The sequence below is a fragment of the Treponema bryantii genome, assembly GCF_900111035.1.
GTDB lineage: Bacteria > Spirochaetota > Spirochaetia > Treponematales > Treponemataceae > Treponema_D > Treponema_D bryantii_C.
The window spans coordinates 1-57,671 of the sequence record NZ_FOFU01000005.1 but is presented as its reverse complement, the minus strand read 5'-3'; the positions used below and the strand labels follow the sequence as shown (position 1 = coordinate 57,671).

The 57,671-nt window shown below is 38.2% G+C and carries 52 protein-coding genes (1 of these 52 running past the window's edge); 21 read left to right on the top strand and 31 right to left on the bottom strand.

From position 1 onward, the window contains the following. The 7 genes from BMY21_RS10100 to BMY21_RS10070 all read left to right on the top strand — a co-directional run. On the top strand, nt 1-81 hold the 3' end of the coding sequence (locus BMY21_RS10100; RefSeq protein WP_074643693.1) for a type II toxin-antitoxin system Phd/YefM family antitoxin. The gene continues 180 nt to the left of window position 1, outside the view; only the last 81 of its 261 coding nucleotides appear in the window; its start codon lies off the left edge, out of view; the stop codon is at nt 79-81. After that, a complete protein-coding gene (locus BMY21_RS10095) occupies nt 71-385 on the top strand; it encodes a type II toxin-antitoxin system RelE/ParE family toxin (protein ID WP_074643690.1) in 315 nt (104 codons plus the stop codon). The genes BMY21_RS10100 and BMY21_RS10095 overlap by 11 nt, the downstream gene beginning before the upstream one ends. 107 nt (nt 386-492) lie before the next feature. Continuing rightward, nucleotides 493-1,026, top strand: a complete 534-nt coding sequence (locus BMY21_RS10090) for a nitroreductase family protein (protein ID WP_074643688.1) — start codon at nt 493-495, stop codon at nt 1,024-1,026. A gap of 3 nt (nt 1,027-1,029) precedes the next feature. Further along, nucleotides 1,030-1,428, top strand: coding sequence for a peptidoglycan DD-metalloendopeptidase family protein (locus BMY21_RS10085; RefSeq protein WP_074643685.1), 399 nt, complete (start codon nt 1,030-1,032; stop codon nt 1,426-1,428). A gap of 14 nt (nt 1,429-1,442) precedes the next feature. Beyond that, the gene (locus BMY21_RS10080; protein WP_074643683.1) at nt 1,443-2,156 is read left to right on the top strand and encodes a hypothetical protein; all 714 of its coding nucleotides are present in this window, start codon (nt 1,443-1,445) and stop codon (nt 2,154-2,156) included. A 47-nt stretch (nt 2,157-2,203) separates the two neighbouring features. Beyond that, on the top strand, nt 2,204-3,238 hold the full coding sequence (locus BMY21_RS10075) for a Gfo/Idh/MocA family protein (RefSeq protein ID WP_074643680.1): 1,035 nt from the start codon (nt 2,204-2,206) through the stop codon (nt 3,236-3,238). Between the two features lie 43 nt (nt 3,239-3,281). Beyond that, nucleotides 3,282-4,532 carry a carcinine hydrolase/isopenicillin-N N-acyltransferase family protein gene (locus BMY21_RS10070; RefSeq protein WP_074643677.1) on the top strand — a complete coding sequence of 417 codons (1,251 nt, stop codon included), beginning with the start codon at nt 3,282-3,284 and terminating at the stop codon, nt 4,530-4,532. A gap of 108 nt (nt 4,533-4,640) precedes the next feature. On the opposite strand, the gene trhA is transcribed toward BMY21_RS10070, so the two are convergent. From trhA to BMY21_RS10055, 3 genes are all read right to left on the bottom strand, one after another. Further along, on the bottom strand, nt 4,641-5,543 hold the full coding sequence (gene trhA / locus BMY21_RS10065) for a PAQR family membrane homeostasis protein TrhA (RefSeq protein WP_074643674.1): 903 nt from the start codon (nt 5,541-5,543) through the stop codon (nt 4,641-4,643). A gap of 87 nt (nt 5,544-5,630) precedes the next feature. Further along, the gene (gene rlmB / locus BMY21_RS10060) at nt 5,631-6,413 is read right to left on the bottom strand and encodes a 23S rRNA (guanosine(2251)-2'-O)-methyltransferase RlmB (RefSeq protein WP_074643673.1); all 783 of its coding nucleotides are present in this window, start codon (nt 6,411-6,413) and stop codon (nt 5,631-5,633) included. A 15-nt stretch (nt 6,414-6,428) separates the two neighbouring features. Next, complete coding sequence (locus tag BMY21_RS10055; protein WP_074643671.1) at nt 6,429-6,926, bottom strand: YchJ family protein; 498 nt, start codon at nt 6,924-6,926, stop codon at nt 6,429-6,431. A 74-nt stretch (nt 6,927-7,000) separates the two neighbouring features. Here BMY21_RS10055 and BMY21_RS10050 point away from each other — a divergent pair, with 74 nt between their 5' ends. From BMY21_RS10050 to BMY21_RS10030, 6 genes are all read left to right on the top strand, one after another. Further along, the gene (locus tag BMY21_RS10050; protein ID WP_074643669.1) at nt 7,001-8,575 is read left to right on the top strand and encodes an ATP-binding cassette domain-containing protein; all 1,575 of its coding nucleotides are present in this window, start codon (nt 7,001-7,003) and stop codon (nt 8,573-8,575) included. A gap of 48 nt (nt 8,576-8,623) precedes the next feature. After that, nucleotides 8,624-9,706 carry a glycosyl hydrolase family 18 protein gene (locus BMY21_RS10045; protein ID WP_074643667.1) on the top strand — a complete coding sequence of 361 codons (1,083 nt, stop codon included), beginning with the start codon at nt 8,624-8,626 and terminating at the stop codon, nt 9,704-9,706. Nucleotides 9,707-9,806: 100 nt separating this feature from the next. Further along, the gene (locus tag BMY21_RS10040) at nt 9,807-10,400 is read left to right on the top strand and encodes a hypothetical protein (protein ID WP_074643664.1); all 594 of its coding nucleotides are present in this window, start codon (nt 9,807-9,809) and stop codon (nt 10,398-10,400) included. Between the two features lie 180 nt (nt 10,401-10,580). Further along, nucleotides 10,581-11,942, top strand: coding sequence for a PFL family protein (locus tag BMY21_RS10035; protein ID WP_074643662.1), 1,362 nt, complete (start codon nt 10,581-10,583; stop codon nt 11,940-11,942). Nucleotides 11,943-11,950: 8 nt separating this feature from the next. Continuing rightward, the gene (locus BMY21_RS16080) at nt 11,951-12,082 is read left to right on the top strand and encodes a hypothetical protein (protein WP_256210377.1); all 132 of its coding nucleotides are present in this window, start codon (nt 11,951-11,953) and stop codon (nt 12,080-12,082) included. Further along, nucleotides 12,079-12,942, top strand: a complete 864-nt coding sequence (locus tag BMY21_RS10030) for a GNAT family N-acetyltransferase (RefSeq protein WP_074643659.1) — start codon at nt 12,079-12,081, stop codon at nt 12,940-12,942. The genes BMY21_RS16080 and BMY21_RS10030 overlap by 4 nt, the downstream gene beginning before the upstream one ends. A 26-nt stretch (nt 12,943-12,968) precedes the next feature. On the opposite strand, the gene BMY21_RS10025 is transcribed toward BMY21_RS10030, so the two are convergent. The 3 genes from BMY21_RS10025 to BMY21_RS10015 are packed head-to-tail and all read right to left on the bottom strand — an operon-like array spanning nt 12,969 to nt 14,830. Then, nucleotides 12,969-13,754 (bottom strand): ABC transporter permease, encoded by a 786-nt coding sequence (locus tag BMY21_RS10025; RefSeq protein ID WP_074643657.1) that lies wholly within the window; start codon nt 13,752-13,754, stop codon nt 12,969-12,971. A gap of 14 nt (nt 13,755-13,768) precedes the next feature. Then, nucleotides 13,769-14,467 carry an ABC transporter ATP-binding protein gene (locus tag BMY21_RS10020; RefSeq protein ID WP_074643654.1) on the bottom strand — a complete coding sequence of 233 codons (699 nt, stop codon included), beginning with the start codon at nt 14,465-14,467 and terminating at the stop codon, nt 13,769-13,771. A gap of 9 nt (nt 14,468-14,476) precedes the next feature. Beyond that, on the bottom strand, nt 14,477-14,830 hold the full coding sequence (locus tag BMY21_RS10015) for a GntR family transcriptional regulator (protein ID WP_074643652.1): 354 nt from the start codon (nt 14,828-14,830) through the stop codon (nt 14,477-14,479). Between the two features lie 143 nt (nt 14,831-14,973). On the opposite strand from BMY21_RS10015, the gene BMY21_RS10010 reads away from it, so the two are divergent. After that, complete coding sequence (locus tag BMY21_RS10010) at nt 14,974-15,750, top strand: helix-turn-helix transcriptional regulator (RefSeq protein WP_074643649.1); 777 nt, start codon at nt 14,974-14,976, stop codon at nt 15,748-15,750. Here BMY21_RS10010 and BMY21_RS10005 read toward each other — a convergent pair. Beyond that, nucleotides 15,747-16,643, bottom strand: a complete 897-nt coding sequence (locus BMY21_RS10005; protein WP_256210374.1) for an alpha-hydroxy-acid oxidizing protein — start codon at nt 16,641-16,643, stop codon at nt 15,747-15,749. The genes BMY21_RS10010 and BMY21_RS10005 overlap by 4 nt on opposite strands. 13 nt (nt 16,644-16,656) lie before the next feature. After that, nucleotides 16,657-17,742: a 6-phosphofructokinase gene (locus BMY21_RS10000; protein ID WP_074643645.1), complete on the bottom strand. Its 1,086-nt coding sequence runs from the start codon at nt 17,740-17,742 to the stop codon at nt 16,657-16,659. Nucleotides 17,743-17,939: 197 nt separating this feature from the next. Between BMY21_RS10000 and BMY21_RS09995 the strand changes: the two genes are divergently transcribed. The 4 genes from BMY21_RS09995 to BMY21_RS09980 all read left to right on the top strand — a co-directional run bounded on the left by BMY21_RS09995 (nt 17,940) and on the right by BMY21_RS09980 (nt 23,999). Next, nucleotides 17,940-20,984 carry an adenylate/guanylate cyclase domain-containing protein gene (locus BMY21_RS09995; protein ID WP_074643643.1) on the top strand — a complete coding sequence of 1,015 codons (3,045 nt, stop codon included), beginning with the start codon at nt 17,940-17,942 and terminating at the stop codon, nt 20,982-20,984. 18 nt (nt 20,985-21,002) lie between these two features. Beyond that, the gene (locus BMY21_RS09990) at nt 21,003-21,665 is read left to right on the top strand and encodes a YczE/YyaS/YitT family protein (RefSeq protein ID WP_074643640.1); all 663 of its coding nucleotides are present in this window, start codon (nt 21,003-21,005) and stop codon (nt 21,663-21,665) included. A gap of 88 nt (nt 21,666-21,753) precedes the next feature. Further along, complete coding sequence (locus BMY21_RS09985) at nt 21,754-23,634, top strand: OPT family oligopeptide transporter (protein ID WP_074643637.1); 1,881 nt, start codon at nt 21,754-21,756, stop codon at nt 23,632-23,634. A gap of 11 nt (nt 23,635-23,645) precedes the next feature. Next, nucleotides 23,646-23,999, top strand: coding sequence for a PqqD family protein (locus BMY21_RS09980; RefSeq protein WP_074643635.1), 354 nt, complete (start codon nt 23,646-23,648; stop codon nt 23,997-23,999). A 110-nt stretch (nt 24,000-24,109) separates the two neighbouring features. Here the strand turns inward: BMY21_RS09980 and BMY21_RS09975 are convergent, their stop codons facing one another. Then, nucleotides 24,110-25,591, bottom strand: a complete 1,482-nt coding sequence (locus tag BMY21_RS09975) for a DUF1846 domain-containing protein (protein WP_074643633.1) — start codon at nt 25,589-25,591, stop codon at nt 24,110-24,112. Nucleotides 25,592-25,689: 98 nt separating this feature from the next. Here BMY21_RS09975 and BMY21_RS09970 point away from each other — a divergent pair, with 98 nt between their 5' ends. Next, entirely contained in the window at nt 25,690-26,793 is a 1,104-nt protein-coding gene (locus tag BMY21_RS09970; RefSeq protein WP_074643631.1) for a GGDEF domain-containing protein, read from the top strand. Between the two features lie 87 nt (nt 26,794-26,880). Here BMY21_RS09970 and BMY21_RS09965 read toward each other — a convergent pair whose 3' ends face one another. The 22 genes from BMY21_RS09965 to BMY21_RS09855 all read right to left on the bottom strand — a co-directional run bounded on the left by BMY21_RS09965 (nt 26,881) and on the right by BMY21_RS09855 (nt 55,628). Next, nucleotides 26,881-28,149, bottom strand: a complete 1,269-nt coding sequence (locus BMY21_RS09965; RefSeq protein WP_074643628.1) for a beta-ketoacyl-ACP synthase — start codon at nt 28,147-28,149, stop codon at nt 26,881-26,883. A gap of 95 nt (nt 28,150-28,244) precedes the next feature. Beyond that, nucleotides 28,245-29,657, bottom strand: coding sequence for an MBL fold metallo-hydrolase (locus BMY21_RS09960; protein WP_177177742.1), 1,413 nt, complete (start codon nt 29,655-29,657; stop codon nt 28,245-28,247). Nucleotides 29,658-29,858: 201 nt separating this feature from the next. Then, complete coding sequence (locus BMY21_RS09955; RefSeq protein ID WP_074643622.1) at nt 29,859-30,530, bottom strand: C39 family peptidase; 672 nt, start codon at nt 30,528-30,530, stop codon at nt 29,859-29,861. A 179-nt stretch (nt 30,531-30,709) separates the two neighbouring features. Beyond that, entirely contained in the window at nt 30,710-31,462 is a 753-nt protein-coding gene (gene fabG / locus BMY21_RS09950; protein ID WP_074643620.1) for a 3-oxoacyl-ACP reductase FabG, read from the bottom strand. A 114-nt stretch (nt 31,463-31,576) separates the two neighbouring features. Continuing rightward, complete coding sequence (locus BMY21_RS09945; RefSeq protein ID WP_074643618.1) at nt 31,577-33,010, bottom strand: glycoside-pentoside-hexuronide (GPH):cation symporter; 1,434 nt, start codon at nt 33,008-33,010, stop codon at nt 31,577-31,579. A 21-nt stretch (nt 33,011-33,031) separates the two neighbouring features. Next, complete coding sequence (locus BMY21_RS09940; protein ID WP_083379822.1) at nt 33,032-35,371, bottom strand: glycoside hydrolase family 3 C-terminal domain-containing protein; 2,340 nt, start codon at nt 35,369-35,371, stop codon at nt 33,032-33,034. Nucleotides 35,372-35,462: 91 nt separating this feature from the next. Further along, nucleotides 35,463-35,951 carry a hotdog family protein gene (locus tag BMY21_RS09935; RefSeq protein WP_074643614.1) on the bottom strand — a complete coding sequence of 163 codons (489 nt, stop codon included), beginning with the start codon at nt 35,949-35,951 and terminating at the stop codon, nt 35,463-35,465. 12 nt (nt 35,952-35,963) lie between these two features. Beyond that, nucleotides 35,964-37,202 (bottom strand): linear amide C-N hydrolase, encoded by a 1,239-nt coding sequence (locus BMY21_RS09930; RefSeq protein ID WP_074643612.1) that lies wholly within the window; start codon nt 37,200-37,202, stop codon nt 35,964-35,966. Nucleotides 37,203-37,211: 9 nt separating this feature from the next. Continuing rightward, on the bottom strand, nt 37,212-38,399 hold the full coding sequence (locus tag BMY21_RS09925; RefSeq protein ID WP_074643609.1) for a beta-ketoacyl synthase N-terminal-like domain-containing protein: 1,188 nt from the start codon (nt 38,397-38,399) through the stop codon (nt 37,212-37,214). Between the two features lie 2 nt (nt 38,400-38,401). Continuing rightward, nucleotides 38,402-39,019 carry a DUF3261 domain-containing protein gene (locus BMY21_RS09920; protein ID WP_074643606.1) on the bottom strand — a complete coding sequence of 206 codons (618 nt, stop codon included), beginning with the start codon at nt 39,017-39,019 and terminating at the stop codon, nt 38,402-38,404. Nucleotide 39,020: 1 nt separating this feature from the next. Next, the gene (locus tag BMY21_RS09915; RefSeq protein WP_074643604.1) at nt 39,021-40,466 is read right to left on the bottom strand and encodes a TrkH family potassium uptake protein; all 1,446 of its coding nucleotides are present in this window, start codon (nt 40,464-40,466) and stop codon (nt 39,021-39,023) included. Next, entirely contained in the window at nt 40,466-41,911 is a 1,446-nt protein-coding gene (locus tag BMY21_RS09910) for an NAD-binding protein (RefSeq protein ID WP_074643601.1), read from the bottom strand. The genes BMY21_RS09915 and BMY21_RS09910 overlap by 1 nt, the downstream gene beginning before the upstream one ends. 21 nt (nt 41,912-41,932) lie before the next feature. Further along, nucleotides 41,933-42,544 (bottom strand): ECF transporter S component, encoded by a 612-nt coding sequence (locus BMY21_RS09905; RefSeq protein ID WP_074643598.1) that lies wholly within the window; start codon nt 42,542-42,544, stop codon nt 41,933-41,935. A 118-nt stretch (nt 42,545-42,662) separates the two neighbouring features. Further along, complete coding sequence (locus tag BMY21_RS09900; RefSeq protein ID WP_074643595.1) at nt 42,663-43,430, bottom strand: type III pantothenate kinase; 768 nt, start codon at nt 43,428-43,430, stop codon at nt 42,663-42,665. A gap of 212 nt (nt 43,431-43,642) precedes the next feature. After that, a complete protein-coding gene (locus BMY21_RS09895) occupies nt 43,643-45,346 on the bottom strand; it encodes a DUF262 domain-containing protein (RefSeq protein WP_074643592.1) in 1,704 nt (567 codons plus the stop codon). A gap of 43 nt (nt 45,347-45,389) precedes the next feature. Further along, entirely contained in the window at nt 45,390-47,855 is a 2,466-nt protein-coding gene (hsdR, locus tag BMY21_RS09890) for an EcoAI/FtnUII family type I restriction enzme subunit R (RefSeq protein WP_074643589.1), read from the bottom strand. A 93-nt stretch (nt 47,856-47,948) separates the two neighbouring features. Then, complete coding sequence (locus tag BMY21_RS09885) at nt 47,949-49,244, bottom strand: Fic family protein (RefSeq protein WP_074643586.1); 1,296 nt, start codon at nt 49,242-49,244, stop codon at nt 47,949-47,951. 95 nt (nt 49,245-49,339) lie between these two features. Continuing rightward, complete coding sequence (locus BMY21_RS09880) at nt 49,340-50,398, bottom strand: hypothetical protein (protein ID WP_074643584.1); 1,059 nt, start codon at nt 50,396-50,398, stop codon at nt 49,340-49,342. Beyond that, nucleotides 50,391-51,863: a DUF5677 domain-containing protein gene (locus BMY21_RS09875; protein WP_074643581.1), complete on the bottom strand. Its 1,473-nt coding sequence runs from the start codon at nt 51,861-51,863 to the stop codon at nt 50,391-50,393. Before BMY21_RS09875 ends, BMY21_RS09880 begins: the two co-directional genes overlap by 8 nt. 88 nt (nt 51,864-51,951) lie before the next feature. Then, the gene (locus tag BMY21_RS16185) at nt 51,952-52,863 is read right to left on the bottom strand and encodes a hypothetical protein (protein WP_074643578.1); all 912 of its coding nucleotides are present in this window, start codon (nt 52,861-52,863) and stop codon (nt 51,952-51,954) included. Nucleotides 52,864-52,866: 3 nt separating this feature from the next. Next, a complete protein-coding gene (locus tag BMY21_RS15605) occupies nt 52,867-54,048 on the bottom strand; it encodes a restriction endonuclease subunit S (RefSeq protein ID WP_083379821.1) in 1,182 nt (393 codons plus the stop codon). 137 nt (nt 54,049-54,185) lie between these two features. Continuing rightward, entirely contained in the window at nt 54,186-55,628 is a 1,443-nt protein-coding gene (locus BMY21_RS09855; RefSeq protein ID WP_074643575.1) for a class I SAM-dependent DNA methyltransferase, read from the bottom strand. Nucleotides 55,629-55,819: 191 nt separating this feature from the next. On the opposite strand from BMY21_RS09855, the gene BMY21_RS09850 reads away from it, so the two are divergent. Both BMY21_RS09850 and BMY21_RS09845 read left to right on the top strand, forming a co-directional pair. After that, complete coding sequence (locus tag BMY21_RS09850; RefSeq protein ID WP_074643572.1) at nt 55,820-56,740, top strand: helix-turn-helix domain-containing protein; 921 nt, start codon at nt 55,820-55,822, stop codon at nt 56,738-56,740. After that, on the top strand, nt 56,721-57,563 hold the full coding sequence (locus BMY21_RS09845) for a CPBP family intramembrane glutamic endopeptidase (RefSeq protein WP_074643569.1): 843 nt from the start codon (nt 56,721-56,723) through the stop codon (nt 57,561-57,563). The genes BMY21_RS09850 and BMY21_RS09845 overlap by 20 nt, the downstream gene beginning before the upstream one ends. The last annotated feature ends 108 nt before the right edge of the window (nt 57,564-57,671 follow it).

The following is a 57,671-nucleotide window of genomic DNA, read 5'->3' as shown; positions in this document are numbered from 1 at the left end:
GCTAAAGATGATATGAGAAACGGTAGATACTCTTCCGTTGAAGATGCAATTTCCAGAATTAGAGAAAAACATGGCTTATAATGTTCGAATCATGGAGAAAGCAGAAGAAGATTTGTCGGAAATTGTAGATTACATTTCAGATACGCTAAAAAATCAAACAGCTGCAGACAATCTTCTTGTAGACTTTCTGAACGAAAAAGAAAATATTGCTGAAAATCCATACATGTATCCTCTGAGTGATAATCCTGTATTGCAGAATGAAGGATATCATCGTTTTCTTTTCTACAAGAATTTTATTGCATTATACTTGATTGATGATGTTGAAAAAATAGTTTCTATAATGCGTATCTTCTATGCAAAAAGAGATTATGCTAATTTGATATAAAAAACACATAACAAAGGTTCGTAGCCGACAGGCAGTCAAGCTGTCTGCGGTACAACCAATTGTTATGTGGACGCCCGCACTGGGGCGCTTTTAAGTGAGAAAACAAAATGAATACAATAGATATCATCATGACTCGCCGCAGTTATCGCGGAAAATATAAAAATCAGCCTGTACCAAGAGAAGACCTTCAGAAGATTCTGGAAGCAGGACTTGCCGCCCCTTCTGGCTGTAACAAGCAGACCACTAGCTTGATCTGTGTAGATGACGCTGAGATTCTCAAAAAGATTAACTCAGTGATTGAGCCGCCGGTTTGCGAAACAGCACCTGCAATGATTTGCGTTCTTTCTCAAAAAATAAATGCGTATCGCGACAGATGTTTTTCCGTTCAGGATTATTCAGCCGCAATAGAAAATATGCTGCTTGCTATAGTAGACCTCTGCTATCAAAGCTGCTGGTACGAAGGCCACATCACCGACACTGACCGCATCTGCGATAAAATCGCAGCCATCCTGAATGTTCCAGATGATTATGACCTCGTATGTATTTTACCTGTAGGAATCGCAGAATCAGAACCTTCTATACCTCGAAAGAAAGCTTTTGAAGAAAGAGCGTGGTTCAATGGATTTGGTGCTAAAGGATAAAAAATGAAAAAGAAATATTTACTTATTGCTATTACAATTTTATTTTGCACTTCTCTTTTTTCAGAAGATTCAGGTAGCCTTATTCCAAAAAAAACTGAAAATGAGTATTTTATCCCAGGAAATGAAGGAGATATTATTTACAGTTTAGGTGAAGGTGTTGTTGATATCGGTTTTGACAATATAAAAGGATTATATATTATTGCTGATTACAATTCACTGGGAATTAAAGTTACATATTGCAATCTTGGAACTATTTCAGTATCAAAAAAGCAAAAGATTAAAAAAGGAGATAAACTCGGTTCAATTGGAATGACAGGCTTTACAGACCAGACTGGTTGTTCCATGATAATTGAAATTAATGAGGATTCCTTCCTTTTTCAAAAAAAGAGGCTTGAATTCTAATACAGGAGATAAATATGAAAAAAAGATTTTTTTTGCTAAGTATAGTTTTTTCTTTGGTAATAACTTCAATGCAATCTGAAGAAACGATTCTATCTGTTTTTGAGAATTCATATAAAGAAGAAAATATCGAGATTTGCTTAAAGAATGGATTAAATAAACTAAACATAAATTTAGATTCTGAAATTCCAACAGAACGATTATCTGCAATAAACTTCATCTTAAAAAATACTTATGAAAATAATATTCATAAAATGCGTGGTGAAGAAGATAATAAGGTTTATACAAAAGACACAGGTGAGGAAGCTGTGTTTGATAAAGATGGGAATCTTGTTACAAATGATTGGAATAAAGGTTCATATAATTATGGAACCTACGACAAACCAATTCAAAAATTTGAATTAGATATTTGGCCATGGCTTGTTTGGGGAAATACAAGAACAGATCCAACATCTTTTGCAGAAAGATTTTATTATTATTTAACGGATTTAGATATAGGAATTCAAAAATATATATTTTTGAAAAAGAAATCTGATTTAGAAAAAATTAATTATTCTGAATTAAAAGAATCTGATAAATTGGTGTATCACTTTTTTAATTATTTAATATTCAATGAAAATTACACATTTGATTTATCAGAAAAAAATATTAAAAACTACAAAAAGAGCGCAGATAATTATTGGAACTTCTTATCTCAATTATTTTCACTTTCTGGTTTCAGGAATGAATAAGAAAAACTTTCAAAATCTTCTAACCTATTATAGACTATAGTTAAGATATGTCGTTGAATTCAAAAAATAATTCTAAGATTTACACAGCGGCTCTGGTCGGCACAGGGCGCATTGGTTTTTCTCTTGGTTTTGACAAAAAACGTGAACAGCCTGCTTCTCATACAATGGCCTTATTAGGCAACAAACGCATTAAGTTGATTGCCGCTGCTGACACAGACTCGGAACATCTTGCAGATTGGAAGAAATTTGTAAAAGGCGCAGAAACCTTTTCTTCCAGCGAAGAGATGTATAACTCAATACCAACTCCCGACATAATTACTGTTGCTGTAAACGAAGACTCTCACATGAAAGAGTGTCTTGCAGCTATTGAGGCAAAACCCCGCCTTATTATTCTGGAAAAACCAGTCGCGCTAAACAGCACTCAGGCTGCTGAAATTGCTGAAGCCGCAGACAAAGCCGGAGTTCCGGTTATGGTCAACCATGAACGACGCTTTGCTGCAGACTATAATATGGCAAAGACTTATCTGAAAAATATTGGGACCTTGCAGTCTGTCCGCGGAGAATTGTATTCAGGCCTGCGTATTTACGGCAAAGAGTTTGAAAACGACGGTGCCTACAGCCTGCTTCATGACGGAACTCATCTTGTTGATATAATCAGCTGGCTTCTGGATGAAAAACTTTCCAAACCTCTTGTTACTGGAATTTTCAAAGATGATAAAGATGTGGTTCGAAACTTCAGCGCACATTTTTCAACTCCATCCTGTGCAGACGTAACAATCAGTATGAGTGGCCGCAGCCGCTTTTTCAGCTTTGGTCTTGATATTCTTGGCACAGAGGGCCGAATCTGTCTTGGTAACGGTTATGCCAAATTCTACAGACGCAAGGAATCAAAACTGTACACAGGATTCTTTTCACTTTCGAAAGACAGGAGCATTCATCTCCCTAAGAAAACCGGGTATTTTTCAAATATGATTCAGAATGCAGTTGATTTTCTGGATAAAAAAGAAAAGCTGCTAAGTCCTCTATCTGCAGCGATTGAAGACCTGAAGGTTCTTGAAGAGATAAAAACGAAATTTATTTAATCTTAATTTACAGTGTCTTAATAACAAAAGGAGTTCATTTTATATGAAAAAAGTATCAAAAATCATCTGTATCATTTTAAGTTCAATTCTGGCGCTGGTTCTGATTACTGCAGTAGTATTTAGTATTATCTTTAGAAATGAAATATCTGCTATTTCATCTATCAAAGTTCTTAAGCCACGCGTAGAAAATTCTCTGCAATGTGGAATCTACGAAATGTCATTTAATGGTGATTATTATTTTGATGATTACCTTGCTCAGGGCGGTGCAAAAAATGACAGAGAGCTACTGGATTTCATTATGAATAAAATGACAAAGGGGCTTTTGAAGCTTAAAATCAAAACTTCAAAAATCGGCTGTTCTTCTTTTACTGCACGTAAGCCAAATGGAGAACATCTTTTTGCCAGAAATTATGATCTTTATTCTACAAATACATGTATTGTCCGGATTAAAGGTAACAAAAATCGTCATGCTTCAATTTCAACTGTAGACCTTTCTTTTATAAATATTCCGGCATATAAAAATGTAAATAATCTGATTTCAAAAGCTTACTGCCTCGCTGCTCCTTATGCCCCTCTCGACGGAATAAATGACGCCGGTGTGAGTTGTGGAATTTACATGACCTATCAGGGAGATGGCAGAAATGTCATTGCTACAGATCAGAATACAGATCTTCCTGATTTTTCTCCAACTACTTTTATCAGAATGATTCTGGATTATGCAGATTCCCTGGAAGAAGCTATAGATTTTGCAAAAGCTTATGATATGCACGATTCAGCCGGAACTTCATTTCACATAATGATTACAGACCGCTCTGGCAGAAGTGCGATTCTTGAATGGGTATACGGCAAAAACGGCTCTGATAATAAAGGGGCCTTAAGAAAACTTGTCGTTACTTATAATGATGCTGATGAGCACATTGGTCCTCATGAAGCAGAATCGGATTTTCAGTGGGTTACAAACTTTATCATTCAATCAGGCTACTACCAGGAATACAGTACAAAAACTCTGGTAGGCTGGGACCGCTACAATATTCTGTATGACGAACTTTCCAAAACAGACGCAATTATTGAAGATGAAATGTCTGCAATGAAGATTCTGCAGAAAATTGCTCAGCGAACTATACGCCCAAACCGCAAAGCTGACGATTATATTCTGACAATCCACAGTGTAATCTATAATCTCGACAACCTTACAACTCTTTGGTGCGGAAACGAGCAATACGCCGATACAAACGGAATGTTTAAATATAAGTTTGATAAAAATAAAAACTGTTTTATACGGGATTTATTATAAAAGGAATATGAATGGGGGCGTTACGGGGGCGAAGCCCCCGTTAGAAAGGGTAGGCCGCAACGAAGTGCGGACGAAGGGGAAGACTTTCCCCTCCTTCTGATTTATGATTTATGCTCCGAGGAAGAACAACGAGAAGAAAATATATACGCTGCCGAACAGCATTATGATATTGCTGAGGAGGTGCATGAACTTGATTTTCTTGAGGTTGTAGAAAATGATTCCTATGAGATAGAAAACTGCTCCAAGAACGAGCATGCTGAAACTCTTTGCTGAAAGAACTTCGAAAAGATTTTTTGCTACGAAGAGTCCTGAGAAACCTGCGAGAATGTAGAGTGCTACGTTCAGTTTGTCATATTTTTCGCCGGCAATTGAGTAGAAAAGGATTCCGATAAATACAAGGCCCCATACGATTCCGAAAAGAATCCAGCCTATTTCTCCCTGAATCTTTGTAATTGTATATGCACTGTAGCCAAATCCTATGATGAGGAATGAGAAAACATGTGAAAGGCGGTTGAATACCTGTTTTGCTGTGATGTTTGTAAGCGCATGCTGAAGTACTGAACTGAGGTACATCAGAATCATTGATGCTCCGAAAAGCGAATAGAAAACTGTTGTAATATTTACAAAGCTATCAAGCTGACCTACTGCGATTGTGTCCAGAATTGCTGTTGCAGCAATAAAAAGCATTACGCCAATTCCCTGAACGATTGAACTTCCGATTTCCTCGCCTACTGTTAAACGGCGTGATTTCTTTGCGAGCTCCAGAAGACGTTTTTCATTTGCAATGCGTTTTTCTGCACGCTTCATGGCACGTTCTGTTTTTGCATATTCTGCAGCTGCATATTTTGCCTTAAGACGCTCTGGATCTTCTGCGTACTGAATATTTATCTGCTGAACGGCGTTTTCGTAATCAATTTTAAGCTGCTTAAGTCTTGAACGTTTTTTTGACTTAAGAGATTTTAATGTAGATTTTCTGACTGCTTTTTGTGCAATTTCATCTTGTCTGGACATAGTGTTACCTCACTTTTATATTATTATAACATTATGACACTTTTTGTCAATTTTGTCATGAATATAATTCTGATATTTATATAATCACTATTTACTAAGCTCATATAACAGCACGCCTGCTGCAACAGAAACGTTTAAGCTGTCGATTTTTCCGCAGGTTGGAATTGAAACTATGGTGTCGCACTGTTTTTCCAGAAGCTGTGCTATTCCTGTTCCTTCGCTGCCCATTATAATTACTGATTTTTGAGCGAACTCTATTTTACGGCAGTTTTCTCCACCAGCATCGGCTCCATAAATCCAGAAACCTGCATTTTTGAGCTGTTCTGCTGCACGAACAAGGTTATTTACGATTGCTACAGGCACCCAGGCACTGGCTCCAGCGCTTGTACGGCCTATTACTTCGTTTCCAGCTATATCACTGGCACTATTGTGTTCTGGAAGTACAACAAGAGCTGCTCCAAACTGGTCACAGCTTCGGATAATTGCACCTACATTATGAGGATCTGTAACACTGTCCAGAATAACAACAATAAGGCGGTTTTTATTCTCTGGAAGGTCGCCGCTATGGGTTTTTATCCAGGAATCAAAATCTACTATATTGGCGGTTTGTTTTTCGCCGCCTTCGATTTCCATTACAAGACCACGATGGTCGCGCAGGGTTTCATCGAGACCAGCTACAAGAGTATCGAGTTTTTTGTCATCTGACTGAATTGCAGGAATTCCTGCTTCTTTTGCAGCAGCAAGAATTTTCTTAACGCGCGGACCAGGCTTGCTGTAATAAAGCTTAAGCCCGGCAGGAGCATATGCTTTGTCCTTACCCTTTGATGCGCGAATTTTTTCTTCTATCGAATGAAAGCCTGTTACTACCATACGTTTACAAAAGTACTAGCGACCGCAACACTGCTTATATTTCTTACCACTTCCGCAAGGACATGGATCATTACGTCCAACCTTTGCACCAACACGCTTTACTGTTGTAGGAATTACGTTTCCTGCAACATATTTCCAGTCATCTCCAACTTTCTTGAAAAGGGAAATTTCGTGATGAACATCGTGCATATTGTGAAGTGTATAATCTGCTTCGAATTCTACAATCTGCTCGTCTTCTTTTTCACCGTTTTCTGTACGAAGAATTTTAAGTCCGTTCCACTGAGACTGTTTGCTCCATTCTTCTGTTGCCTGGCGGTCGATTTCGCCGATTCCTTCACCTTCTTCACAAGAATTGATGATGTAATCAATTTCGTGCTTTACATAAGAAGTGTAGCGTGCACGCATACATGCTTCTGCACTTGGAGCTTTTGTTTTTCCTTTGATAATTGGTTCACAGCATTCGCTGTATGTTTTGCCCGAACCACATGGGCATAATTCGTTATTAGTACTCATGATGATTATTTTAATGATTTAATTCTTCTAGGGCAACAGTACACATTGAGAACTAAATTGATTATAATCCTCGTATGTGCAAAAACTTTATAACTGTTCAGAACTGTAGAATTGAAAATAACCGTGACGTACTTATACCTAATATCACCTGGAAGCTCAATGAAGGAGAAGTCTGGCTCGTTACCGGTCCAAATGGAAGCGGTAAGGCAGATTTTTTGAATGCGCTGGCAGGAAACTCCGGACTTAAAATTACGCCTAATGAAACTCTCTTGAATGGTGACCAGGGGCTTTTTTCCAATATCTTTTCTGATTCTACTGATGTTGTTTCACTGGAACGGGCTGCACGCCTTATTCAGGAAGAACGCGAAAATGATGAAAGTGATTATCTTGAAGGCGGTGTTGACCATGGCCGCACCGGACGAGTGTTTATTGCACAGGCACTTTATCCAGAACTCAAAAAAGGTATGCCACTGCCGGACGCAGCATTTCATATTGAAAACGAACCTGCTATAAAACTTTGCGGAATCGAGAAGATTCTGGGCCGCGGCCTCAAATATATGTCTACCGGAGAAATCCGCCGTACACTCTTGGCCCGCGCCCTTGTTTCAGGCAAAAAATTCCTGATTTTGAGCGATCCTTTTGCAGGCCTGGATGTTCAGAGCCGCACTATTCTTCTGGACTTTTTTGATTCAATTGCACGGAAAAAAGGATTTCCTCAGCTGATTCTTGGAATGGAACGCTGGCACGAGATTCCTGATGCAATCACACATGTTCTGGAATTCCGGGATAAAAAGGTTTCTTACTGTGGAGAACGCTCTGGTTATGAAGCTCTTTTACAGGAACGTTCAAAACAGGGAGCGGCTGACGAAGAAGAAAAACGTCAGAATTTTAAGGATGGATTTGAGGAGCTGAATACAACAGCTTCCGTCAAAGACCTCGATAGTCGTGAAGTCCTCGTTGAAATGAACGATGTTAATGTTGGCTGGGATGATCACCAGGTTCTCAGTCACCTTAACTGGAAGTTGGTTCGCGGCGAACACTGGCTTGTGCGCGGTCCAAACGGAAGCGGAAAAACAACCTTCCTCGAGCTTATTACCGGCGATAATATGCAGGTTTTCAGCAACGATATACGTATTTTTGGTAACCGCCGTGGTTCAGGCGAAACAATCTGGGATATCAAAAAAAGACTTGGAATTGTTTCTTACAGAATGCATGTTGAATACCGTATGCTCGGCGGAACTTCCCTGCTGGCAGTAATTATCAGCGGCTTCAGAGACAGTATTGGTTTATATGGAGAAACTCCTACCGACCTTGAAATAGCAACAGCAAAAAAGTGGCTAGCACTCGGCGGTTTTGAAGGCCGTGAATCAGAAAGTTTTGGTTCCCTCAGTTACGGTGAGCAGAGAGCTATACTTATTCTACGCTCAGCCGTTAAAACTCCGGAAATTCTTATTCTTGATGAACCTTGCCATGGACTTGATGAACAATATCGTTCAAAAATCCTTCAGCTGATGGAACTCATTGGTAATGGAGGCACAACAACAATGCTCCATGTTACACATGACCCTTCCGAGGTTCTCCCATGTGAAAAACATATCCTGGAACTGCATCCAAATGAAGAGCCAATGTGGAAAATCATTACATTATAATAAAGAATTATCACAACTTAGAGGCACATACTGCCGATAATCTTTATTATGAAGAAAACAATCAGCTTATTAATTGTCCTCTCAGTTTTTTGCTGTGCCTGTTCTGCCCGCGGAAAAGCTGATACAGAAATTCCTACAGAAGAGGTTGAATATGCCTACAAAGGCGATGAACCTTCTGTAAATCTGGAAGAAGAAGAAAAACCTCTTGTTCCCCTTTATACCCTGCGTCAGCCAACCGGAAATCCAGTTCCTTTACGCGAAAGCTGGGGTTACGTAATGCAAAGCCGTCTGGATGAATATGATAATTCTATTCCATTAACAGACGTATGCTTTTTCTCAGCCGAAGTAAACTGCTACGGCGAACTTACAGGTATACCAAACAGAAACCGCATAAATACAGGAAAGGCACGCTGCCATCTCGTAATCACCTGTGACAGCAAATCACTAACACATTTCATCCTTGAACCGGGAAGCAGTGCAAGAAAGAATCTTCTTAAAGCAATTGTAAAAGCCGGAGCTCCATACGACGGAGTTCAAATCGATTTCGAGCTTGTACCGGCAAGAGACCGTAAAAACTTTATCACCTTCTGTTCAGATTTACGTTATATGCTTGGAAAAGCAAAATGGTTCTCTATTTGTGTCCCAGCCCGCTTTAAACTTCTTTCTGAGGATATTTATCCTTACACAGAAATAGCACAATACTGTGACCGTGTTTTTGTTATGGCCTACGATGAACACTGGTCTGGCGGACGCCCTGGCGCAGTAGCATCAGTTGACTGGTGCCGTAAAGTCATGGAATACGCTCAGAAAGCAATTCCACCTAAAAAACTGATTATGGGAATTCCTTTCTATGGAAGAACCTGGGCAAGTGAAACAACAGCAGGTGCGTGGTATTTCAGCGGTGCAAACCGAATTATGACAGAGCATAAAGTTCCGGAAGTCACATACGAAAATGATATTCCGACTTTTAAATATACAGCTCAGGTAGATGTAACCGGATATTTTAATGATGCCTATTCCGTAGTCGAACTCTGCCGCCTTTATCAGAATGCCGGTATACAAAAAATGGGATTCTGGAGAATCGGTCAGGAAGATCCTGCAGTATGGGACTGGATAAAGATTAACAAATAGAGTGACACTTTTTCTCCTCACATGTGTTATAATAGTGAATACGGAAAAAGCCGGACTTGAAAAACTTATTTAAGAGCTTTTTCCAGGAGGATAAGACCTTATGAAAAAGATTCTTTCTATTTTATTTATTTTATTTACAGTTTCTGCAGGATTTGCTTTTGCTAAATCTAACGCTTCAGATCCTTTTGATGATCTTGTTGAAAAACTTTTGAAAGATTTAGATGATGAAGGTGCAACAGTTGCCGTAAAACTGTTCAATTCTGAATTAAGCAATAACGAACGTAAGAAGATTTCTAAATCTGTTCAGTTCTCACTTTATTGCGCAGATGTTCTTGAAGTAGTTGCAAAATCAACTGATGCCGACTACATCTGTACAGGAAAAATTGAAGCAGATGGTCCAAATTACATTATCAGCGCAAAGCTTGTTGATAACTATGATGATACTGTAATTGGAAAAGCTAAGCAGAAAGTTCCAAAGGATTATTATGCAGACAAACCAACTGATGTAAAAGTTCAGACAGTAGTTGTTGAAGATTCAGTTGATGCAGACGATATTCTTGGAGCACTTGTTGTAGGAAGTATTATCGGTGGCGTTTTCCACGCAGTAACAACACCTCCACGACCTGTAGTAGTAAGACCTTCCAGACCATCAAGACCAAAGCGTCCTGCTAAGGCTCGTCCAAACAGACCGTAAATTTAAAGAATAAGAGGGGGAAGTCTCCCCCTCGCTTCAGCCCGCTCAGCGGTCTTCGCTACCCCCTCTGCGGGGACACCCCCGCAACGCCCCCCTGTTTTTCAACTAATTTTCCTACCTTGCCCCCATTAACAGTTTTCATTAAAATACTTAACAATCACCTTAAATCAGGAGCTTAATATGATTTTTTCACCAGTAGAGATTCAGGAAACAGTTAATATGTTTATGCGACAGAAGCTGGATATCCGCTGTATTACAATGGGTATTTCACTTTTGGATTGTGCTGATTCAGACAGCAAACGAGCCTGCGACAAGATTTACGACAAGATTATGAAAAAGGCCGGGAATCTCGTAAAAACTGGTCAGGATATTGAAAAGGAGTTCGGTGTACCAATCATCAACAAGCGTATTTCCGTTACTCCTATTGCCCTGATTGCCGGTGCAAGCGAAGCTAAAAACTACGTTCCATATATTAAAACCCTCGACCGCTGTGCACATGAGCTCGGCGTAAACTTTATCGGTGGTTTTTCTGCCCTCGTTCAAAAGGGAATTACTCCTGCAGACCGTATTTTAATTGACTCAATTCCAGAAGCCCTTGCTTCAACTGATTTTGTATGTTCATCTGTAAACGTTGGATCAACAAAATCTGGTATCAATATGGATGCCGTAAAGATGATGGGTGAAACAATCGTAAAAACTGCAGAGGTTTCTAAAAACTGCGAAGTAAACGGCTGTGCAAAGCTCGTTGTATTCTGCAATGCACCGGAAGATAACCCGTTTATGGCAGGTGCATTCCATGGTCCTGGAGAAGCTGATTGTGTAATCAACGTTGGTGTAAGCGGCCCTGGAGTTATCCTTGCAGCAGCAAAGGAATATAAAGGTCAGCCAATCAACGTACTCGCTGATGGTATTAAAAAGATGGCCTTTAAGATTACCCGTATGGGTCAGCTTGTAGGTAGTGAAGCCGCTAAACGTCTTGGCGTTCAGTTTGGTATTCTGGATTTAAGTCTTGCTCCTACTCCTGCAGTCGGCGACTCAGTTGCCCGCATCCTTGAAGAAATCGGTCTTGATGGTTGTGGTGCTCCTGGAACTACTGCTGCCCTCGCAATGCTTACTGACATGGTAAAGAAAGGCGGTGTTATGGCTTCTACAAACGTCGGCGGACTTTCTGGTGCCTTCATTCCAGTTTCAGAAGACGAAGGTATGATTGAAGCTGCAAAGAACGGTTCTATCTGCCTTGAAAAACTTGAAGCAATGACTACAGTTTGTTCTGTAGGTCTTGATATGATTGCCATTCCTGGAGACACTCCTGCTACTACAATCTCTGGTATTCTCGCTGATGAATTTGCAATCGGTATGGTAAACAATAAAACTACAGCATGCCGCCTTATTCCTGCTCCTGGCAAAAAGGCAGGTGAATGGGTTGAGTTCGGCGGACTTCTCGGAGGCTGCCCTGTAATGCCTGTAAGCAAGTTCGGCTGTGCAGACTTTATCAACCGCGGCGGCCGCATCCCGGCTCCAATCCACAGCTTCAGAAACTAGGAGGCCTTATGAAAAAACTGCTGATTGCAATTGCCTTCGCAATGGTTTTTATGGCTGGCTGTTCTTCAGTTTCTGTAACTCATGAAGATGGTTCTCATACCGTTCTTTATCCGGACGGCACTCTGGAGCATATCAATTGACCTTAATTCCTGTTGAAACGCCGGAAGATTTTCTTCTGGCGCAGCAGTTTATAATTCCGCACGAAGAAACCTGTACTACACTTGCCTCTCTTGTGCGGAGAAAAACCGACAAACTTATTTTTCTGAAAAATGAAAATGAGATTGCCGGTATTCTTAGTCTCGATTCGACAATCTATCACTGTATTCCAGATATAAATCTAATAGACAAAAACTCCCTTCTGAAAAATCTGCCTTATCTTATGAAAAAACCGGTCCGCTGCATAAGTGGTGAAACAAGCGGAACCGAGTTTCTGGTGGAAATAGTTAATTCTATAAATGGTAGTCTCGATACAACCGCTTCGCGGCCACTCAACCACCCCGAAATCAAATATCCGTACCGCATGCTCCGGTGGTCCTCTAAAAAGATAGTTTCGACAAGCACAACCACCGAAAATGGCGAAGAAATCATCCGCTGTACCGAGCACGACATGGAAATTCTGCACCCGCTGCAAAAAGATTATATGAAAGGCGAAGTAGCAGTTCCGGGACGTCAGCTTACAGATGCAGAAGTAGACATCACTCTGCGCCAGATTCTCAAAAATCAACTGTGTTTTGCGCTGACAGTAGACGGCGACATTGTAGCAAAGGCAAACACTAATGCTATCGGAATAAACTGTATACAGATTGGCGGAGTTTACACTCACCCGCTCTACCGTCGTAACGGCTATGCAGGTGCCCTTGTACAGGCACTCTGTAACCGTGCTTCACAGGCCGGCCGTAAACCAGTTCTTTTCGTAAAAGAAAAAAATACGCCCGCATTCAATCTCTACCAGAAACTTGGTTTTGAAGAATGCGGGCGCTATATGATTGCTTATTATTAGAGCCTGAAACAAGTTCAGGATGACTGTTATTCCAGATTCAGTCTTAACTCCATGATGAAGTAAGTTACAAATCCATAAATTACTGAGAAAATAAGTCCAATAAAAGCAAGCCAGTAAAGCATTATGGCATCATGTGGAAGCCAGTTAGCCATAATTGATCCTGTTATTCTTGAAGTTACGCTTGTAATAGCAATGATAGCAATAAGTTTTGCCATTGTTCTGTGCTTCTTTGACAAATGTCCGATTGCATTTATCAGATAAGTAAATAAATGAATACAAACACTCCATGATAAAGAAAAGAGAATAACGCCAAACATAGTTACCAGCCAGCCTTCTTCAAAATGGATTACGCTGAGATTTTTAATGCACAGTGCAATAAACGAAATCATCATAACAACTAGAGAAGTTACGGCCCAAATAAACATTGTTAGAATTCTTCCCCAGAGATGTTCACCCATAGTTACCGGCAGTGAAAGATTCAAATATGCTTCATCGCCAAGCAGACCATGCTTAAAACGTTTTGAAATAACGCTTATTGTAACAACACCGGCAACTATTATGATAATCCAGTAAATCATAAAGAAGAATCCAGCCAGACCATCTGTCCAGTTTTCATTTCCATTGATATTAAAAGTGAAACTGAAATTAAAACCACCATCTGAAGAAACCGGAATAAATAATCCTGTCATCAAAGCAAGTGCAATTATTGCAATATAAATTGGTACCAGAATACGAGATGAATGCTTTAATTCATATTTACAAACTTTTCCAATCCAAGGAAACGGATTTCTGCTAGTATTTTTATTTTCCATTTTTCACTCCTGATTTAGCATCTGAATTCTTCGCGGAACAATGTATCAATAGACATACCTGTTTCCTCACGAATTGTATCAACATCACCTTCGCGGATTATGTTACCTTCCTTAAGGAACAGCACATAGCCCAAAACAGATTCAATATCGCTGATTAAGTGTGTTGAAATAATTACTGTTGCATTTTCACTATAGTTTGAAATGATTGTATTGAGGATATAATCGCGAGCAGCAGGGTCTACTCCACCAATCGGCTCATCAAGCATATAAAGCGGAACTTCACGGCTCATTGTAAGAACAAGCTGAACCTTTTCCTTGGTACCTTTTGAAAGGCTCTTCAGCTTATCATCTGCATCAATCTTCAATGTCTTAAGCATTTCATAAGCTTTATCTTTATTAAAGTTTACATAAAAGTCTGTCATCATCTGAACAAGATCCCTTACAGTCATCCAGTCGTTGAGGTAAACACGATCCGGCTGATAAGCTGCAATTGCCTTAGATTCAGCACCAGGCTTTAAACCGCAAACTTTGATTTCTCCAGATGTCGGTTTTAAGAGACCGGCAGCCAGTTTTAGCAAAGTTGTTTTTCCACTTCCGTTTGGTCCCAGAAGACCTACTATTGCACCCTTAGGAACACTAATATCAATTCCTTTCAGTGCAGTCTTTGTAATATATTTCTTAGTAAGATTTTTGCATTCTAAAACTGTTTCCATTACTTTCTCCTATTCTTCTTCGATAATCTTAATTACTTCTTCCTTATCGAAACCAAGGGCCTTCATGCGTTCAAGAAAAGCCGCTATTTCACTTTCTGCAACTTCCTTCTTCATATTTGTTATCATTTCCTTATCATCTGTGATAAATCGCCCTGACGTTCTTTCAGTGCGCACCAACCCCATTCTTTCCAGTTCGGAAAGAGCCTTTTGCATTGTATTTGGATTTACCTGAGCTTTAACCGCTAAGTCTCTGACTGAATCAAGACGGCTACCTTCCGGGAGCTCACCGGAAATTATCTGCGCCTTGAAATAGTCTATCAGCTGGAGATAAATCGGTTTATCATTTGTAAAGTGATATTCCATTAGTACCTCATTATCAAAATAACCATGGTTATTGTATTAAGCACATAATACAGTAGTACAAGCCAGATGTCAACATTTTTTTTTGAAATTTTTTCAATTATATTATAAGATGATAACAATACCAGAAAAGGATAATTAAAAATATGGAACAGAAAACATATACACGAGCTCAAAAAAACTTGATACGATTTTTCTGTATAATCGGAATTGTCGTGGAAATTCTGTGCATCCTTCGTCTTTTTTTGAGAACTGATTTTAACCTGGGCATTCCAGATATTCAAACTGTAACTGATTTTCTTCTTTCTGATTTGTGCCTTACAATTATTGATTCAGCAAGTTTTATTATTTTTATAATTCTGCTTTTTGTACCACAGCAATTTGAACTTTTTGCTCTTGTTGCCTTCATTTATTCGTTTAAAATTATTGCAGTTGAAACTGTTGTAGAAAACCCTATTGGGCTTTTGCTTTATCTTCTTGGTATTTCATGTCTGTTATACAAGGATTTTTATAAAAAACATGGTCACTTGAAAACAGCAATTGCCATTATCTTATATTTTGGACTTGTCAGTCTCAGTTTAAGAAAGGGACTTCTGTGTTTTATCAATTCTCTTGTAATTACTCTTGGATATTCTCTCACTTTCCTTGCTGCTATTTTCTTTGTAGTAAACTTCCTGAGAATTATTTACGTTAAACGTAATGCACGAATATGGGATCTTTCAAAATATCCTGAGCTTACAGAACGCGATAAGGAATGGCTCAAGCAGATTCTTGAAGAAAAGCGTTATGAAGAAATTGCGAGTGATTCGGGAATTACTGTAGGAACTCTTAAGAACCGTATGCATCAGATTTTCCTGATTGTTGGTGTTGAAGACCGCATCAGTCTGCTGGCTACATACGGCGGTTATGATGTAAAGTTCTAATTGATAAGTTCTTTTACAGTTTCGTTATAATGATCATCATAAGTGGCACGGATTAAAGGCCGTGCCATTATTATTTGATCAGCTCCAAAATAAAGTGCTGTCTGTATATCTTCGCGGGTACGGATTCCACCGTCGACCCAGATTTCCTTACAATACTTTTTAAGTTCTACAGCGTGCTCTTTCAGGAACTGTGCTGTGCTTCCAATCCGGGTTTCTACGCGGCCACCGTGATTAGAAATATAAACAACATCCGGCCGCACCTCGCGAACCAGTGCTATATCATCATCTGTAAAAATACCCTTAATTACAAACGGAAGCTTTGTATGCTCGCGGAACTCTTCGAGCTGAACTGCAGTTTTACGCTCAAGGTTTACAAGATTTCTCATTGTAACAATGTTGTATGAGTCTATATCAATTCCAATATGACTTGCATATGGACGCACCCACTCTATGCGTTCAAAGAGGCGTTCCTGAGGATAGGGTTTCAGGAAGAAGGCAGCATCGATTTTTCGAGACTGCTCAGGGACCTCAGTGTTCAATTCTTTTACTGCAGCGACACCAAGCTTCAGTTTTTCATCCGGGCAGCCATCACCTACACAAAGGCCAAAGCCTGCCTGAGCCGCATTCTTGAGATATGGCAGATAAAAGTCTGCTTCATTTGCGTAGCCGATGTTTTCTACCGCACCGGTAACCGGACCACAGCGAAGTTGTGCCGGGCTTACGGTAATTTTTGAGATTTCTTCTTTTTTTGTATTATACAGCTCTTTCCAGCCTTCACAGTTCAGCTGGAAATTCTTTCCTTCAAAAACACCACCAAGTCCAGGTAACATTCCCGGACAACCGTAGCCGTCACAAACTGCACAGCGATGGCATTTCAAATCACCAGTTCCCACCTTGTTCCCCTCACTAGTCGCCAAAACAAATTCCTAAATCTCGTGCTGTCTTAAGAACAGGCTCCTCTTCAGTTATCTCTTTTACTTTTCCTGCAACAACAGAAAGTGGAGTTGCCACAATACTGCCGTTCTTCACTGCGACAAGATTTCCAAATCGCTTTTCTGCCAGGAAGTCTGCTGCAGCACTACCAAGCTTAGTTGCAAGAATCATATCATAAGGAGCAGGATCTCCTCCTCTCTGAAGATAACCAAGCACAGAAGTTCTTGTTTCGATTCCTGTTGCTTCTTCAATTTCTTTTGCAACGCGGAAACCTACAGACTGGCTCATACTCTCACGAGCCTTCTTAAATTCTTTTTTGCTGAGCGCAGCTTCATTTAAATCAATTGCACCTTCTGAGCAGGCAATAATAAAATAGTTCTGTCCTTTAGCTTTTTTAGCCTTCAGGTATTTTGCAATCTTCTTAATATCATAAGGAATTTCTGGAAGAAGAATTACATCTGCACGTCCTGCAAGTCCTGCATAAAGTCCAAGCCAGCCAACCTTGTGGCCCATAATCTCAACTACCATTGCACGGCTATGACTTTTTGCTGTAGTTCTGATTGCTTCAATTCCATGAGTTGCAACATCAATTGCTGTATGAAAACCAAAGGTTTCATCTGTACCAACAATATCATTATCAATTGTCTTTGGCATTCCAATTACATTGAAGCCAGCTTCAGAAAGCAACGAGGCAGTAGTATTAGTTCCGTTTCCACCAAGACACACAAGCGCATCAAGTTTATTCTTTTTGAAAGTTTCTTTAATTCCTTCTACAGGAAGAAGTCCGGTTTTTGGATCAGGAACAGGATTCTTAAAAGGCTTCACGCGTGAAGTTCCAAGTATTGTTCCTCCCTGAGAAATCAACGGCTCAAGATCAATTGTATCCATCTTGAAGGTATCGTTATCTATGAGTCCGCGGTAACCGTTACGAATACCAATAAACTTCATTCCATAATTATTCTTACCAGAAATACATAATGCGCGAATTGCTGCATTTAATCCTGGTGCATCTCCGCCGGAAGTAAGAATTCCGACTGTTTTAATTGTAGAAGCTTTCATAACTATGATTATAACCTTTTTTTGATAGAACGGACAACTAAAAAAACAGGACATCCGCATTATAAAGAATTAAACCGTGAATTTTGGCTCCCTGTCGCATATTTGCAGGGCAAAAACGCGCAATAATGCGGATGTCCTGTTTCAATACTAATCACAAGAATTTGCTTTTATATAACAATGAGTTAAAATATTATGTTATGAAGAAATCAGCTATTTTACTTGCTTTACTTTTAGGCTGCTTTACAGCAGTCTATGGTCAGTCGGCGGCGGAGGGAAAGGTTGATCAGACATTTCTGAATGACTTTGTATGCCGAAACTGGACTACGGCGGATGGGCTTCCTGGTATGACGATTACTGCAATCATGCAGGATCAGAAGGGCTACATCTATGTTGGAACTTATGAAGGTCTCGTACGTTTTGATGGCGTAGAGTTCGTTACATTTTCACGCAATATCGACCCTAAATACGATTTTGCTTCTGTCCGTGCAATTTTTCAGGACACTAACGGAAACCTCTGGGTTGGTCATAACGATGAAGGTGTAACCTGCATTCAGCCGGATGGAAACATTCTGAAATACACTACAGAAAATGGACTTCCACATAATTCTATTCGCGCCATCTGTGAAGACTTTAATAACAATATCTGGCTTGGTACTGCTTCGGGACTCTGCTATCTTACACCTGAACATAAAGTAAAAATTCCGGAAGGTCTTCATGAACTTGGACAGGATACAATTCAGGTTTCTCGACTTTACTGTGATACTGCAGGACGAATCTGGATTTCTACAGCCATAGAAAATGACCTGTTTGTCTTTTCTACTAGAAAACTCGAACGCTTTACCGGAATCACAAAAATCAAAAATCCTTCTGTAAATGAAGTAAGCCAGGATAAGAGCGGTGCCTTCTGGTTTGGTGTTGCTCCTCACTACGCTGTACGTATTAAAGACACAGAAGAAACAGTTTTTGACATAGGCCATGACCATCAGGAAGGAACTGTCGTAAACTCAATCTTACAGGATACTGCCGGAAACTTCTGGTTCGCATCTGACTGCGGTATTACAATTCTTCACAATGGAGTTTATACCTATTACGATAAGCGTAACGGACTTGCTGACGATTATATAAACCACATTTTCGAAGACCATGAAGGAAACATGTGGATTGCCTACAATCGCGGTGGTATTGAAAAAATGAGTCAGGGTAAGTTCCGTACAATCGCAATGCCTATTGCCGTTAATGCAATCTGCGAAGATCCTGTTCGCGGTGTTACCTGGCTTGGTGCCGATAACGGACTTTACTGCTACAATAAAGACAGTCAGTTTGTTGAAAATAAAATTACTGAGCTTTGTAAGGGTGCGAGAATCCGCCATGTTGGAATGACTTCTGACGGAGAACTTCTTATTTCCTCTTATTCTGATATAAGTCAGGTATGTGTAACCAGCAATGATAAAATCACCGTATGGACAATGAAAGACGGCCTTGCCGGTCTTAAATGCCGCGTTTCAATTAAAACCACTGACGGAAAATATTACGTAGGAACAACACAGGGATTGAGTATTATTGAAAAAGACGGAAGCATTCATTCCCTCACCAGAAAAGAAGGCTTTGAAAATGAATTTATTATGAGCCTTTACGAGGACAAAAAAGGACAAGTCTGGGTAGGTACAGACGGTGGCGGAATCTATATTCTTAAAGATGAACAGATTATCAAACACTATAATTCTGAAAATGGACTTGCAGGAAATGTAATTTTTAAAACTGAACCTATTGAAGACAGTGGACTTTGGATTGCAACAGGTACTGGAATTTCAAAATATAACGAAGAATCTGATACCTTTGCTAATCTGAATTCCGCTAATGGACTTGGTACCGACAGTGTTTTCCAGATGATTTGTGATTATACCCAGACTGTATGGATGACCAGCAACAAGGGTATTTTCTCTGTAAATCTTGCTGACATGGAAGATGTTACCATTGGAAAACGTAAAAAGATAAATGCAAAATATTATGGAAGTTCTGATGGTCTTAATACTGGTGGTATTACATCAACTTCTGTTTCTACACAGGATTCTCTTGGCCGCGTATGGTTTACCCTGATTGACGGTTTTGCAATTTACGACCCGGTTAAATCCGGCAAAAATCAGATTCCTCCAAAAATTGAAATTCAGGAATATTCTATTGATAATGTTAAGTATGATTATCATGGTGAAAAAATTATTCTTCCGCCATCTGCAAAGCGTTTGAGCATTAAATTTACAGGTTTAAGCTTTATCTCTTCAGATCAGATGCGCTTCTGCTACAGACTCGGTGGTTTCGAAAATAATTATTCTGAATGGTCTAATCTCAGAAATGTTTCTTACACAAACCTTAAACCAGGCACATACCAGTTTACCGTAATGTCTGAAAACGGAGACGAAATTAAGAGTAAACCTTCAGATCCAATCATCATCATCAAAAAGCCTTATATCTGGCAGCAGCTCTGGTTCCAGATTCTTGTTGGTGTAATCATTGTTGGAATTGCAACTCTCATTGTATTCCTCAAAATCCATTCTATGCGCCGTTATCAGATTGAACTGGAGAAAAAGGTTGAAGAGAGAACTCACGACCTTAAACTGGAAAAGGAAAAATCTGAAAAACTTCTTTTGAATATTCTTCCTTCAGAAGTTGCCAAAGAACTTACAGAACATCCTAATCAGACAATCGCTAAAAAATTCCCGAACATTACAGTTCTGTTTACTGATATTGTCGGCTTTACAAAGATGAGCGATGGTATGACAGCTGAACAGGTTGTTACTATGCTGAACAAGATGGTTACACTTTTTGATGAACGTGCTAAGCGGGAAGGCATTGAAAAAATCAAAACTATTGGTGATGCATATATGGCTGCCACAGGCTTTACCGAAGAGCCGGATAATGACGGAGCTATCCGTATGGTTCACTTTGCAATCGGACTTATGGAAGATGTACGCCGCTTTAATGAGACCTCTCCTGCTAATGTTCAGATTCGTCTTGGTATCAATACCGGAAATCTTGTTGCAGGTGTAATCGGAAAATCTAAGTTTATTTATGATATCTGGGGCGACACGGTAAACGTTGCAAGCCGAATGGAAAGTACAGGTGAACCTATGAAGATTCACGTTACCGAAACTACTTACCTGCAGACTCAGGAACAGTTCGCTTACAGCGAAGGTATTGAAGTTGAAGTAAAAGGTAAAGGAAAGATGAAGACATACTTCCTTTAATTCGCTATACTCGGCACTATGAAATTTTCATTCAAACAATTCATTGTGCCGAACTTCGGCAAACGCCTTGCGTTTATGCTGCCCGCAGTAATTCTGATGGGCGTTTTCGTTTCTATTCTCGTTGAAATCGGCTGGGGAACTGACCCGGCCAGTTTTATGAACCTGAACATTGCAAGTACACTTGGCTGGGGCCTTGGAAATACCGAAGTCCTCGTTTACGGCCTTATGCTCATTTTCACTTTCATTTTCGGTGCTCAAATGATTGGCTTTGGAACTCTCGCCAACATGATTCTGATTGGTTATGTAATTGACCTGTGCCGCTGGATCTGGAAAAATATTGGTTTTGCTCAGTTTATTTATGATGGCAGCTTTGCCGTACGTGTAGTGATTTTTGCCGTTACACTTCTTTTATTTGTTGTTGTAGCTTCAATTTACATCAATGCGCAGATGGGTGTTGCACCTTATGATGCAATTCCAAACATTCTCAGTGGCTGGATTACAGTTATTCCATTCGCTGTAATCAGAATCTGTTTTGATCTTGCAGCTGTTGGTATTGGTGTAATTGCAGGAAAGATGAATCCAGATGGCATTCAAGGTTCTATCGTAGGTTCTATTTTGATGTCGCTTCTTCTTGGTCCTGTAATCAGCCTTGTAGGAAAACCTCTTAAAAAGATTCTGTAAAATTCAAAACATTTCAAGTTTCTACAAACAGAAACAAACTTCATAACCTATGGTCTCAGTAGGAGTATTATGTTATACTTATAAGGTTATGGATAATAATAAATGTTTCAAACCTTTTATCCCAGCTGATAAAATTGTTCCGGAAATCACTCCGGTATCTATTATCCTGGGTATCATTCTTGCCGTACTCTTTGGTGCGGCAAATGCGTATTTGGGTCTGCGTGTAGGAATGACAGTTTCTGCTTCTATTCCTGCAGCCGTACTCTCAATGGGTATCATTCGAATCATTATGAAACGTGATTCTATCCTTGAGAATAATATGGTGCAGACAATCGGTTCAGCCGGAGAATCTCTTGCTGCTGGTGCCATTTTTACCCTTCCTGCTTTGTTCATGTGGGCTGCAGAAAGTGATGCAATTCACAAGCCATCTTTCTGGGTAATTGCAATCATCTCTTTGTGTGCCGCTCTTCTTGGTCTTATCTTTATGGTACCGCTTCGCTCTGCCCTTATCGTAGAAGAACACGGTGTTCTTCCTTTCCCAGAAGGAACTGCATGTGCTGAAGTTCTCCTTGCAGGTGAAGAAGGTGGAGAAAAATCAAAAATTGTTTTCTCTGGTCTTGGTGTTTCTGCTCTTTACAAATTTATTGCAGACGGAATCAAACTCTTCCCTTCAGAAATTGACTGGTCAATTAAACCTCTTGGCACTGGATTCGGAATGGATGTTCTTCCTGCTCTTGCCAGCGTTGGTTACATTTGTGGAAAGAAAATTTCTGCTTATATGTTAGCCGGTGGTATTCTTGGCTGGTTTGTTGCCATTCCTTTGATTTATTTCTTTGGTGATTCTTCTGTATTTGCTCCAGCTTCTGCTGCTATCAGCGAACTTGGTGCATGGGGTATCTGGAGCAGCTACATCCGCTACATTGGTGCTGGTGCTGTTGCAACTGGTGGTATCATCAGTCTGATTAAATCTCTTCCAACAATCATCAAGACTTTCAAAAAGGCTGTTAGTGGCTTTGGTCACAAGGAAAATGTTGCAGAACGTACAAACCGCGACCTTCCTTCTCTCTTCCTTTTGATTCTTGCAGCAGTAATCGTACTTGCAATCTGGATTATTCCAGTAATTCCTGTAGGACTTCTTGGTGCAATCATCATTTTGATTTTTGGATTCTTCTTTGCTACTGTTTCAAGCCGCATGGTTGGTCTTGTTGGTTCTTCAAACAACCCGGTTTCTGGTATGGCTATTGCAACTCTTATTATTGCAACTGCTCTTCTTAAGGGAACTGGTCACACAGGTGTAGCAGGAATGACTTCTGCAATCTGTATTGGAACTATCATCTGTATTATCGCTTGTATGGCTGGCGATATTTCTCAGGACTTGAAAACTGGTTATATCGTTGGTGCTACTCCTAAAAATCAACAGATTGGTGAATTGATTGGTAGCGTTGTTTCTGCAGTTGCTATTGGTGGAATCATGTATCTTCTTGATGCTGCATGGGGCTTTGGTTCAAAAGAACTCCCAGCACCTCAGGCAACTTTGATGAAGCTTGTAGTTGAAGGCGTTATGGGTGGATCACTTCCTTGGACACTTGTTCTTACAGGAGCCGGAATTGCTGTTGCAGTTGAAATTATTGGAATTCCAGTTCTTCCTGTTGCAATTGGTCTTTATCTTCCTATTCATCTTTCTGCTCCAATTTTTGCAGGTGGTCTCCTCCGTGCATTCTTTGACCGCAAAGGTGAAGAAGGTAATTCAATTACTGAAAAGGGAATCCTTTATGGTTCAGGACTTATTGCCGGTGAAGGTCTTATCGGTATCCTTCTCGCTGTATTCGCAATAATCCCACTTTCATCAGGAAAATCTCTGCTTGAAGCAATTGATTTTGGTGGAATTCTCGGCAACTTCGGTGGCCTTGCATTCTTCATCCTTTTACTTGCTTCTTTTGTGTGGTTTACTGCTCGTAAAAAGAAATAGGAGTTATGACGATGAAAAATAAAACTAAGACAAGAAAGCTTTCTGCAAACTATATGGATATAGTATTTATTAAAAATGCTGATATTCAATGGCGCGTAAAAGAAAATGGAATTGTTGAAGTTGATATGGTAAACAAGGGATTTTTTAATTCCATTGCCCAGAAGTTTTTTCATCGTCCGAGAGTGAGCCATATTGCTCTGGATAAATACGGAACAACCTTATGGCTCGCGCTCGACGGCACTGCAACGGTAAACGATGTTCTTGAAAAAATGAAAGAAGCTTTTCCAGAGGAACAGGATAAAATGCTGAACCGTGTTGTTCAGTTCCTTACTACCCTGGAAAGCTGGAAGTTTATTAGTAGATAAAGAAAAAGCCCGAACAATGTCCGGGCTTTTTCTTTATGTCATTGCGAGGAGCGGAGCGACGTGGCAATCTACAATGGATTGCTTCACTACGCTCGCAATGACCTAGTGTATTAGCCAATAAGTGGCTTCTGTTTCTTACTTACTGGCTCACAAGTCAATACACAACCAAGCTTCTTGAAAATCTTTCTGTCGACTTCACTCAGCATAACTGTTGTATGAACCTGACATCCACGAAGATTTGGCAGCTGCTCAATTGCCATACGGCAGTTCTCGTCTTCACGAGAAAGCATTGCAAGTGCAACAAGAACCTCATCTGTATGCAAACGAGGATTGTTTCCGCTCAGGAAATCAACCTTCATACGCTGAATTGGCTCAATCATCTCTTTTGGAATAAGCTTAAGTTTGTGATCCAGACCAGCAAGATGCTTTGTAGCATTCAAAATAAGAGCTGCACTGGTTCCCAAAAGCTCTGTTGTTTCAGAGGTAATAATTGTTCCATCTGCAAGTTCAATAGCTGCACAAACTGTTTTTGATTTTGCAGCACGTTCTTTTGCAGCAACAGTAACCTTGCGGTCATCAGTTGTAATCTGTGCCTGCTGCATCAAAAGATTTATCTTATCAACTTCTGATTCTTCTGCATTGCCTTCTACAAGACGTCCGACTGTTTCGTAATAGCGGCGGATAATTTCCTGCTTACTTGCTTCGCAGCAGGCATCATCATCAAAAATACAATAACCAGCCATATTTACGCCCATGTCTGTAGGAGACTTATATGGGTTGTTGCCGTAAATTCCTTTGAAAATAGCATCGAGAACAGGGAAGATTTCGATATCGCGGTTGTAATTTACTGTTGTTTTTCCATAAGCCTCAAGGTGCCATGGGTCAATCATGTTTACGTCATTAAGATCTGCTGTTGCAGCTTCGTAAGCAAGGTTTACAGGGTGCTTAAGCGGAAGATTCCAGATTGGGAAAGTTTCGAACTTAGCATAACCAGCTTTAATTCCACGCTTATTTTCGTGATAAAGCTGACTCAAACAGGTTGCCATCTTTCCGCTTCCTGGTCCTGGGGCTGTAATTACAACGAGAGGACGTGTTGTTTCAATGTAATCATTCTTACCAAATCCTTCATCACTTGCGATAAGAGGAACATTTGAAGGGTATCCAGGAATTGTGTAATGATAATAGGCCTTAATTCCCATCTTCTTAAGACGGGCACGGAAAGCCTTTGCAGCTTCCTGACCTGTATAATGTGTAATTACAACACTACCAACCATGAGTCCGCGGTTCTGGAACTCATCTCTAAGGCGCAAAACATCCTTATCGTAAGTGATTCCGAGATCACTACGAACCTTGTTCTTTTCAATATCTACTGCGCTGATTACAATTACGATTTCCGCTACGTCGGCCAGTTGCATGAGCATTCGTAATTTACTGTCTGGCTGGAAACCTGGAAGAACTCGGGAAGCATGATAGTCGTCAAACAGCTTTCCACCGAATTCAAGATAGAGTTTATCGCCGAATTTGGCGATCCTTTCTTTAATGTGTTCTGACTGAATCTTCAGATACTTGTCATTATCAAATCCGTTTTTCATACGGTACTTAATTATAATGCATTTATTATTTTTTCACAATGATTATTGGTTGACACCTTTGAAGATGTAGAGTAAATTTGTAAATGGAAGGGAAGTTTATGATTTCAAAAATTAAAAAGCTCTTAGGACTCGAGAAATTACATCCCGACGTCCAGTTCTTTCTGGATTCTGAAAACCTCAATATAGCGCAACCTGCTTCCTTCATTGTAATGATTGTTGAGTTTGGATTATTCCTTAATACAATTATTTACGTTATAAGAAGTGGACGACCGCCTTCAGCAAATAATCTTTTTTACAGAACTCTTTATGGTCTGATGGTTATTGCATCGGCACAGCTTTTTATTTATTCCACATACCACAAAAGAAGAGGAATTCATTTTAAGCGTTTTGCATTAGATTCAAGTATTATTATTTTCTTTCTCTCTGTTATTGCTTTTGGAATTTGCATTTCTATTAAAGATTATATTCATGGTGAACAGATTCTGGTTTTTATTACTATAGAACTTTTTGTTGCCTGTCTTTTTATGGTTAAACCATATCTTGCAATTATACTGATAACTATTCCTTTTACTATTTTTTATTTCATGATGGCATCAGCTAACGGTATTTCTAACGCAACAAGGATAAACTATCCGGTCATTATGTTTTTCTTTATTCTTGTAAATATTGCACACTATCAGCAGTTTCTGAGAATTGCAAATCATAATGTTGTAAATCACGCCCTCGCAGAACAATTGCGTAATGCATCCCGCTATGATTTCTTGACTAAGCTGAAGAATCGAACTGCCTTAAACATGGATTTTGAAGATTCTGATAATCCTAACTTAAATTCTCATTTTATTGTTATGCTCACAGATATCGATGATTTTAAGATTTATAACGATACAAAGGGACATAATTTTGGTGATGAATTACTCAAGAGACTAGCTTCAATAATGCAGAATAATTTTGGAAAAACACATTGCTATCGTTATGGTGGCGATGAATATCTGATTGTGCTTCCGGAAATCAGAGAAGACCTATTCCTTGAAAAAATCAGAATAGCAAAAGAATGCACTAAGAATGAATTTCATTTCAGTGGCGGCTATACCCACGGTTATGTAAGTTCAGCTAAAGATCTGCATCACCTTATCAATATTGCCGACAAGAATCTCTATGATGCAAAAGGATCCGGTAAAAATCAGGTAATTGGAAAGTTTTAATTGTACATAAAAAAAGCCGCCGGTGGTTGAGTGATGCTAAGCATCGTATCTAATCCGCCGGCGGCTCTTTTATAAATGTTTGAATGTTTACTGATTATTCCACTTCTTGAAAATCAATGATGTGTTTACACCACCGAATGCGAAGTTATTAGCCATAACGTATTCTGCATCGATGTTGCGTCCTTCACCCTGAATGTAGTCGAGTGGAGCACACTCTGGATCTACATTTACGAGGTTTACATTTGGATGGAACCATCCTTCGTTCATCATGTTGATTGTAAGCCAGCTTTCAACACAACCGCAGGCACCGAGGATGTGTCCAATGTATGATTTAGTAGAGCTGATTGGTACAGCGCGACCGAATGCCTTGTAAACAGCCTGTGTCTCAGAAATGTCTCCGTGTGGAGTTGCAGTTCCGTGAGCGTTTACATATGCAATCTGATCCTTGCTGATTCCTGCATCTTCGATTGCCATCTCAAGACACTTTGCCTGAGTTTCGCTGTTAGGTGAAGTGATGTGTGAACCGTCCATGTTTGTAGCAAATCCGGCGATTTCACAGTAAATCTTAGCACCGCGTTTTACAGCGTGCTCGAGGTCTTCAAGAATTAAAGTACCAGCACCTTCACCAATTACAAGACCATCGCGGTCTTTATCAAAACATTTTGGTGTCTGGTCTGGAGTTTTGTTGAGACAAGATGTTGCACCAAGTGTATCAAAAATAGCAGCGTCTGGAGCAGAAAGCTCTTCAGCACCACCACAAATCATAATTTCCTGGCGTCCGTCTTCAATTGCTTCATAACCATAACCGATAGACTGTGAACCAGAAGTACAAGCTGTATCTGTAATTATTACACGGCCGCGGATCTGCCAGTAAACACTCATGTTACATGCGTTTGTCTGTGGCATAGCCTTAATGTATGTCTGGCTGTTGAGGTGGCTTGAGTCACCAGTTTCAACCATTTTTGCAAGGTCACCGATAGCATCCATACTTCCCATACAGGTTCCGTATGCAATACCTGTACGTCCGTTCTTAAGTTCTTCAATTACATCATCGCCGTCTTCTGCAAGTAAACCTGCCATCTGCAAAGCATCGTGTGTAGAAAGAAGTCCGAGCAAAGCAACACGACCCATTCCGCGAACCTTTTTGCGTGGGAAGCTTGGAAGCTCTTCATCAAAAGGACAAGCAAGACGAGTGTTCATCTTTGTGTAGCGTTCCCATTCCGGCATATAGCGGATTTTATTTTTACAGGTTTTCAAATTTGCATAAGCAGTTTCCCAATCGCGGCCAAGTGCCGATACCATACCGCCACCAGTAACAACAACGCGGCGTTTTCCATTTGGTTTTGTGAATTCCATTTTTTATACTCCCAAAAAAGGTCAAAATGACCATAAGAATCAAGTAATATGGCAAGGATACTCTAAAAAGCAATAAAAGACAACTAAGCTGATTTTTAGAACTTCTTTAATGCTCCATGTCCCGGATAAATCACATAATCTGAGTATTTTTTTACAAGATATTCACGGGCTTCCTTAGCAAGAGCTGCATCTGAATCAACACCAGTCATTAAGAATGGTGCCAGTGCATTGAACTCTTTCTGGTCATCTGAAAAGCCCTTTATATTTACGTAAATATCTCCACTGAAAACGATTTTCAGTTCATCACAGACAATTACAGTATCTCCACGAACGTGACCACCCTTTCCTTCATAAAAATCAAAACGTTTACCGGCAAAGAAATGACTTCCTATATGCTCAAGAACTTCATCGCCAGTACGGCGGCCGACAACAATACACTTTTCAAGAGCCGGCGGCTCATATCCGGAAATTATACGGCTGAGTTTGCAATAAGGTTCATGCAGCGGATTCTGTTCACGGAAATTCGGTTTACCCTCAACTTCAAGCGCAAAATTATCATAGCAGCTGCCGCTCATATAAATTGCATCAAACTCGGAATGCAGTCCCACATGATCCAGGTCGCCATGTGTAATAAAGGCAGATTTTTTGAGTGTTGAATAATTATGGAAAAGCTCTTTGAACAAGGCCACCATTTCGGAACGATAGCAGGCAAATCCGCTGTCTATAAAAAGCAATTCATCATCACTTTGAATAACATAGGTATTACTGCCACACGAAGGTTCTATCATAAAAAGAGTAAGCTTATCGTTAAGTGTATAAAACGAAACAAGAGGATTAAAGTTTTCGCCTTTTCGTTCACGGACAAAACTTGCAAACCGGCGGATATAATCAAAAGTCTTTAACGGAGATTTTTTCTGCTCATCAAGAATCTGCATCATACGATTGGCATAAATCAAAACCTTGTTTGTCTGTTTCTGATTCAGATTCAAAATTGAACGCATCTCATTGGCAAAGGTAACATAGAAAACTGTACCATCAAGAAGCCGGTCGGTTACTTCGTAGTCCAGGATTTTGATTTCACAAATCTGAGAAATCTCATCAATAAGGGCTCGAATCTCTGATGTATTTTCAATCAGAAGGCCCATTTTAAAATACTGAACGCCCGTTCCATTTTCCTGCGAACTGATATATGAAATATTTACCTTATGTGAATTCAAAATCTCCAGAACAGGAAGCACTGCGCCGCTTACATCCGGCAGAGTCAGGACAATCATCAGAATCTGACTCTCATTTGTACTATCTGTAAGGTAGCCGCATTCTGCGAGTTCAGCTTTAATCTGATTATGCTGCTCATCATTTGCCGCAACTTCAATAAAAAGCGTATGGAGATCTACCGCCTTGTTGTAATTAACTCGAACAATATTTCCTCCATGGCGGGCGATAATCTGGCTGGCTACAAGAAATGCTCCAACTTTATCTGGCATTCTGGTTACATAAGTTTTCTTCATATCGATAGGATTATACATAGTCCTTTCAACTTGGACAACTTACATTTTCTTTTTAAATAAAACTATGATATAAAAAAGAACATGAAAAAACAGTTGTCGCAATTCTTATTGCGCTGCAGCATATGATTAAAGACAGAGAAAGCCACTCATCTCATGGAAATGGTGGCAGTTCTTCGTCATCAGGAAATTAATTCCGTCATATTATTTCATTACATAAAACATATTGCGGTATAACGGCATTTTAAGCATCGAAGTATTCCAGAGTTTTTTGAATTCTGAAACTGGAATTGTACGATTGTAATAATTGCCGTTATCCTCAACATTTACCCAGTCTTTTATTGAATCTGCAAAATAGATATTCTCTTCATCATAACCTGTTATACAGGCAAAATGTAAATAACTTTTTCCTACAAACGAACGGATTACAACTATTACAGGCTTTCCACGAGCGATTTCATTTTGTAATGCAGCAAAATTTCCTGTGCAGGCTGTCATTTTTATTCCACGTTTCTTAAAAAAGCCTGTAATTCCTTTTGGAAAAGCAATGCCACCTTTCATCTGAAAAGGAACATCTTTAAAGGCTTCTTCCCCATTTATAGATTCACCTGAATGTCTAAGAACAAAGGCAGAAGAATACCCTGCACATCCTCCACCCTGCTGAAATTCAAAATAAGAATTATCTGCAGTTTTAACAGTGTTTGAAGCTGGACTAACAAAGAACTTTGAGAATTTTGCTTTACGGTTAAAATGCGGCTTAAGAGGGCCCATCAGAATAATATTTACAATTGTTGTAATAACAAAAGCAGTCAAAAGAAATTTCACAATCTCATATACAATTTTTCCTGGCATAGAGCCTCCTTTAGTTTTAGCCATATAATCCTCCACTTGTGTTTAATTCAGTTTATGCTTTTATAATAGGAGCAAAAAACTGAGAACACAATGGGGTTTCAGGTAAGTTGCATTTTCTATAGGGTAAGATATAAAATTTTCAGGGTAAAAAAAAGGCTACACCTTAAGTGCAGCCCTTTTAATAGCAATCTTTAGATTATAGATTACATACCACCATCAATTTCGATTACCTGACGTGTAATGTAAGCAGCGCCTTCGCTCAAAAGGAATACTGCAGCAGCAGCGATTTCTTCTGGTTTTCCGGCACGTCCCATTGGGATTGTCTGCATGATGATGTCATATACTTCCGGGCGGATAGCCTTAGTCATATCAGTTTCGATTACACCTGGTGCAATTGCGTTACAAGTGATTCCACGACCTGCAAGTTCTACAGCCAAAGCCTTTGTAGCACCGATAATACCAGCTTTAGAAGCACTGTAGTTAGACTGTCCGCGGTTTCCGTGAACTCCACTTACAGAAGAAATTGTGATAATACGTCCACCACGCTTGTTCTTGCGGCTTGCCATTGGCATCAAAAGTGGGTTGATTACATTGTAGAAGCTGTCGAGGTTTGTATGAATAACCTTGTCCCAGTCTTCGCCACTCATAGCAACAAATGTATTATCGCGGGTAACACCAGCGTTATTTACGATTCCCCAGAGAACTCCGTGCTTTGCGCTCAATTCGCTGAGCTTAGCTTTACAGTCTTCGCGGTTTGAAACATCAAACTGAATCAGTTCACCCTGTCCACCAGCTGCCTGAATCTGAGCAAGAGTTTCTTCAGCCTTACCCTGACTTCCATTGTAGTGACAGATTACATAATATCCGGCCTTAGCAGCCTCAACAGCGATTGCGCGGCCAATTCCACCGCTGGCACCAGTTACGAGAACTTTCTTATCAGCATTAATGTTTTCCATTTTGTTTACTCCTGTTAAAGGCCTGTCCGGCCGTTTTAATCGTCTTATTATGACATTTTTGACAGATTTTGTCACCCATCATATCATTCTATTAACAATCTATTATCATTCAATTTATTTCTTTAATTCAGAACAGATTCTCTCATATTCCTTTTCATCAATTTTATACTTCTTCTCAAGAATCAGCCATGCCGCAACAAGCGCAATAAAAGGAATCAGAGTGATTCCAAGACGCAGAACAAAAAGCTGTCCGCCGGTCGCACCAGAAATATACTGATCTGCAAGAGTCAGAACTTCCTGAGATGACATTTCGCCAGTTCCTGCCTTAACTTCAAGCGCACTCACACTCTGACTTATTGCATAAATGCCGCTTATAATCAGAACAAGATTTACAATTCCCTGATTGATTGCAGTTGAAACCTTTGCAGAAAAAGAACGTACCGTAGAAATAATTGAATCGTGTCTCTCGTGGAATTTATATTCATCATATTCAATTGTGTTGTTCAGCATAACCAGAAGCACAAGATTAAAAAGCCCCTGGCAGAAGAAAATCACAAAGCCCGAAATATTGATGAGAAGACGGCTCTTAGGAAGAATATATCCGGTTAGCAAAAGAATCAGATAACCGGTTCCAATCACAATAGTGATTAAACGGAGTATCTGGCGACGGGTCATGCCTTTTGTAAAAAACGGAAAAGCAATCTGAGAAAGCAGAGTTCCAAGTCCGTACATTACAGTGAACAGGAACACAAGATTTCCACCCTCGGAATAACCGAACTCAAAATAGAAAAAGTTCATGCCAAACATCAAAAGAAGATTTGTTCCGATATTAAAAAGCAGCGACGCAATTCCCGCAGGAATGAGCTGATCGTTTCTTGTAAAGATTTTGAACATATCTTTGAGCGAGAGTGCATCTGCGTGCTCTGCAGCTTCGTGATGTCGCTCGCGCACGCCAAGAACGGTAATCATCTGAAAACCTATAAAGCACAGCGCAACAATAAGCGCCGTAATTCTGTAAGCGTTCACCGCGTTTCCCGCAATCACCGTAGGAACAATTCCCGCAACACTAAACTGACCGATGCAGATAAAAATGCTCATCAGCGTAACAAGAATATTTCTCTCGCCAGCATCACTTGAAAGAGAAGGCAGCATTCCCCAGTACGCAATATCGTTCATCGTGTAGGTCATTCCCCACAACAGATAACTGATACCAAAGAACACTACAAAGCCCCAGCCCTCCGGCCGGATTGTAAACAGAGCAAGAATTACCGCCGCGTTCAAAACCGAACCCGCAAGAATCCACGGCTTATACTTTCCGGCCTTGAAGTGGCAGTTTTCAATTATGATTCCCATGAGTGGATCATTGATTGCATCCCAAATAAGGCAGATTACAATGATTGCCGAAATCACACCAAACTGCGCAACTGTAAGCTTCATTGTATACTGAATGTAAGTCATCAGATACATACTCACAAGAGCGTATGCAGCATCGCGGCCGGTTGCTCCAATTGAATAAGACCATTTTGTTCTGTTATCAAGCTTTTCCATTTTTTACATCCTGCTAAGCTGCTATCTGTTTGCCATTCGCACAATTCTTGACATCAGTTTTTCTGTAAAGATTCCATTTGTTATGCTGATTAAACTTTCAAGAGGATTTTCTGCAATTGCACTGAGTACAATTTTTACAGACGGATCATCTTTTGATTTTCCACGCATAGAGAACAGAATAATTCTATTTATGATTTTCAAAATGACTCTTACAGCAAAACTTTCTTTTGCCATGTCGCCAAGATTGTCGGCAGAGGTAAAAGTTCCCTTGTGATGCTGTTCGTAGAAGGTGTTTGTAAAGAAGGAATCATAAAGCGCGAGGTCTGGGATATAGGCTGTGTTCTCTGTATTGGCAGAGGTCTGTCCCACAGCCTGCTCTGCACTAACACTAACCTTCTGCTCAAGAACTATTTTTCGAACAGACATTCCAACCTTGATTGTATATTCACCAGCGTCAGGAATAAAGTTGTGAGCTGTTGTATCGTAAGTCTTGAAAGCATTTTCGTCGAGGTTTACAGTTACGCGTTTTGTTTCACCTGGTTCGAGGAGAGTTTTTTCGAAACCGCGGAGTTCCGGATAATCAGCACCCTCCTTCTGAATATAAACCTGAGAAGCCTCTGCACCTTTTACCGCGCCGGTATTTTTCAAATCAAAAGAAACTTCACGCTTTTCTACATCAACTTTAAGATTTGAATATTCAAAAGTTGTATAGCTCAAACCAAAACCAAACTCATAGCGGACAGGAATGTTCTTTGCTTCGTAGTAACGGTAGCCAACGTAAGAACCTTCTTTATATTCAATGTTATCTTCTTCGCCGGCAAAGTTTCCGTAGCAAGGAGTATCTTTTTCTGAGAATGGGAAAGTCTCTGCAATTTTTCCTGATGGATTTACACGACCGCTGAGCAGTTCTGCACAAGCCTCTCCACAGGCTTCACCACAAAGATACATATGAAGAACAGCACGAACTTTATCTGCAAAATAAATGTCGATTGGTGCACCACTGAAAGTTACAGCAATTACATCTGCACCAAGAGCGATGATCTGGTCGAGAAGTTTTGTCTGAACTTCCGGCAGCGCAATATTTTCACGATCAAAGCCTTCGCCTTCAAACTCTTCTGTAAGACCACAGAAGAAAAGTACAGGACGTTTTTCGGCTGCAGCCTTTTTAGCCGCTTCAATTGCCTGAGCAAAACCGTGTTCACTTGTATCTCTGATATCTCCTGAATAACCTTCTGCAAAATCAATTTCATAACCAAGAGCCTTAAGACTCTCAAGAGCATTAGGATGAGGAGCTGTTGTAATGTGACTTGAACCGCCGCCCTGAAATTTCATTGTGGCAGCCATGCCGCCTATTACTGTAATTTTTGATTTTTCTGGAAGTGGAAGTACTCCGTCATTTTTCAAAAGAACAGCAGCGTTAGTTGCAAATCGAAGTGCTGCTTTATGATGAGCAACAAAATCAATTTTAGAATTATCTGCTTCCTGCTGATGACCACCATTCCATTTCTGAGCTGCTTCAATTACAAGGCGGTTTACTTCTTCAAGTTTTGTCCTAACCTCTTCATCATCCTTATAAACTTTTTCAAGCTGATGAGAGAAATAGCCGTTTGAATCTGGCATAGCAAGAGACATTCCGGCCTTAAGACAATTTACAGCTCCAATACATGCACCCCAGTCTGAAATTACAATTCCCTTAAAGCCCCATTTTTTTCTGAGAACTTCTGTAAGAAGGAATTTGCTCGCAGCCGCATACTCGCCGTTTACCTTGTTGTATGAAACCATAATGCTTGCCGGCTGAGCCTTGCGTACAGCAATTTCAAAAGGTCGCAGATAAATCTCTGAGAGTGTTTTTTCGTTTACGATTGAATTTGAAGTCTGGCGGCGTTTTTCCTGATTGTTGCAGGTAAAGTGCTTTAGAGAAGTTCCGATTCCAAGCGCCTGCATTCCGTTGATATATTCTGCCGCAAGAGTTCCCGCAAGATACGGGTCTTCAGAAAAGTATTCAAAGTTACGCCCACAAAGAGGTGAACGCTTAATATTTGTTCCCGGTCCAAGCACAACATCAACTTGCTGACACTGTGCTTCTTCCGCAATTGTTTTTCCAAGTTCGCTTAAAAGCGATTTATCCCAGCTGGCAGCCATACAGCTTGAAGTCGGGAAACAGGTAGCAACACGACTGCGATTCAAATCTGCATAATGCTCAGTTTCCTGAATGGCATCCTGTTTACGAAGTCCGTGCGGACCATCACTCATTGAAAAGGATGGTATCTTTCCTCCTGCATCATAACTATTCCAGCTGCCTACACCATTAAAAAGCCGCATCCTCTCTTCGTCAGATAATTGGGTTAAATAATCTGCCATTGAAAACCTCACATGAAAAATACTTTGTTTAAATTATAAAATACTTTTCATAAAAGGCAAAAAGATTTTGCGGCTTTTCAGAAAGATAAGGTTAAGCCCCGAAGAGAGCCTCTGCATCTTCAGTTTCCATTACAGAAACCTTAGTTGTTACAACAGGCTTTTCATCATTTTTGTTTGCATACAGTTCGCAGATATAGCGGTAAACATGATTTTCTTCATCACGGAAATCTTCTATTGCCTTCATCTGAATTGTTGTGTTATTTCTGAAATAACCAACATCAGCCTTGAATTCCATTACAGACAGAATAAATCCAGGAAGCGGAGTACGTCCCTTGATAGTATTTGTAATTCCAGTGAGAGCTGAAATACACTGAGCCATAAACTCAAAACCAGCCCAGCTTGGAACTCCATCAAATTCTGGTTCATAGAAAATACAGTTTTCTGTGATATCGTACTCACTTGTAATTGTGTGATTATTTACATCATGCTGAGTAACTCGTGAGAGCAGGAACATTTTTCCCTTGTGTGGAAGATAGTTGATAAGCTCATCGTGCTCAATTAACTGCTGAATTTCAATCATTTTATACTCCTTTTATTGTTCAATAATCTTTCCATTCTTAATTTGATATTTTAGCATTCCCTGAACATTCTGAAATTGTTCGGCCGGACACCACAAAAGACTCAGTTCATCAAGATTATAAACTGCACTGTGAACTGTTAAGTGGGTGTTAAATTGCGGGCGATTTGGATCTATTGTTCTTTGAGCAACGCTGCAAAGAATATCCATGGCCTGCATTTCGTCCTGAACTAAACCATTTGTTCGGGAAAGTTTTTCATAAATAATGTCGTATCTATCTTTTCCAGTAATGTATTTTTCTTCTGTACCTTCGTAGTAGCCTGGTTTTATTATAAAATTTGTAATCCACTGAAAATCACTGGCTGACTCCCGAACTCCAATATCAGAATCTGAATCATTGTAGGTTACAACAAGCTCTCTTTTTTGCCCGAAAAAATCATCCTTATCTAATGAATTAACCCATTCCAGAATCGCGCTGCGACCAGTTTTATCGGCAATAATAAAGTGATAAGAAGCCTTTCCAGAATCATGCATATCATACATCTTTGCAAATTCAACCGCTTCTTCAAGGGAATCAGCATAATCAAGAATCATTCTTATAAACGGACCAGTAGAAATATCCGGCTTATCTGTATTCTGATTTGTTGGAATTGATCCCGTTCCAGGTCCCTGCCCAGATTCCAGTACTCCGCAGCTTACACCTGCATCATTGATACCATCTAATGGAATATATACAGCTGTAAGACTAAATATCTTTGTAACAAAGGAATCCATATCTTTTTTATACGGAATTCCAAAAAAAGAAAGATCTACTGTAGATATAGAAGCATGACGCTTTTTATTCCCCTTAACTTTTACAATACAGGTATTTGTTGCCGGATAATCATAATTACGTGCAAAAAGTTTCTGACCATCTTTTGTTTTTGCTGTAAAAGCCGAACAGCCAAAGGTACCTGAAGTAACGTTTATTTTTATAAGGCCCTTTGTGATTTTTTTACTGAAAAAATTTGTAAGCTCAGTGTCGTTTTTGGCACCACCCATTTTTATAAAGTCATCAAAATAATAATTTCCTTTATAAGTAATTTCGTAAACGCCACCCTGCAGTGCATCTCTATCAGCTGGCTTTAACTGTCTGATGCTTGAATACACAGAAATTTCGTTTCGGAAAACAAAAGCAGTTCCTGCTATAACGAGAAAAATCAAAGCAAAAAGGAACGCAAAAATTATTAGAAAAATCTTTACGGGCTTTTTCATTTTTACTCCTTATATACCAAGTACCAGGCATGCATTAGCGCCACCAAAAGCAAAGGAATTAGAAAAACAAACCTTGAGTTCTTCCTTTACTTCGGCTGACTTTCTGTCCACAATATTAAGCTGTGGAAGCTCTTCATCCTGTTCACCATCCCAAATTTGAACGGGAAGTTTAATATTATTCTTTTTATTATTTTCTATAAGAGCTTTCCAGCAGATTGCAGCTTCAAGAGCAGCCGCAGCACCAAGAGTATGTCCTGTAACAGGTTTTGTTGTAGAAACCGGAACCTTAATTCCCTGAGCACCAAAAACTGCATCTACAGCTTTTGCTTCCATGCTGTCATTAAACTTTGTACCTGTTCCATGAAGATTGATGTAGCCGACATCTGTAGCTGCTACACCAGAACTTTCAAGGGCACGGCGGATAGCTTTTTCTGCGCCTGCTCCACTAGGATCTGGTGAAGTCATGTGATAGGCATCTGCACTTTCACCCCAGCCGAGGAGTTTTATTTGTCCAGCATCACGACTTAACACAAAGAATGCCGCACCATCACCAAGAGTAATTCCCTGTCTGTTTTTACTGAACGGATTTGTGATTTCACTGGAAACCGCTTCAAGTGCACTAAAACCAATCAAGGTTGTATCGGATGCTATATCAATTCCACCGACAACTGCTGCATCAACAATTCCAGCCATAATCAATTCAGCACCTTTTATGATTGCACCCGCGCTAGATGAACAGGCAGTTGAAAAAGTATTTACAGGTCCGCATATACCAAATTTCTCAGCAATAAAAGTTGAAACATAATCCGGCCCTTGAATTTCAAGAGAATAATTATCAGGAAATTTTTCTTCTTCAAAATATTTTCTGTGACCCGCAAGCGATAATTCAGTTCCGTTATCACATGAGCCGACACAAACTGCAACACGTTCTGCACCGTATTTAGAAACGACAGCCTTTATATCATCAGCAATCTGTTCAAGCGCAGCATTTTCAATACGCATTACTTTCATTTCATAACGCGCGCCGCTTGGCTTTAAAACTTCTTCACTGATTCTTGCTGCAACATATTCTTCACCATTACAGGCAGTTACTTTTTTTATACCGGTTTGATTTCCTTCTGTTACACTATTCCACAATTCATCTATATTATTTCCTGCGCAACTCATTACGCCAGGCTTAGAAAGATAGAGTTCCATATTTATTCCTCAATTTTTGTTAGTTTATATTCATATCCACGAAGATAATTTTTAATTGTGATAGTATCATCGTGATTTGAGATTTCTTCAATCAGTTTACTGCCGTCAAAGATTTTACGTATTTCTTCAGGAGTTCCAGTCTCCCACATAATTACGGTTTCTTCAAAAGTGAGTCCGGCATTCTTATAGTTTTCTTCCAGTACAGCAGAATCATAAAACGCATTCTGAATATCACAAATGATATATTCACCAGGAAGATTTTTTGGGAAATAGGCAGAATCAAAAACAACTTTTGTGCCATCATAAAAAACATTTCCCATATCAGCACCAAAATCATTCATAAGCGAAAGACTGATTCCGGTTTCATCAATCTGTGTATATGAAAGAAACGAAAAACTTGTATTGCCAAAGTTTCCGTCCAGAATACGAAAAACATCATAAGCTCCATCAGCATATTCAGGAAGAAGCAGTTCAACCTTTTTTGAATTTGTGATGTATATAGGACGGAGTCCTGTAGCAGTGATTTCTCCTACAGATGTTTTAGCCACATCTGTTGATTTACAGGAAATCAAAAAAAGTGACAGAACAAAAATGCGGAGAAAATTTGAAGATCTTTTCATACTATTTTTCCCAGTAAACCGGCAGGAAATAAATAATCATAGTATAAAGTTCAAGACGTCCTGCAAGCATTGCAAAACTATACCAGTATTTTACAAAATCTGGAAGGAAGCCGAAGTTTTCTGTAGGACCAAGTAAAGCATAACCAGGACCAATATTTCCGACCATACTGAGGGCGCCTGTAAATGATGACCAGACGTCGAGATTTCCAAGACAGCCGACAAAAGTAGTTACAGCAACAAGACCAAAGTAAACTACCATAAAGGCAGCTACATTAAACACTATATCCTTACGTCCTGGACGTCCATTCAAACGGATTGAAAATACTCCGTGTGGATGAAGCATCTTACGGGTTTCATTCTGAACCTGCTTTCCAAGTACCAGCCAACGGATAACTTTTATACCACCCGAAGTGGAACCGGAACAACCACCAATAAAGAATGTCACAAACAAAAGAAACTGAGATACAGCCGGCCACTGCATAAAGTCCGCAGTAGAAAATCCGGTAGTTGTCATCAGTGAAACAACCTGGAACGATGAATAGCGAAGAGACTTTCCAACACTGCCATAATAGCCCATCAGAGAAATTGTTACGGCAATAATAAGTGCAAAGATGATTACCAGATATGCTTTGAACTCAGAGTTAGTTCCAATGTCACGGAATTTTCTTGTGATGATGTAGAAATACAAGCTGAAGTTGATTCCCGAAAGGAACATAAAAATCATAATGATTACATCGATAGCAACCGAGTTATACGCACCAATAGAACTGTTACGTGTAGAAAAACCACCGGTACCTAAAGTTGCGAATGCATGAGAAAGTGCATCTGTAAATGTCATTCCGGCAATTTTAAGAGCAATTGCTTCTGCAACAGTAAATCCAAGATAAATGAGCCAGAGGATTTTTGCAGTAGTTGTGATGCGTGCAGTTACTTTTCCTTTTTCAGGACCAGTAGTTTCTGCCTTAATCAACTGAAAACCACCAACACCAAGCAAAGGCAAAAGTGCAACAGTAAGAGTAACGATTCCCATACCACCAATCCAGTGAGTAAGACAACGCAGCATATTGATTGATTTTGGCAAGGTTTCGATTTCACTTAAAATTGTTGAACCAGTTGTTGAAAAACCGCTGACACTTTCAAAAAGAGCATCAACAAAGCGTGGAATGCTTCCGCTGAAATAAAGCGGGACAGCACCCATCAGACTAACTACAACCCAGGAAAGTGCAACAATTAAAAAAGTCTGGCGGGTATTCATTGTGATTTTTCTGTGACGGGTTGGAAAATTAACCGCAGCCACAAACACAAAGCTTACAGCCATTGGAATTATAAAAGGAAGATAAACCTGGCTTTCTCCGTAATAAAAAGCAAAGCCAAGAGGAATAGCAAAAAGAACGCCGACTATTGAAAGAAGAATGGAAGCTATTTTTAAGAATGAAATTACAAACACTATTCACCGCTCCCGAAGAATGCCAGAACCTTTTTACTGTTTTCTGCAACTGTAATAAGTACAATGTGGTCACCGGCAGTAATGCGAGTTGTTCCTGTTGCAATCTGATACTGGTCTACTCCAGATTTTTTGTCCATCAAAACAAGGAAACTTCCAGGATTTGAGATTTCTTTCAGTTCTTTTCCGCTTGCCTTTGAATCTGAAGTTACTTCACATTCAACAATTTCAAGCTGACCATTTGTTACAGTATGAATTTCTTTTACAGATTTACCGCGAAGGTGACTCATAATAGAGTCTACAACGGCGTCGCGGAGAGGAACCGGAACATCAATTCCAAGCTTGCGGGAAATCTCAGCAAAGGCAGAACTTCCTACAAGGCTTACAGTCTGCTTTACGCCAAGAGACTCAAGATAAGCAGCAAGCACCATGTTCATTTCATGATTATGAGTTGTACAGATTGCAAGGTCAAAGTTTACGATTCCTTCATCACGGAGGAAGCTTTCATCAGTTGCATCCGCCCTCATTACCCGCGCCTCCGGGAATTTTTCCGAGGCGGCTTTCGTGAGCTCATCATTATTGTCGATAATCACAAAATCAAAATTGCGTTTAGCCTTAATGCTTGTGAACAGGCGTGCAATGCCGGAAGCTTTCTGAGTTCCGCCCATCAGCTTTTCAGCAACAATAGTTCCGATGCGGCCGGCACCAATTAAAGCAACCTTACGGAGCTCTTTCTGCTCACCGCCGCACAGCTTCATAACTTCAGAAATATTATCTTTTGAAACAAGTACACCAATTATTGTGTCAGCTTCAAGCTTAGTGTCTCCGCTTGGAAGCATTGTTTCGCCGTTTTTTTCAATATAGGCTACAAGGAATTTTATGTCGGTTTTTGTGCGGAGATCTTTAAGAAGAGCACCGTCAAACTCGCTTCCCTCAGTAATTGTGATACGGGCAATTTCGAGATCTGTATTATCAAATGTGATTACATTACCAACTGCACCGTTTTCAACTGCCTGAACAATTGCATCTGCAGCCTCAACGTCCGGGTGAATCATATAGTTTACGCCGTAAAGCGGACGGTGTTTTCCTGCAAAAGTATTTGAGTGCTTTTTTTCTGCCTTGGCGGTATTTACGTAATAAGCGTAATTGCGCACGCGGGCAATTTTTAAGATATCTGGATACACTGCATCCACGAGGGAACAGGTAATCATATTTACTTCATCGGAAGAGGTTACGCAGACAAGCGCATCGGCCTTGGCAATGCCAAGTTCTTCGAGGGTTTCAAGATTGTTGCCGTCTGCACACATAACTGTACAATCCAGCTGATTTGAAGCGTGACGGATTGTGTTTTCGTCGTTATCTACAACAGCAACCTGATTTTTTTCATTAATTAAGAGTTTTGCGAGCTGAATTCCAGTGAATCCTGCTCCTACGATTACAATTCTCATAGGAGCATTATACTACGTTTTCTACTCCTGCGACAACTTAGATTTCTTTTTTCCTGCAATGAACAATCCTGCAAAAACAGCAGCACAAATGATTGTTGCAGCAACTGCTTCAAGAACTGCATTAAATCCGCAGGCAGCTACAAGAGCAAAATATCCCATTCCACCAAGTGCTTCACGAACATCTGCAGCCTTAAATACATAAAGACTTCCAAGAACAAGGAGAGTATGAGCTACAGTTGTGATAAAACCTGTAATTCCTGCAGAAACAGTTTTAGGCATGTGAGGAATAAGATTCAAAGCCTTCCAGAGTCCCCATGCAATAACAGCAATAAGCATACGAGGAAGAACAGAAATAAGAGGATTTACGAAGAATGGATCGAGAACTCCACTTGGGCTCATTGCAGCCTGAATCAAAGAGAGGCTTCCGAATACGAGACCAACGAAAAGTCCTTCTGGAAGACCAGCGAGCATACAAATCAAAATTACTGGAATATGAAGAATTGTGATTGATGCTGTTGCTCCAATTGGAATGAGTCCGAGCTTTGTGATTCCGAGTACGATTACAAGTGCGCACAAAGCACCTGTGAGTGTGAGTTTTTTGTTGAGTGATAATGTTGAGTTTGTGTTTGTCATAATTGTTTCCTTTTGTTCTCGTCATTGCGAGCCGCAGGTGAAGCAATCCACATAACGAGCTCTCAAAAATCTGGATTGCCACGTCACTTCGTTCCTCGCAATGACGGTTAATATAAAATTAGTTGAGTTCCAGCGCCTTTTTTACACCGGCAAGTACGAGGCCTGGAATGATTTCATCAAAAAGATTGTAATCTTCAAAAGTTCTTGCAAAACCACCAGTGCCAATTATTACTGCGTCTTCACCATGAAATACGTTCTTTTTAAAGAGATGACAAAATTCCTTAATTGAACCGGCTGTTCCATAATAAAGTCCGGCCTGAATTGCCTCTGTCGTAGATGAACCGTAAACGTGCTCCGGCTTCATAATTTCAACCGAAGTAAGATTTGCAGTTCCACCTGCAAGCGCATCCACAGAAATCTTAAGACCTGGCATAATAATACCGCCCAAGAATTCCTTGTCTTTAGAAACAAGCTCCGCAGTGGTTGCTGTTCCCATATCGATGATAATCAGATTCTTTCCAGGATAAACTGCAACAGCTCCCATAGCCGCAGCAATCAAGTCTGCACCGATTTCTTTCGGATTCGAATAACGCAGCTTAAGTCCGGTCTTAATTCCAGCCTGAATAAAAAGTGGTTCGTGACCAAGATACTTAGCACACGCATTAGCCAGCGAATGATTTACAGAAGGCACAACAGAGCAGCATCCGATTTTTTCAATCTTCTGCCAGTCAAATCCATTCTCGCGTAAAACCGAACGCAAAAAAACGCCAGTTTCATCGGAAGAAGAATTTACATTAGTTGTTCTTCTGAATCTCAGGACGCAGTTGTCGCCTTCAAAAAGTCCGAATGCAGTGGAAGTATTTCCTACATCAATAGTCAGAATCATGCGCTCCTCCTTTTAAAAAGAAATAAATTACAGGAAGAGCACCTTAAGTGCTTAAGTTCATAGTACCTGTCCTCCTTGGATCATGTCTTTATGATGTGAGTTCTAATGGCCCGTAAGCCAAATAAAAAAGCGAGAATCAATTCCTTACGGTAACTGTCCTCGCTTTGTAGAATAGTGATTTATGACATAAATGTCAAATTTGTCAAAAATTACTACATTTTAAATAAATTATAAAATTCTTCTGTAATTTCTTTTAGTCTTTCTTTTGGATTAAACAATTCTGGATTTTTTTCGAATTTAATAACAAAATCTTTTACACTTGAATATTTTGAACGTTTATATATTTCAATTTTATCTTTTAACTCTCTGTCTTTACACAACTCATTTAAATCTCTTTCAAGTGGTAACAGATTTCCTAATAATACATTTTCTTGATGTTTTTCAGATTTTGAATCTGGCAAAATATGCTCTATTGAAAACTCTTCATCATCTAATGCAATATTTCCGAATTTTGCATCAAAGAGTTTTAATGCTAATCGTGCTCTATCTGCAATTTTCGGATCCTTAAAAAACTTAATGTGATTTGAATATCCTATATTTTCGAACGAATTCTTAAACCAATTTAAAGATGGTATTCTACTTTTAAAACTGTCTATACACTGATTTAATTTATCCTCAGAATATTCTGTTTCTAATTCAAATGCATATTTTCCAATCATCGAAGTTAAAGTATTGGATTTTTCTTGTCCTATTAATGTATAACAAATAAAGAAATTTCTAAAAAATATTAATACCTTATTATATTCATCTTCAGATATATTCTCTAATTCCTTTTGATGAATCAAGCTAAGCAATAAAGGTCTTAATTGCTCTTGACGTTTTGATTTAAAGAATGAAAAAACTATTTGTTCTGTTTTGTTTGCTATATCATTCCCATTAGAATCTTTTGCCAATGGGTTATAAATAATTCTATAATAATTTGCCTTTAATTGTAAATCTTCATAATATTTTTTTATTTCTTCAGTATTTCTCGACACATTTTGTTTTAATGTTTTATAAACATCTTTCTTAATTATTTTACTTTCAGGTAAAGAATGAATTAAATAATGTTTTACAAAATTCTTTTGACTCTGTCCCAAGAGTTTAGCCATATTTTCCCATTCATTTTTTGCTTTGTCCCTTTCTGATTCTGGTTCAAGATATCTCATAATAAAATTTTTTATTAATTCAAAATCTTCTAGAGCTGTACCCCGTGCATTTAATATTTCAAAAATTGTATAAGAATCTTCGTCACTTAAAGCTAATATTCGTATATAGTAAGTATCTAGTAAATTATCTTTCAATTGAATTATTTTTGTTAAATCATTGTTTTCTATTTGTGTTTCTAAAAAAGTAATAAAATATGAAAAACAGTCAATTATATTTTTATCTCTTTCGGGATTCTTTATTTTTGTTTTAAGTAAAACTGTCAATTTTAATTGAGTCCCAAAATCTTCAGATTCGATAGCTGATATTAATTCAGGAACAGCAAGATGAAAATCAGTATCAAAAATATTATGTGATAAATTTTTGTCATCTTCTACTTTTATATATTTCTCTGTTCCTTTGTAATCATTTTCATAATTATATTTTTTCAATATGAACATTATAGCAGCAAGTAAAATAGTTAGAGTTGTAATTCTTTGTTGACCATCAATTACTGTAAAAGTTTCCAATCCGTTTAATGAATCTTCTTTCTTTAAAACAATACTTCCCAAAAAATGTTGTTTTTTATTATTTGTTGAAAATTGAATATCCGAAATAAAATCATCCCAGTTATCCTTATTCCAAACATACTCTCGCTGATTTCTTGGAATTTTATAAAGAAATCTTCCGAATAACTTTCTAATTAAATCATCTGTTGCTGAAAATGCCATTTTTATCCTCTTTTTTATATTTTATTTTTAATTTTTTTCCTTTTCACGCCGCATACAGTCCTTTCTGGAATCCAACAAACACTTTGCTGATTTCTCCTAAAGGTCCAAGTTCTGCTTTTGCATCATTTATTGTACCATACTTTAGCTTAATAAGCTCTGGCAAATTTTCCATTGAAAGTTCTGTATAACCTTGTTGAATATATTGATCCAAAACAAAGTTCACAAACTCGGTCTGATTTGTATTCAATTCAGCAGTTATTTCAGAACGCGAAATAGCGACTCGCTGCTCTCGTTCAATTGGAGTTGTTTGATAAGCAAGATATTCAAGAACATCAAGTAAATCGCATTTCTCATAATTAAGCATTTCCTGAACTTTCAAGAGCTTATCAAGAGAGAATCCGTCATGATCCATCTTTTCAAGTAAAGCTTTTCTTGTTTCTGGATTCTGCCATTGTGTTCGCAAATCTTCATCATCCTTAAAGAATCTAGGAAGTGTTTCATTATTAACCAGAACATCTACAAACTCTTTTAAGGTAATGAGTTTTCCATCGTACATAATTCGTTCTTCCCATTCAAAATCCTTTTTAATTGTGGCTTTACGACCATCACCTAATTCAATTTCAATAACATCTTTAGGACAGGTACAAGGAAGATTGCCACAAACTGGACATTTTTTTGGAGGACATATACAAGGCCATTTTCCACAAACAGGACAAGTACGAGGTGGTCTCTTGCATTCACATGGCCATTTACCGCACTTAGGACATTTAGGGTGTTTATCACATTCACAAGGATATTTTTCACAGATAGGACAAACAGGATTTGGATTATCCCATTCATCATCATAAAACTTCTTATAAGCACCAACAAAGTCGTAAATTGTAAAATAATACTTATCATCAAAAAGACGAGTTCCGCGGCCTATAATCTGTTTGAACTCAATCATATTATCAACAGGTCGCATTAGCACAATATTACGAACATTCTGAGCATCGACACCCGTGCTGAGTTTTTGTGAGGTTGTCAAAATTGTTGGAATTGTTTTTTCGTTATCCTGGAATTGTCTAAGCTGAGCCTCACCTTCATTTCCGTCATCAGCAGTTACACGAACACAATAATTTATACCCCGTTTTGCCTGAGAGTTTATCATATCGCGAACCTGCATTGCGTGATTTTGTGTAGCACAGAAAACAATTGCTTTTTCATCAGGATTTGCACTTTCAAGAAATTCCGATACGCGAAGTTCATCTCTCTCTCGGATTTTGATTTTGCCATGATAAAAATCTTTTTCATCATAAGTTTTATCTTTATCAAGCAAGTCTTCTCCACGAACAATTTTATCCTGCTCATCATAAACATATTCATCAATAATCTGATTTGTACAGCTCTTCACTCGATATGGAGTAAGATATCCGTCTTCAATTCCCTGCTTTAATGAATACTGATAAACAGGCTCACCAAAATATTTATAAGTATCACCATTAATTGTACGGCGAGGTGTTGCAGTAAGACCAAGCTGATAAGCAGGCTGAAAATAATCCATCAGCTTACGCCATTCGCTTTCATCATTAGCACCACCACGATGACATTCATCAATTATAATAAAATCAAAGAAATCTTGCGGATATTGCTTATAATATTCTATCTTTTCAGCCTCTGTTCCAGATTCAGATATTTCCTCTCCATCGGAACCGCAAAGCATGGTCTGGAAAATTGTGAAGTAAATACTCTGTCCCATTGGAACTTTTCCGCCATTCTTACGGATTTCTTTTGGAGTAATTCGAGCTAGAGCATTCTGGTCAAATGCCCCGAACGCATTAAATGCCTGATCAGCAAGAATGTTTCTATCTGCAAGGAACAGGATATGAGATATTCTTCCTCCTCCTTCTCTATTCCATTTTGTCTGCATGAGCTTCCAGCAAATCTGAAAAGCTATATAAGTTTTTCCCGTACCGGTTGCAAGTGTCAAAAGAATACGGTCAACTTTTCGACTGACAGCTTCAAGTACAGCATTAACGGCGTTTTCCTGATAGTAACGAGGCATCTTTCCACCATCACGATTAAATGGTTCAAGATTAAACTTATCTCGCCACTCATTGTTATCTGGGAATGTCATTGTCCAGAGTTCATCTGGAGTTGGGAATCGTTCTACAAAACCTTCGGTAAAATCTCCAGGCTTTGCTTCCATATCAATTGCCCAGATTTTGTCGCCATTTGTAGAATAAGTAAAACGAATGTTCATCGCTTTGGCATATTTCTTCGCCTGTTCTACACCAGCACTTACATCCAGTTCATCTTTCTTGGCTTCAATAATGCCAATTTTTACACCTTTGTAAGTAAGAAGATAATCAATCTTGTCAGGATTTCTTTTTGCTTTTGTTACAATGCGACCAGGAGTAAGCAAATATGCACGCTGCTCTGTAAAGATATCACTACCTTCAACAACGCCCCATCCGGCAGCTTTCAGTGCAGGATCTATTTTCTTTAACCTTGTGTCGCTTTCGTTCATAATTTTACTATCTCCAGTTTGTGCATATTCTAACTATATGTACAAATTCTCAAATAATTTGTGCACGTTTATATAATTAGGGGAAATTTTCCCCTAATTTCCCCTAATTTCCCCTAATCGTTCTTCGAAGTTCTCTGCTCTTGTATAACCAGTCAGACGTTTATTCAGAGGAACAGTTGTTAATAAACCTAATTCAACAAGCCCCTCTAAATCGGAACGAATTGTTTTTACAGACACATTAAACCTTGTTTCCAAATCTTTGCTTATAAAAATCGAAGATGGCTTTTTAATACATAGTGTAATTATCTGTATCTGTCGATCATTAAGACCTGGAATTCTATATTCAAGTAGAGCCTCATTTTCCTGAGCTTTTCGGTTAAGATATACTTGAAGTTCATAGAAAGCTTCATTAAGAACTTTCAGATTATAATTTACAAAATAACCTAAATCAAAATCATCATGTTCGGTATATAAAAAGGCCTTCTCATATTGTCCTTTTGACTTGTAAATAATACGTGAAATAGAAAGATATTCTGTAAGCCAATATCCTTTTTTAAGCATGTACCAATAAAATAGGGAGCGAGCCGTTCTTCCATTTCCATCTACAAAAGGATGCAGATAAGAAATCATAAAATGAAGAATTATTGCTTTAATAATTGGATGAATAAATTCTTTATCTTCATTTATAAATTTACATAATTGCTGTACCACTTTTTTAATTTGCTTATATGATGGAGGATCATGAGCTACTTCACCTGTAATTCCATTTACAACGTAAATATTATTATCAGTTCTGAACTGACCTTCATCTTTTGGATTGTCTAGAGTTTTTTCTGTAATTTGTTTATGGATTGTAAGCAAAAGTTCCGGAGTTAGATTATCATTCTTATGTTCTGAAAGATACCTAATTGTATTGTAATTATTCAAAATCATTTGCTGACTTTTATCTTTAGGCTTTGCCTGCTTGCGTAGCATCTCCTTTGCAACTTTACGCGTTGTTGAAGCGCCTTCCATCTGACTGGATGCAATAGCCTCTTCCATTATGGAACTTAAGAGATAATATTGTTTGTTTTTATCCAAAAGAATATCAGATGATGCAATTGTACCTCCAAAATTCATGTCAAAATTATGAAGATATTCCTGCATCTTATTTGTTAGAAAAAGGGAAAATGTACATGTATTAAAACTGTAAATCTTACTATTTGCTGTTCTAGAGTATTTTACAAGAGCCCAAAACTCCTCTTTTTTTATACCCTTTGGAGTATTGTATTTTACTTTATCCCAATAATAATACTCATCATTCATTTTTGAAATTTCAAATGAATAATCTTTATTAAGGATAAGTTCAAGCAAAGGGAGTCCAGAAACTTTAGGGCATTCTTCTATCATATAAAAATGATAACATGAGTCATATTTTAAAGCAATAAAATTAGGGGAAATTTTCCCCTAATTTCCCCTAATTTCCCCTATTATTCATGATTATATTATTTGTTATCTGCCATATTCAAAATCCTTGTTTTTATCATTTCTACTCTTTCCTTAAAGTTTATTTGATTTATTGATTGTGTAGACAATTCAAAATCATTATATAGAGTTTCGAAAATATTATTTGTCTTACATAAATCATTCATTTCCTTTGGTGTATAAACCTTAAAGTTATTCATATTTTGATTAACAATAGCAAATATTTCATTTGCCAAAACAGTTTTATTTAGGAAAAAAATATCAGTTGATAAATTTGGTTCTAATAAATAGATATAAGATAAAGTTGCTGGATTTCTAATAATTGGAATAATTCCATAATCATGCATAGTTTCCAAAATCTCTAGTCCTGAAATTATAAAACCAATTAAACTATGAAAAAACTTTTCAGCATCATTATTATTACCCAAAAAGGCATCTGGCAAAAATTTAATTCGTTCCGTAAATTCTAAATCAAAACGATCATGATCACAAATATATATCGATTTTTTTATATCATCAGATAAATATTTATCAACATCTTCTGCAGTCTTACAATTATCAAAGTAATTTTTTATTGATGAAAAATGATTATTAAAAAATGATAAATAACATTGTTCTGCAACTTTGTGAATAACATCCAACTTATTTGTAAAGAAAAGGCGGACAGGTAAAAGCAATACTATTCCTTTCAAATCTTTTAGTAAACATATATTATCATTTAACGTCGTAAAAACTTGTTTTTTAATTATTTCATTTCCTGGAACATCAACATCTTGCAAAAGACAATCTGCATATTTATATAACTGGTCATCCATGATATGAATTTTTCCGACAGCAAGAAATCCATAATACTCATTATCATTTACATCAAGATGTGTTGCTCCAGAATATGAAAAAGCTTGTTTATTCTTTAAGGTTTCCAAAAACATAGATACTACTTTTCTATTCTTATACCAGAACAATCTAATAGAATCCAAAACCGATTCTAGACTATCATCAGTTATATTGCTCTTTATATTTTGAAGTAAAAGTAAATAATCGTTCTCTATTTCATTTATTTTTTCATCTAGTTTAATCATCTTTATATTCCGTTATATTCTTTACGAGCTTTTCAGGAATCTCAATTTGTGTTGAATAAAACTCAACCATTTTTTTCATCACATAAATACAATCGTAATAAATTGTTTTTAATTTTTGTTCATCTTCTACATCTGGAACCAAATGATATTGATGGGCTGAATTATCACACTTTAACATTGAACTCTCACGAATAGCACCCCAGAGACAATGATCATATTGTGAATCATAATCATAATAAAGTTTATATAAGTCTTTCTCATTTACAAGTTCTGATTTTGCTCTGATATTTTTTTGATCAAAATATCCTCTAGCATCAATATCCGTAAATTCTTCCATAGTGAATTCATTTAACAATATGTCCAAATACTTATAGGCAACATGACTTTCTTCTTCACGAGAATTATCTTGTCTTTCTGCTAAAACATATTTCTTTATTTGTCCTAATCCATAATATTCAAAATCATCCCAAATATTCGGCTTATCATTTTCAAAAGTAATTAAATACTTTGCCATAATATAATTCTCAATAAGACCTCTAATACAACTACGCCCAGAGATTGATGTATATAAATTATGATCATCAACTTCTTTTAATCGTTTATAAGAATATGTAATTATCCCTGTAAAAATTTCAAGTTTCTTATCTAGTGGATAAGCATTAACATACAGTTCACGTAAATATAATAATAACTCATAAACCTTTTGGTTAAACTCTTTTAATGATTTCGTATCTCCAAAATCACAAACAAAAACCTTACAATCTGTCATCATGCTAATACACTCCCAAAATATATTTAAATATTCTTCATCAGGATGTTCCATCACTTTTAGAAACATCCCTTCTATAGATCTAATCATAGAAGCTGCATATTGATATTCATCTGAATCCGTAGTCATATCCTGATACTTCAAAAGAATCTCACCTTGTTCACGCAAAACATGAATTTTACCTGCAAGATTAAAAAATCCTATAATACAAAAACGAGTATCATTTGTTAAAACTGAACTTTGTGAACTGAGCTTATTTATTGTTTTTATTAATTTCTCACATCTTGAATCAATAGTTTCATAATTTGTATAAAAACATTCAGAAAAAATTGGCGCTGTTTCAGTTGTCAAAAACAAAGTTACTTGAGTGAATATTTCATCCGTTGTTATGATTTTTATATAATTAAATATTTTTCTTTGTTTATCTTCAGGAAGTTTAATTAAAGAAGATAATCTTGGGAGTGTAATTTCTGGTGCTGTTTGGTATATAAACTTATTTATATAAGCAATTTTCCTAAGCCCCTCTTCTCGTCCATAATAATCAAGAATAATAGAAATCCAGATATATTCCGGCATTCTTCCTGAAAACCAAGATTCATATTTATTCATTGGCTTCATACCAGGAATTGAGTTTAATGGTGCTGTATAATAACCTTTACTATATTTGTGATCTTCAATCGTTGACTTATTGTTCAACTATAATTCTCCTTTGAAGGCTTTTTGCATGAGGGATTGTTTTTATCTGTCACAATCAGATAACTGCTTTACATAGATATCTTCCAAATTATTTTACTTCCTCCACTTCAACTATAAATTTTTTAAGAATTTCAAATTTTTTTTCATATGAAAAGTTCTGACTTGATAAGTCATTTACATAAGTTTGTTTTAGTTTAAACCATTTGCAATTTTCTGAAGTGTCGTTTTCATGATATTCTGCACAATTTTGTTTTATTGTAGTTTTATTTATTATCTTATAATTATATATCCCAGCCCAAATCGAAAAACCGTCATTTTCCTCATCAGTTAAATATATACCATACCAATAAGAACGGTTTTCTTTTATACACCAAAAACCTATCCTATTCTCATTAGAACCTTTTGCTTTATTATTGATTTCAAAGTCATTTTTTATCAATACTTTTTTAAGAACTTTTACAAAGTATCCTAAATCCTGCGTTGACGATAAATAAAAATTTCTATCTTCCATAAGACCACAAACCTCTTTTATATATTTAGCAACACCATTAATTAAATCTTTTTCATTTTCTTCAAACTTATCCTCTTGTTTTATAAGATAAGAATAAAAATCGTTCCATGTTTTCTTATGTGAATATTTAATCTTTGAAACATTGTAATTTGCAATAAATCCAATATGATTCTTATTATAAATTTTTGTATATTCGTCATAATGATCGTGTGGATCATAAATTTTATTTTCAATAATATATTCTTGCTTATCATTTGTCGTAAAATATAAATCAAATCTCATAGATCCATCTTCAGACGAGACTTCTCTTTCGATATCTGATGTACATTTACTTATTAAGTTCTCATTTGGAAAAAAGAAGTTAAGAAACAAAGCCTTAAAATTCCAACTTGAATTACATGTTGCTGCAATAATATCTGAAAGGGCATTTTCATTACCTAGTCTTGAAAGAGACAAGAAAAAATCATTATAAATGTTATTTGATTCCATAAGTTATAACTCCCCTTCGAAGGCTTTTTGTAAGAGGGATTGTTTTAGTTCGTCGCAGTCGGCGAGTTGCTTTTTGTAGATTTCTTCCAGCTGGTGAACTTTTTCGCTGAGGGAATCGAGATGTGCTACGATGCGTTTTTGTTCTTCTAGTGCAGGAAGTATAATCTCAAATTTTCTAATTTCTGATATCGAAATATAACTTACTGCAGCACCTGCAGATTTATCTTTGATTTGTTTTTTTACCAATTCTGATTCAAAGAGATATGTTAAAAACTTTGCATCGATATTCTGCTTCAAAGACAACCATGTTATCATTCCATCTTGGAAATAAAATTCATCATTCTTTTTCACAATATAACATAGCCCCAAGGTACCTCTTGAAGTAACTAAAACATCATTTTCTTTTGGAACTAATCCTTTATTCTTGAATTCAATAAATTGTTCTTTTGAAATGAATAAATCATTTCTTTCAATTCCTTGAATTCTTGCGACCAAATCTGACACACGTAAAAACGGAACACCTGACTGTGTTTGTTCTTCTGCATAAATTCTTTTACTGGAACTAACATCACAAACATCCGATATAGAAACTTTCTTCGAATTATCATTGCTGAATGCTTTTTCTAGTTCTGCCTGGAAAAGTTGTTTGGTGTTATGTAAGTTTTTTTCGGCGGCGGTTTTAAGTGTTTCTATCTGTGCAAACTTTTTGTCCAGCATGGCAACAATTCGTTTCTGTTCTTCTAGTGTTAGATAAGGAATTGAAAAATCATAAATATCTTCTCGATTAAAACCAGCTTGTGCTGCACGTTGATTACACAGAGTTAATAATGGATTCTGAAAAAAAGGACTTTGAAAATAATATTTTATAAATGGTTTATAATAATCTGAACTAGGTATCGTTTTTAATATTGCAACATTATAAGCTCCTGACAATCCAGTTAATACTTTTCCAACTGATGCACCATATCTACCTAATAAAATATCATCAGAATTACAAAGGCGTAATTTATTAGTTTCTTTGACATATTCAATATCAAAGTTTCTACTTTGTGTAAAATCTCGAATTTGTAACATCCGAATATAGCCTTCTCGAGGTTCTTTTATCCATTCTTCTTTCGGAGGTTGTGATCCACCTTGAAATTCACAAACCTCACCAAGTTTTTTTATCTGCCAGTCTTTTTTCATATTTCCTTTAATCCTTGATTTTGCGTTAGCAAAATCGAATCCGTGTGGCACCACGGGGGCGTTGCGGGGGTGTCCCCCGCAGAGAGGGTAGCGACCAACGAAGTGGGCGCGAGGGGGAGACTTTCCCCTCCTAACTCCTATAAGTTCTTCAAAATCTCTGCACTCTGTTTATTCAGATCCTGCATTTCTGCAATGATTTCGGACGGTTCGCGTAAGGTCTTTTCTTCTTTTTTGTTCGGGTTCTTTACGCTTAAATCGAGAGTATCGGGATTCAAATCTTTTACATCGAGGCTCCAGCTGTTCGGGCTGTGGACGCGAGTTTTCTGTAGGGCAACAAAATCTGCAAGGTCATCTTCGTTGAGCGGATTTGTTTTACCAAGGTTGCGGTCTAGGTTGAGCTGGTAGTACCATACTTTTTCTGTCGGCTTTCCTTTTTCAAAAAAGAGAACAACTGTTTTTACACCGGCGCCTGTGAATACTCCGCTCGGGCAGTCGAGGATTGTATGAAGATTACAGCTTTCCAGAAGTTCACGACGGAGTGCTATGCTTGCGTTATCTGTGTTGCTAAGGAAGGTGTTTTTAATTACAACACCTGCGCGGCCGCCTGCCTTAAGCATCTTGATAAAATGCTCCATAAAAAGATATGCGGTTTCGCCGGTTTTAATCGGGAAGTTCTGCTGGATTTCGCTTCGCTCTTTTCCACCAAAAGGAGGATTTGCAAGTATTATGTCTTTTCTGTCTTTCTGCTGAATCTGGCTCAAATCTTCTGCGAGGGTATTTGTGTGCATGATATTCGGAGCTTCTACTCCATGGAAAATCATGTTCATAATTCCGATGATGTAAGCCAGTCCTTTTTTCTCTTTGCCGTAGAAGGTTGATTTTTGGAGTGTATTTTTTTCTGCCACGGTCTTTGCTTTTTCGTTCAGATAATTAAATGCTTCGCAAAGGAAGCCGGCACTACCACAGGCTCCGTCGTAAATTGTGTCTCCGATTTCTGGTTCTACAACTTTTACGATTGTTCTGATGAGCGGACGTGGCGTGTAATATTCTCCACCGTTGCGGCCGGCGTTTCCCATTTTGTGAATCTTACTTTCGTAGAGGTGGCTCATTTCGTGTTTGTCTGTTGCTGTCTGGAAATGAAGACCATCTGCGTAGTTTAAGATTTCGCGCATGTTGTAGCCGGAAACTATTTTGTTTTTAAGTTCGCTGAAGATTTCACCAATTTTGTATTCGAGTGTATCCGGGGTTGTTGCTGTATTTTTGAATTCTTTGAGATATGGGAAAAGCTTGAGATTTACAAAATCCGTAAGGTCGTCGCCTGTCATGGCGTTTTTGTGATCTATTTCGCCTTTTGAAGTTTTAGGACAGGCCCAGGAATTCCAGCGGTATTCTTTTTTGATGATGCGTTTATATTCTTTTCCCTGAAGTTCCATTTCGTCGCTACGTTCGTCTTCAAGGTCATCAAGATATTTTAAGAAGAGAATCCAGCTTGTCTGCTCTACATAATCAAGTTCATTTGAACAGCCTGCTTCTTTCCAAAGTATGTCGTCTATGTTTTTGAAGATTTGTTCGTAGTTCATTCGGAGATCCTTGTTTTATTTTTAGAATTTATTTTAACAGTAAAAGATGTTTTTGAGTAGGGAAAAAATTAGTAAAAAAGACATGCAACGATAAGTAGCATAAAAATTCTGTTTTGTAGCATCCACTTTCTGTTATAATTTACACAGCGGTTTTATGATTTGTGCAGATACTTGCACAGGAGGAATGCATTATGACTTTTGCTGAAAAACTTAAAGAACTCAGAAAACAGAAAGGCATATCTCAGGAACAGCTGGCAGAAAAGATTTATGTCAGCCGTCAGGCAATCACTAAATGGGAAAGCGGAAATGGGATTCCGGATATTGAAAATCTGATTTCAATTTCTAATCTGTTTAATGAATCGCTTGATTCACTTTTGAGTGAAGAGAAGAGCCTTATTTCAAAACATGAGTTTCTTTATGAAAGCCGCACAGAATATGACTTCGACAGTCCAAAGAAAATCGATCTGAGACTTGGAACTGCTCACGAGGTTATTATTGAAAAAACCAAAGATGAAAAAATTCTTGTAATCGCTGCATCAAACAAATTGAGCTATCTTGCCCAGCAGGTAAAGGTAAAGATTGTTGAAAATAAAAAGCGTATGGATGTTGTTGTAAAACATTCTGCAGATTTGTCTGACATTGCTGCAGAAGAAAATCTTTTTATTCTTATAAAAATTCCGGAACGTTTTGTTGCTGATGTTGAACTCACATCCGAACTGGAAAATCTGAAAATCCGTGACATCACTTTTGACGCTATTGAGTTTGATGGAAAAGCAAAGTTTGTTTCTGTTACAAATGCCTGCGGACATGTTGAACTGAATACAAATTCAAATCTGAATATTCAGGTAAAAGCTGCAAAAGGAAAACTTGACCTGAATCAAATCCATGCAGTTTCAAAAATCAGATTTGATGAAAATCAGAAATATTATCTTAAGAACGCCGGCCGTTTTACCCGCTTTATAGATTCCAATTCAAATATTCTTATCGGGAAACGTAATCTGGAAGATCCTTCAGAAGCTACAGATTTAATTGTAGAACTCAACGGCTGGAAATCAGAAGCTCAGATTTTGAACACAGAGCAGGAGAAAGAAAATGAATCAGATTCAGAATAATCATACTTTTTATACATATAAACCAAAACGATTTTATATTCAGGTTTTTATTGCAACCTGGGTCTTCTGTCTTTTTGCAATTTTATTCAATGATGGACTTACCTGTACTATCGGAATGCTGCTTGGACTTATAAGTCCTGCCACTATTGCAATTATTACTGTATTCACTTCTAAAAGTGATGCACTGAAAAAAGATTTTAAGCGAAAGATTTTTAATTTCTGGAAACTTAAACCGCTTTATATTCTGGGCGGCTATCTGATTATGACAGTTATAATCTGCTGTTCAATTCTTTTCTCACTTTTGTTCGGCGGCTCACTGAATCAGTTTTCTTTTACAGAAGGATTTACTTTCAGCGGGCCAGGTCTTTTTGGAGCTTTTCTAACCATAACTCTTGCCGCAATTCTTGAAGAGGTTGGCTGGCGAGGCTACGGAGAAGATTCCATTGCTCAGTATCATTCGTGGTTTAAGGAATCGATTATTTTTGGATTTGTATGGGCTGCATGGCATCTTCCACTGTTCTGGATTCCAGGGACTTATCATTATGAAATCAGACTTATGAATAATATTTACATGTTCAATTTTTTGATTTCAGTTGCACCAATGGGATTTATTACAACGTGGGTTTATGTAAAAAATAACCGAAGTATGCTGGCAAGCATTCTGTTTCATCTTTTTGTGAACTTCATTCAGGAAAAGATTGCAATGACACCGGATACAAAATGTTTTGAAACGATATTTGTCACCATTGCGGCTGTAGTCATCGTATTCACAAACCGCGATATGTTTTTTGAAAAGAGACACATCGGACATATTCTGGAATAGAAAAAAGGCGGTCTGTGAAGTGCACCCCAATTATTGGACACTTTAACTAGGCTGATTTTAAGGACTGATTCCTAAATTGTAAAGGGGTCAGTCCTTTTAATTTAACCT

What these genes read in the sequence shown, in the direction of transcription:
- BMY21_RS09985 (WP_074643637.1), top strand. Translation starts at nt 21,754, where the DNA reads ATGGATAATAATAAATGTTTCAAACCTTTTATCCCAGCTGATAAAATT.
- BMY21_RS16080 (WP_256210377.1), top strand. Translation starts at nt 11,951, where the DNA reads ATGAAAAAACTGCTGATTGCAATTGCCTTCGCAATGGTTTTTATGGCT.
- BMY21_RS09895 (WP_074643592.1), bottom strand. Translation starts at nt 45,346, where the DNA reads ATGGCATTTTCAGCAACAGATGATTTAATTAGAAAGTTATTCGGAAGA.
- BMY21_RS09995 (WP_074643643.1), top strand. Translation starts at nt 17,940, where the DNA reads ATGAAGAAATCAGCTATTTTACTTGCTTTACTTTTAGGCTGCTTTACA.
- BMY21_RS10095 (WP_074643690.1), top strand. Translation starts at nt 71, where the DNA reads ATGGCTTATAATGTTCGAATCATGGAGAAAGCAGAAGAAGATTTGTCG.
- BMY21_RS09980 (WP_074643635.1), top strand. Translation starts at nt 23,646, where the DNA reads ATGAAAAATAAAACTAAGACAAGAAAGCTTTCTGCAAACTATATGGAT.
- BMY21_RS10085 (WP_074643685.1), top strand. Translation starts at nt 1,030, where the DNA reads ATGAAAAAGAAATATTTACTTATTGCTATTACAATTTTATTTTGCACT.
- trhA (WP_074643674.1), bottom strand. Translation starts at nt 5,543, where the DNA reads ATGTCCAGACAAGATGAAATTGCACAAAAAGCAGTCAGAAAATCTACA.
- BMY21_RS09925 (WP_074643609.1), bottom strand. Translation starts at nt 38,399, where the DNA reads ATGGAACTCTATCTTTCTAAGCCTGGCGTAATGAGTTGCGCAGGAAAT.
- BMY21_RS09880 (WP_074643584.1), bottom strand. Translation starts at nt 50,398, where the DNA reads ATGATTAAACTAGATGAAAAAATAAATGAAATAGAGAACGATTATTTA.
- BMY21_RS09935 (WP_074643614.1), bottom strand. Translation starts at nt 35,951, where the DNA reads ATGATTGAAATTCAGCAGTTAATTGAGCACGATGAGCTTATCAACTAT.
- rlmB (WP_074643673.1), bottom strand. Translation starts at nt 6,413, where the DNA reads ATGGTAGTAACAGGCTTTCATTCGATAGAAGAAAAAATTCGCGCATCA.
- BMY21_RS09955 (WP_074643622.1), bottom strand. Translation starts at nt 30,530, where the DNA reads ATGGCTAAAACTAAAGGAGGCTCTATGCCAGGAAAAATTGTATATGAG.
- BMY21_RS09910 (WP_074643601.1), bottom strand. Translation starts at nt 41,911, where the DNA reads ATGAGAATTGTAATCGTAGGAGCAGGATTCACTGGAATTCAGCTCGCA.
- BMY21_RS09990 (WP_074643640.1), top strand. Translation starts at nt 21,003, where the DNA reads ATGAAATTTTCATTCAAACAATTCATTGTGCCGAACTTCGGCAAACGC.
- BMY21_RS09970 (WP_074643631.1), top strand. Translation starts at nt 25,690, where the DNA reads ATGATTTCAAAAATTAAAAAGCTCTTAGGACTCGAGAAATTACATCCC.
- hsdR (WP_074643589.1), bottom strand. Translation starts at nt 47,855, where the DNA reads ATGAACGAAAGCGACACAAGGTTAAAGAAAATAGATCCTGCACTGAAA.
- BMY21_RS09900 (WP_074643595.1), bottom strand. Translation starts at nt 43,430, where the DNA reads ATGATTCTGACTATTGATGTAGGAAATACTTCCACTGCATTCGGACTT.
- BMY21_RS10055 (WP_074643671.1), bottom strand. Translation starts at nt 6,926, where the DNA reads ATGAGTACTAATAACGAATTATGCCCATGTGGTTCGGGCAAAACATAC.
- BMY21_RS10035 (WP_074643662.1), top strand. Translation starts at nt 10,581, where the DNA reads ATGATTTTTTCACCAGTAGAGATTCAGGAAACAGTTAATATGTTTATG.
- BMY21_RS09845 (WP_074643569.1), top strand. Translation starts at nt 56,721, where the DNA reads ATGAATCAGATTCAGAATAATCATACTTTTTATACATATAAACCAAAA.
- BMY21_RS10025 (WP_074643657.1), bottom strand. Translation starts at nt 13,754, where the DNA reads ATGGAAAATAAAAATACTAGCAGAAATCCGTTTCCTTGGATTGGAAAA.
- BMY21_RS10040 (WP_074643664.1), top strand. Translation starts at nt 9,807, where the DNA reads ATGAAAAAGATTCTTTCTATTTTATTTATTTTATTTACAGTTTCTGCA.
- BMY21_RS10020 (WP_074643654.1), bottom strand. Translation starts at nt 14,467, where the DNA reads ATGGAAACAGTTTTAGAATGCAAAAATCTTACTAAGAAATATATTACA.
- BMY21_RS09905 (WP_074643598.1), bottom strand. Translation starts at nt 42,544, where the DNA reads ATGACAAACACAAACTCAACATTATCACTCAACAAAAAACTCACACTC.
- BMY21_RS09945 (WP_074643618.1), bottom strand. Translation starts at nt 33,010, where the DNA reads ATGGAAAAGCTTGATAACAGAACAAAATGGTCTTATTCAATTGGAGCA.
- BMY21_RS16185 (WP_074643578.1), bottom strand. Translation starts at nt 52,863, where the DNA reads ATGGAATCAAATAACATTTATAATGATTTTTTCTTGTCTCTTTCAAGA.
- BMY21_RS10045 (WP_074643667.1), top strand. Translation starts at nt 8,624, where the DNA reads ATGAAGAAAACAATCAGCTTATTAATTGTCCTCTCAGTTTTTTGCTGT.
- BMY21_RS10080 (WP_074643683.1), top strand. Translation starts at nt 1,443, where the DNA reads ATGAAAAAAAGATTTTTTTTGCTAAGTATAGTTTTTTCTTTGGTAATA.
- BMY21_RS09960 (WP_177177742.1), bottom strand. Translation starts at nt 29,657, where the DNA reads ATGAAGAAAACTTATGTAACCAGAATGCCAGATAAAGTTGGAGCATTT.
- BMY21_RS09855 (WP_074643575.1), bottom strand. Translation starts at nt 55,628, where the DNA reads ATGAACTACGAACAAATCTTCAAAAACATAGACGACATACTTTGGAAA.
- BMY21_RS10000 (WP_074643645.1), bottom strand. Translation starts at nt 17,742, where the DNA reads ATGAAAGCTTCTACAATTAAAACAGTCGGAATTCTTACTTCCGGCGGA.
- BMY21_RS09920 (WP_074643606.1), bottom strand. Translation starts at nt 39,019, where the DNA reads ATGAAAAGATCTTCAAATTTTCTCCGCATTTTTGTTCTGTCACTTTTT.
- BMY21_RS10070 (WP_074643677.1), top strand. Translation starts at nt 3,282, where the DNA reads ATGAAAAAAGTATCAAAAATCATCTGTATCATTTTAAGTTCAATTCTG.
- BMY21_RS09965 (WP_074643628.1), bottom strand. Translation starts at nt 28,149, where the DNA reads ATGGAATTCACAAAACCAAATGGAAAACGCCGCGTTGTTGTTACTGGT.
- BMY21_RS09930 (WP_074643612.1), bottom strand. Translation starts at nt 37,202, where the DNA reads ATGAAAAAGCCCGTAAAGATTTTTCTAATAATTTTTGCGTTCCTTTTT.
- BMY21_RS10015 (WP_074643652.1), bottom strand. Translation starts at nt 14,830, where the DNA reads ATGGAATATCACTTTACAAATGATAAACCGATTTATCTCCAGCTGATA.
- BMY21_RS10050 (WP_074643669.1), top strand. Translation starts at nt 7,001, where the DNA reads ATGTGCAAAAACTTTATAACTGTTCAGAACTGTAGAATTGAAAATAAC.
- BMY21_RS10075 (WP_074643680.1), top strand. Translation starts at nt 2,204, where the DNA reads ATGTCGTTGAATTCAAAAAATAATTCTAAGATTTACACAGCGGCTCTG.
- BMY21_RS10090 (WP_074643688.1), top strand. Translation starts at nt 493, where the DNA reads ATGAATACAATAGATATCATCATGACTCGCCGCAGTTATCGCGGAAAA.
- BMY21_RS09940 (WP_083379822.1), bottom strand. Translation starts at nt 35,371, where the DNA reads ATGGCAGATTATTTAACCCAATTATCTGACGAAGAGAGGATGCGGCTT.
- BMY21_RS10010 (WP_074643649.1), top strand. Translation starts at nt 14,974, where the DNA reads ATGGAACAGAAAACATATACACGAGCTCAAAAAAACTTGATACGATTT.
- BMY21_RS09850 (WP_074643572.1), top strand. Translation starts at nt 55,820, where the DNA reads ATGACTTTTGCTGAAAAACTTAAAGAACTCAGAAAACAGAAAGGCATA.
- BMY21_RS15605 (WP_083379821.1), bottom strand. Translation starts at nt 54,048, where the DNA reads ATGAAAAAAGACTGGCAGATAAAAAAACTTGGTGAGGTTTGTGAATTT.
- fabG (WP_074643620.1), bottom strand. Translation starts at nt 31,462, where the DNA reads ATGGAAAACATTAATGCTGATAAGAAAGTTCTCGTAACTGGTGCCAGC.
- BMY21_RS09885 (WP_074643586.1), bottom strand. Translation starts at nt 49,244, where the DNA reads ATGATAGAAGAATGCCCTAAAGTTTCTGGACTCCCTTTGCTTGAACTT.
- BMY21_RS09975 (WP_074643633.1), bottom strand. Translation starts at nt 25,591, where the DNA reads ATGAAAAACGGATTTGATAATGACAAGTATCTGAAGATTCAGTCAGAA.